At 66.9% G+C, this 57506-nt stretch carries 50 protein-coding genes and 1 pseudogene (1 of these 51 only partly in view); 34 read left to right on the top strand and 17 right to left on the bottom strand.

Going from position 1 to position 57506, the window contains the following annotated elements; genetic code table 11:
* Together BQ8008_RS11700 and BQ8008_RS11695 are read right to left on the bottom strand one after the other, a co-directional pair.
* A protein-coding gene (locus BQ8008_RS11700) for a winged helix DNA-binding domain-containing protein (RefSeq protein ID WP_108834140.1) crosses the window boundary here: on the bottom strand, positions 1-803 show its 5' portion. 313 nt of this gene lie to the left of the window's left edge; 803 of the gene's 1116 nt are visible here — the first part of the coding sequence; its start codon is at positions 801-803; the stop codon falls past the left edge of the window.
* A gap of 702 nt (positions 804-1505) precedes the next feature.
* Positions 1506-1799, bottom strand: a complete 294-nt coding sequence (locus BQ8008_RS11695; protein ID WP_442778227.1) for an IS110 family transposase — start codon at positions 1797-1799, stop codon at positions 1506-1508.
* Here BQ8008_RS11695 and BQ8008_RS14145 point away from each other — a divergent pair.
* The gene (locus BQ8008_RS14145) at positions 1792-2010 is read left to right on the top strand and encodes a hypothetical protein (RefSeq protein ID WP_442778226.1); all 219 of its coding nucleotides are present in this window, start codon (positions 1792-1794) and stop codon (positions 2008-2010) included. The genes BQ8008_RS11695 and BQ8008_RS14145 overlap by 8 nt on opposite strands.
* A 95-nt stretch (positions 2011-2105) precedes the next feature.
* Here the strand turns inward: BQ8008_RS14145 and BQ8008_RS11690 are convergent.
* Positions 2106-2679, bottom strand: a pseudogene (locus BQ8008_RS11690) (ISL3 family transposase); the annotation flags it as partial.
* Positions 2680-2761: 82 nt separating this feature from the next.
* On the opposite strand from BQ8008_RS11690, the gene BQ8008_RS13380 reads away from it, so the two are divergent.
* A complete protein-coding gene (locus BQ8008_RS13380) occupies positions 2762-3046 on the top strand; it encodes a hypothetical protein (RefSeq protein WP_159086800.1) in 285 nt (94 codons plus the stop codon).
* Between the two features lie 2003 nt (positions 3047-5049).
* On the top strand, positions 5050-6630 hold the full coding sequence (locus BQ8008_RS11685; protein WP_108834022.1) for an IS1634 family transposase: 1581 nt from the start codon (positions 5050-5052) through the stop codon (positions 6628-6630).
* Between the two features lie 44 nt (positions 6631-6674).
* On the opposite strand, the gene BQ8008_RS11680 is transcribed toward BQ8008_RS11685, so the two are convergent.
* Both BQ8008_RS11680 and BQ8008_RS11675 read right to left on the bottom strand, forming a co-directional pair.
* Positions 6675-7052: a winged helix-turn-helix domain-containing protein gene (locus tag BQ8008_RS11680; protein WP_108834139.1), complete on the bottom strand. Its 378-nt coding sequence runs from the start codon at positions 7050-7052 to the stop codon at positions 6675-6677.
* Position 7053: 1 nt separating this feature from the next.
* Positions 7054-7707 carry a hypothetical protein gene (locus tag BQ8008_RS11675; protein ID WP_108834946.1) on the bottom strand — a complete coding sequence of 218 codons (654 nt, stop codon included), beginning with the start codon at positions 7705-7707 and terminating at the stop codon, positions 7054-7056.
* Positions 7708-7864: 157 nt separating this feature from the next.
* Between BQ8008_RS11675 and BQ8008_RS11670 the strand changes: the two genes are divergently transcribed.
* From BQ8008_RS11670 to BQ8008_RS11630, 9 genes are all read left to right on the top strand, one after another.
* On the top strand, positions 7865-10852 hold the full coding sequence (locus BQ8008_RS11670; RefSeq protein ID WP_108834138.1) for a lysylphosphatidylglycerol synthase domain-containing protein: 2988 nt from the start codon (positions 7865-7867) through the stop codon (positions 10850-10852).
* A 233-nt stretch (positions 10853-11085) separates the two neighbouring features.
* Positions 11086-12366: a histidine kinase gene (locus BQ8008_RS14010; protein ID WP_108834137.1), complete on the top strand. Its 1281-nt coding sequence runs from the start codon at positions 11086-11088 to the stop codon at positions 12364-12366.
* On the top strand, positions 12363-13085 hold the full coding sequence (locus BQ8008_RS11660) for a response regulator transcription factor (protein ID WP_108834136.1): 723 nt from the start codon (positions 12363-12365) through the stop codon (positions 13083-13085). The genes BQ8008_RS14010 and BQ8008_RS11660 overlap by 4 nt, the downstream gene beginning before the upstream one ends.
* 146 nt (positions 13086-13231) lie before the next feature.
* Positions 13232-13954: an SDR family NAD(P)-dependent oxidoreductase gene (locus BQ8008_RS11655; protein ID WP_108834135.1), complete on the top strand. Its 723-nt coding sequence runs from the start codon at positions 13232-13234 to the stop codon at positions 13952-13954.
* 155 nt (positions 13955-14109) lie between these two features.
* A complete protein-coding gene (locus BQ8008_RS11650; protein ID WP_108834134.1) occupies positions 14110-14610 on the top strand; it encodes an RNA polymerase sigma factor in 501 nt (166 codons plus the stop codon).
* Positions 14607-15251, top strand: a complete 645-nt coding sequence (locus BQ8008_RS11645) for a methylated-DNA--[protein]-cysteine S-methyltransferase (RefSeq protein WP_108834133.1) — start codon at positions 14607-14609, stop codon at positions 15249-15251. Before BQ8008_RS11650 ends, BQ8008_RS11645 begins: the two co-directional genes overlap by 4 nt.
* 263 nt (positions 15252-15514) lie before the next feature.
* Positions 15515-16423, top strand: a complete 909-nt coding sequence (locus BQ8008_RS11640; protein WP_108834132.1) for an ABC transporter ATP-binding protein — start codon at positions 15515-15517, stop codon at positions 16421-16423.
* Positions 16420-17187, top strand: coding sequence for a lantibiotic ABC transporter permease (locus BQ8008_RS11635; RefSeq protein WP_108834131.1), 768 nt, complete (start codon positions 16420-16422; stop codon positions 17185-17187). The genes BQ8008_RS11640 and BQ8008_RS11635 overlap by 4 nt, the downstream gene beginning before the upstream one ends.
* 1 nt (position 17188) lies before the next feature.
* A complete protein-coding gene (locus tag BQ8008_RS11630) occupies positions 17189-17938 on the top strand; it encodes an ABC transporter permease (RefSeq protein ID WP_108834130.1) in 750 nt (249 codons plus the stop codon).
* Positions 17939-17984: 46 nt separating this feature from the next.
* Here the strand turns inward: BQ8008_RS11630 and BQ8008_RS11625 are convergent, their stop codons facing one another.
* The 4 genes from BQ8008_RS11625 to BQ8008_RS11610 all read right to left on the bottom strand — a co-directional run bounded on the left by BQ8008_RS11625 (position 17985) and on the right by BQ8008_RS11610 (position 23541).
* The gene (locus BQ8008_RS11625) at positions 17985-20084 is read right to left on the bottom strand and encodes a cysteine peptidase family C39 domain-containing protein (protein ID WP_159086799.1); all 2100 of its coding nucleotides are present in this window, start codon (positions 20082-20084) and stop codon (positions 17985-17987) included.
* Positions 20074-22857 carry a type 2 lanthipeptide synthetase LanM family protein gene (locus BQ8008_RS11620; RefSeq protein ID WP_108834128.1) on the bottom strand — a complete coding sequence of 928 codons (2784 nt, stop codon included), beginning with the start codon at positions 22855-22857 and terminating at the stop codon, positions 20074-20076. Before BQ8008_RS11620 ends, BQ8008_RS11625 begins: the two co-directional genes overlap by 11 nt.
* Before the next feature lie 233 nt (positions 22858-23090).
* Positions 23091-23246 (bottom strand): lacticin 481 family lantibiotic, encoded by a 156-nt coding sequence (locus BQ8008_RS11615; RefSeq protein WP_108834127.1) that lies wholly within the window; start codon positions 23244-23246, stop codon positions 23091-23093.
* A gap of 139 nt (positions 23247-23385) precedes the next feature.
* A complete protein-coding gene (locus BQ8008_RS11610) occupies positions 23386-23541 on the bottom strand; it encodes a lacticin 481 family lantibiotic (protein ID WP_108834127.1) in 156 nt (51 codons plus the stop codon).
* Between the two features lie 488 nt (positions 23542-24029).
* Here BQ8008_RS11610 and BQ8008_RS11605 point away from each other — a divergent pair, with 488 nt between their 5' ends.
* The 7 genes from BQ8008_RS11605 (at position 24030) to BQ8008_RS11575 (ending at position 31759) form a co-directional block, all read left to right on the top strand.
* Positions 24030-25187, top strand: a complete 1158-nt coding sequence (locus tag BQ8008_RS11605; RefSeq protein WP_108834126.1) for an ABC transporter ATP-binding protein — start codon at positions 24030-24032, stop codon at positions 25185-25187.
* On the top strand, positions 25184-25942 hold the full coding sequence (locus BQ8008_RS11600; RefSeq protein ID WP_108834125.1) for an ABC transporter permease: 759 nt from the start codon (positions 25184-25186) through the stop codon (positions 25940-25942). The genes BQ8008_RS11605 and BQ8008_RS11600 overlap by 4 nt, the downstream gene beginning before the upstream one ends.
* 54 nt (positions 25943-25996) lie before the next feature.
* On the top strand, positions 25997-26836 hold the full coding sequence (locus BQ8008_RS11595; protein WP_108834124.1) for an ABC transporter permease: 840 nt from the start codon (positions 25997-25999) through the stop codon (positions 26834-26836).
* A 146-nt stretch (positions 26837-26982) separates the two neighbouring features.
* Complete coding sequence (mpaM, locus tag BQ8008_RS11590; RefSeq protein ID WP_234415378.1) at positions 26983-27939, top strand: daptide-type RiPP biosynthesis methyltransferase; 957 nt, start codon at positions 26983-26985, stop codon at positions 27937-27939.
* 509 nt (positions 27940-28448) lie between these two features.
* Positions 28449-29501 carry a sensor histidine kinase gene (locus tag BQ8008_RS11585; RefSeq protein WP_108834122.1) on the top strand — a complete coding sequence of 351 codons (1053 nt, stop codon included), beginning with the start codon at positions 28449-28451 and terminating at the stop codon, positions 29499-29501.
* On the top strand, positions 29498-30202 hold the full coding sequence (locus BQ8008_RS11580) for a response regulator transcription factor (protein WP_108834121.1): 705 nt from the start codon (positions 29498-29500) through the stop codon (positions 30200-30202). The genes BQ8008_RS11585 and BQ8008_RS11580 overlap by 4 nt, the downstream gene beginning before the upstream one ends.
* A 381-nt stretch (positions 30203-30583) precedes the next feature.
* Entirely contained in the window at positions 30584-31759 is a 1176-nt protein-coding gene (locus BQ8008_RS11575) for an SGNH/GDSL hydrolase family protein (RefSeq protein WP_234415377.1), read from the top strand.
* 188 nt (positions 31760-31947) lie between these two features.
* Here BQ8008_RS11575 and BQ8008_RS11570 read toward each other — a convergent pair whose 3' ends face one another.
* The 3 genes from BQ8008_RS11570 to BQ8008_RS11560 form a co-directional block, all read right to left on the bottom strand.
* Complete coding sequence (locus BQ8008_RS11570; RefSeq protein WP_108834120.1) at positions 31948-33813, bottom strand: alpha/beta hydrolase; 1866 nt, start codon at positions 33811-33813, stop codon at positions 31948-31950.
* A gap of 284 nt (positions 33814-34097) precedes the next feature.
* Positions 34098-34955, bottom strand: coding sequence for an inositol monophosphatase family protein (locus BQ8008_RS11565; RefSeq protein WP_108834119.1), 858 nt, complete (start codon positions 34953-34955; stop codon positions 34098-34100).
* The gene (locus tag BQ8008_RS11560; RefSeq protein ID WP_199907990.1) at positions 34952-36418 is read right to left on the bottom strand and encodes an amino acid permease; all 1467 of its coding nucleotides are present in this window, start codon (positions 36416-36418) and stop codon (positions 34952-34954) included. Before BQ8008_RS11560 ends, BQ8008_RS11565 begins: the two co-directional genes overlap by 4 nt.
* 80 nt (positions 36419-36498) lie before the next feature.
* On the opposite strand from BQ8008_RS11560, the gene BQ8008_RS11555 reads away from it, so the two are divergent.
* The 6 genes from BQ8008_RS11555 (at position 36499) to BQ8008_RS11525 (ending at position 42731) form a co-directional block, all read left to right on the top strand.
* Positions 36499-38205, top strand: coding sequence for a DUF2079 domain-containing protein (locus tag BQ8008_RS11555; RefSeq protein ID WP_108834118.1), 1707 nt, complete (start codon positions 36499-36501; stop codon positions 38203-38205).
* A gap of 62 nt (positions 38206-38267) precedes the next feature.
* Positions 38268-38726, top strand: coding sequence for a FluC/FEX family fluoride channel (locus BQ8008_RS11550; RefSeq protein ID WP_325048145.1), 459 nt, complete (start codon positions 38268-38270; stop codon positions 38724-38726).
* Complete coding sequence (locus tag BQ8008_RS11545; protein ID WP_108834116.1) at positions 38723-39196, top strand: fluoride efflux transporter FluC; 474 nt, start codon at positions 38723-38725, stop codon at positions 39194-39196. The genes BQ8008_RS11550 and BQ8008_RS11545 overlap by 4 nt, the downstream gene beginning before the upstream one ends.
* 265 nt (positions 39197-39461) lie before the next feature.
* Positions 39462-40313 (top strand): DsbA family protein, encoded by an 852-nt coding sequence (locus tag BQ8008_RS11540; RefSeq protein ID WP_108834115.1) that lies wholly within the window; start codon positions 39462-39464, stop codon positions 40311-40313.
* 153 nt (positions 40314-40466) lie between these two features.
* A complete protein-coding gene (locus tag BQ8008_RS11535) occupies positions 40467-41414 on the top strand; it encodes an ROK family glucokinase (protein ID WP_108834114.1) in 948 nt (315 codons plus the stop codon).
* Between the two features lie 360 nt (positions 41415-41774).
* Positions 41775-42731, top strand: coding sequence for a siderophore-interacting protein (locus BQ8008_RS11525; RefSeq protein WP_108834113.1), 957 nt, complete (start codon positions 41775-41777; stop codon positions 42729-42731).
* 183 nt (positions 42732-42914) lie between these two features.
* Here the strand turns inward: BQ8008_RS11525 and BQ8008_RS11520 are convergent, their stop codons facing one another.
* Positions 42915-44228: an AI-2E family transporter gene (locus tag BQ8008_RS11520; RefSeq protein ID WP_108834112.1), complete on the bottom strand. Its 1314-nt coding sequence runs from the start codon at positions 44226-44228 to the stop codon at positions 42915-42917.
* 121 nt (positions 44229-44349) lie between these two features.
* Entirely contained in the window at positions 44350-45174 is an 825-nt protein-coding gene (locus BQ8008_RS11515; protein WP_108834111.1) for an alpha/beta fold hydrolase, read from the bottom strand.
* Between the two features lie 40 nt (positions 45175-45214).
* Here BQ8008_RS11515 and BQ8008_RS11510 point away from each other — a divergent pair, with 40 nt between their 5' ends.
* From BQ8008_RS11510 to mtnN, 4 genes are all read left to right on the top strand, one after another.
* Entirely contained in the window at positions 45215-45697 is a 483-nt protein-coding gene (locus BQ8008_RS11510; protein WP_108834110.1) for an S-ribosylhomocysteine lyase, read from the top strand.
* A gap of 319 nt (positions 45698-46016) precedes the next feature.
* Positions 46017-46973 carry an AlbA family DNA-binding domain-containing protein gene (locus BQ8008_RS11505; RefSeq protein WP_442778225.1) on the top strand — a complete coding sequence of 319 codons (957 nt, stop codon included), beginning with the start codon at positions 46017-46019 and terminating at the stop codon, positions 46971-46973.
* Positions 46974-47584: 611 nt separating this feature from the next.
* Positions 47585-48556, top strand: coding sequence for a hypothetical protein (locus tag BQ8008_RS11495; protein WP_108834108.1), 972 nt, complete (start codon positions 47585-47587; stop codon positions 48554-48556).
* A 339-nt stretch (positions 48557-48895) separates the two neighbouring features.
* On the top strand, positions 48896-49639 hold the full coding sequence (gene mtnN / locus BQ8008_RS11490) for a 5'-methylthioadenosine/S-adenosylhomocysteine nucleosidase (protein ID WP_108834107.1): 744 nt from the start codon (positions 48896-48898) through the stop codon (positions 49637-49639).
* Positions 49640-49762: 123 nt separating this feature from the next.
* On the opposite strand, the gene BQ8008_RS11485 is transcribed toward mtnN, so the two are convergent.
* Positions 49763-50110 (bottom strand): winged helix-turn-helix transcriptional regulator, encoded by a 348-nt coding sequence (locus BQ8008_RS11485; protein WP_108834106.1) that lies wholly within the window; start codon positions 50108-50110, stop codon positions 49763-49765.
* A gap of 65 nt (positions 50111-50175) precedes the next feature.
* On the opposite strand from BQ8008_RS11485, the gene BQ8008_RS11480 reads away from it, so the two are divergent.
* Positions 50176-51042 carry an NmrA family NAD(P)-binding protein gene (locus BQ8008_RS11480; RefSeq protein ID WP_108834105.1) on the top strand — a complete coding sequence of 289 codons (867 nt, stop codon included), beginning with the start codon at positions 50176-50178 and terminating at the stop codon, positions 51040-51042.
* Between the two features lie 166 nt (positions 51043-51208).
* On the opposite strand, the gene BQ8008_RS11475 is transcribed toward BQ8008_RS11480, so the two are convergent.
* Positions 51209-51517: an MTH1187 family thiamine-binding protein gene (locus BQ8008_RS11475; protein ID WP_108834104.1), complete on the bottom strand. Its 309-nt coding sequence runs from the start codon at positions 51515-51517 to the stop codon at positions 51209-51211.
* Positions 51518-51605: 88 nt separating this feature from the next.
* Between BQ8008_RS11475 and BQ8008_RS11470 the strand changes: the two genes are divergently transcribed.
* The gene (locus BQ8008_RS11470) at positions 51606-52322 is read left to right on the top strand and encodes a MerR family transcriptional regulator (protein WP_108834103.1); all 717 of its coding nucleotides are present in this window, start codon (positions 51606-51608) and stop codon (positions 52320-52322) included.
* Entirely contained in the window at positions 52312-52740 is a 429-nt protein-coding gene (locus BQ8008_RS11465) for a carboxymuconolactone decarboxylase family protein (protein WP_108834102.1), read from the top strand. Before BQ8008_RS11470 ends, BQ8008_RS11465 begins: the two co-directional genes overlap by 11 nt.
* A gap of 171 nt (positions 52741-52911) precedes the next feature.
* Here the strand turns inward: BQ8008_RS11465 and BQ8008_RS11460 are convergent, their stop codons facing one another.
* The gene (locus BQ8008_RS11460; protein ID WP_199908042.1) at positions 52912-54489 is read right to left on the bottom strand and encodes an aspartate:alanine exchanger family transporter; all 1578 of its coding nucleotides are present in this window, start codon (positions 54487-54489) and stop codon (positions 52912-52914) included.
* 300 nt (positions 54490-54789) lie between these two features.
* Here BQ8008_RS11460 and BQ8008_RS11455 point away from each other — a divergent pair, with 300 nt between their 5' ends.
* On the top strand, positions 54790-57180 hold the full coding sequence (locus BQ8008_RS11455; RefSeq protein WP_108834100.1) for a carbon starvation CstA family protein: 2391 nt from the start codon (positions 54790-54792) through the stop codon (positions 57178-57180).
* Positions 57177-57500 (top strand): CstA-like transporter-associated (seleno)protein, encoded by a 324-nt coding sequence (locus BQ8008_RS11450; RefSeq protein ID WP_234415375.1) that lies wholly within the window; start codon positions 57177-57179, stop codon positions 57498-57500. Before BQ8008_RS11455 ends, BQ8008_RS11450 begins: the two co-directional genes overlap by 4 nt.
* The last annotated feature ends 6 nt before the right edge of the window (positions 57501-57506 follow it).

Below are 57506 nucleotides of genomic sequence, written 5' to 3'. Positions count from 1 at the left end.
AGCTCGTCCTCATGCTCGGCGAGCAGATATCGTGTCTCATCCTTCACCCGTACCTCGACGATTTGCTCGCCAAGACTAGCGAACCAGCCCTTGAGCGTTGACTTCTTGTTGCTGTTGCGCGAAAGCCACGCGTCAAAGGTTTCAGGGGTCGCTGGGCCATAGGCGGAGAGGTATCGCTTAATGACCGCTGGTGCTGCCTCCACAGGATCAGGTAGCCCATTCCAGTTCTTCAGAAAACTGGTGGGGTTAGTAAATGTCACCTTCGAAGAACGGCTCGGGCCATAGCACAACGCACCCTGCCATGCGAGAGGCTTAAGCAGAGCACCCCACCCGGAGCGCAGTTGTTCTTCCATCCCCTTGAACCGTTTGTCCTGAACCAGTTCGCTCACTAGCTCATCGCGAGACAGTACCTGACCATCGAGAAGGTCAGCGACAGACTCCGTCAGTTGCTCAACCTCCTCTGGCGTAGCGCCGAAGTGCCGTGACCAGGTGGGCTTGGTCCACGTACGAGCATTAGCTAGCAGCGATAGGTACTCCGCTACGTCCGCAGACCGCATCGCGTGCAGCGTTCCGCGCATCGCCCAAGTCTTGACAAGCGAGCGGTCGGAGTAAGCACGCTTGATCCCTTCAGGTCGCGGGTCACGTTGCCGTAAGGCGATAGCGGTCTCAGCAGCGGAAGCCACCTGCGCCTGCGTACCGCAGAGCCGTCCGACGATCTCAACAGGACCTGCGTCCGTCAACGGTTCCAGGTACTGCCTGTGCAGCCGCCATGCAAGCACCTGTTCGGCGGAAACCTCGATCAACGTCGTCCCCTCTCGTCGTTACCGTCAGATTCTAAGCCTCTTCGGAGCCTTGATTCGGTACACCGGGTAGCACTTCACGCAACCAGTCGCTGCGTGCCCGCTGAGCTTTCCACTCCCACGGTATCCCACCGACGCTTCCTCGAAGCGGACGCCAGAGAGCTCGATGGTACGAGGAATGGGCAGGTGCCCGTACACCACGACCTTCGCGTTGTACTCGATGTGCCACCGTGCGCTTTGGTCAGTGCCGCACCACAGACCGAACTCGGGGTGACGTAAGATCTGCGTGGTTTCGCGGTGTAGTGGCCAGTGATTGACAAGCACTGTGGGCACCCCATTGAGGCAGGCCAACCGGTTTCGTGTGTATGCGAGCCGCGCACGACACCAGTCCTCACGGGGGTAAGGATCCGGACGCAGGAAGGGAAGTACTCCTCAGTGCAGACGACGCCAACGGACGCCGCGACAGAGAGTGCCTCCTCTTTCGTGAAACTGCCCGCAGGGTGAAAGGTGTGGTCGTATAAGACGAACAGCGGCGCGATGACCACTGGCGCGGCTGCTGTCTGCCACGTCGGGTATGGATCCTCGGGCGTCACCACCCCAGCGCTCGGCACACATCCATCAGCTTCTGGTAATGGGGGGATATCCATATGTTCCTCGTCAAGCCGCGAGAGGATCGGGTGCTGGGGCAGGTACGCGGTAGGGCTCTTAGTTGCGGAGCATGGCGAACAGGACGTCGCGGCGGCGGGACAGGCAAATGAGTGCGGCGTTGTGTTTCTTGCCTTGGGCTCGTTTGAGGCGCTTGTTCCCGGAGCGGGCTGGGAACTCGCCTCGGATGCTGGTGCCGGAGCGTCGGGTGACCGCCGCCAAGCCGGCGTAGGCGGCGAGGTGTCCGGCTGTGGGGAACTGGGAGGCTTCACCGACGTAGAGGAGGATCCGTGCTGCGGTCCTGACCCCGACGCCTGGCATCGAGGTCAGGGACCTCGACAAGAGGGTGAGCATCAACAACTTTCTCGACTTGACCAGCGAGCTCGGCCCGCTGGTCCAGGACCTGCCGCAACGACGCTGCCAACCCGGGAAGGACTTGTTCGGCGGCGGCCGTTCCGGCAACGACGACGGTCTGCTGCGCCAATGCGGCGGTGATCGCGTCGGCGAAGTCGGTCGCGCCGCGCGAGGATGCCTTGGTGATGACTCTCAGCAGCTTGATATTTGACGCCGTAGCCATTCCTCGAGGGCCACCGAGTTGTTCAATCACGCAGGCCTTGTTTGGTGGTCAGTCGGGGTCCGATGACGCGTTTCTTCTCCACTGTCGCCGCGCCTGGTGTGTCTCCACACGTGCTCGTCCACGCCGATCGCGATGACGCCGTCGAGCCGGTCGGGGTGGTCGATCAACACCCGCTTTCCCTAGGCCAGGACCGCTTCATTCGCCGTATGCCATGCGCCCCCAAGACCCTCGGCGACACGGGCCACGGTCAGGTGCTGGTGCACGATGCCTTCCAGTGCCCACCGCAGCCCACGTCGCGACAGCTTGGCCCGCGGCTCGGCGGCACGGCCGGCATCTTGACGCCATACGTGCCCACAGCCGGTGCACCGGTAACGGCGCAGAGTCACCTCCAGCACGGTCGGCCAGCCACCCGAACGGCTCGTGCACCGGCCTCCGGATCACACTGTCACGCGGCACGCCTTCACAGCCGCACCGGCGACACCACTACTGGTCGGGACCAACGACACGGCAAGCCAGCACCGCACGGTCGGGTTCGAGCCGCTGCCCCGTGACCTCAAGACCACGCTCATCAAGCCGACAAACCGTGCTCAGGTCAGGGCAAGCGAAAGTAACGTCAGGCACGTCAAGGTCTCCCGGATGGACAGCGTCAGCTTCCATCCTCGGGAGACCTCGACCCCTACACCGGGAACGACGCAGCAACCCCGACTACACCCTCGACTGCGAAGAGCCCGATTTGGCCATGGGAACTCCCGCCGCAGAAGTGGAGGTGTCGACCGTCGCGGGTATCGGCGCAGCTGCCGTGCTTCCAGAGGAAGTCGCTGCCGCGACAGTGATCACAGCAGGCACTGTTGCGGCTGTAGGTGCTGGATGGGCCTACAACCACATGGTTCCACTGAAGTATCGTGAACAGATCAACCACCCTTGGAAAGAAGTGAAAGATGGAGCATCGAAGGCAGTGGACGGCACGACCAACTGGGCGCAGGATACCGCGGGCTCCGCGAAGAACGGGGTGGCTGATGCATAGCATTTCGCTTCCGGGTACGTGGGGCGACACACGAACTGGATGTAGCGACCATGCCCGTGTTCGGTCGACTTGAACCGGCTGACGGTGAGAGACCATCACCTCAACTCAAGGAGGAGCGTGTTTGAATGACTCTATTTCAGAAGCTCTTCCCCATGGATGGAGACAAATCCGCAGTGCAAAATTATGGACATGCAGACCAGGTAAGGGGCCTGGAGGCTTTTATAATACTGATGACCGGGGCTGGTCTGGTGCTCCTGTCATTTGCCTATCACTCATCCATCGCATTCACCGCATGGCTGATGCTCGTAGGTTGCTCCTGCATTGCTTATGGACTCCACAGATGCATTATATACGCACAAATACGCCACGCAGAACGACGTTGGCGCTGTGATGGAACTCGTGTCAAATTCGTTCCGTCTTGGCTGTGCGAGACTGGCGAGATTCTTGTGAACTCAATGATGACTTTGTCATCACTGTTGTCTCTATGTCTCGCAGTATTCTCCGACCTGGACGAGTCGGGTGATGCCAGAGCGTTCTGGCTCTCACTCCTGTTGACAGCCTTCTGTGCATCAGCATGGACCGCTACTCCCTTGTATCGCCCCGGAGCTCCCGCCTTCGAGGTATCTCCTCACGGTCTTTTTCTGCGGCCAGCAGGGATTCGTCACAAATTCGTCTCCTGGGACTCTTCACCTACGTTTCTGAAATACAGAACGATAAGAGGAGTTCCCCGCGTCCTACTGGCAACGAGTAGCGAGACGATCTACTTCTCAATAGGCGGCTTACCTCTCGGGTGCGAGCAACTACATAAACTCTTAGTGTTCTACAACGATCACCCTGAACGTCGTGAGGAGCTCACTCAGCAGCGCGGCCTGGAACGGGTCCGGGAATTGATGTATGCCTCATTAAATGAGGTGGAAGCAGGTCTCGAAAGGGAACGCATACAGTCCGCGAATCGGCCGACTCAATCACACGAGCGGCAACTATCCGACCACAAGCCCAATCGCCACCGATAGCCTCCCCCAGCCCAGATGGACGTGGGCTCCGCGCAGAGCCTGCCACAGCAGCGTGTTGTCTCATGACGTCTGAGAGTTTCAAATATCGTGACATCTGAAGACGCAGGTGCGGCGGAGGGATCGGGTCTGATTGTCGGCGCTCACCCACCCAGCAGGAGGATGCCTCGGTCGCTTGGGTGGTGCCTTGCGTGTGCTGCACGAGGGTCGGGGGCCACTGGGCAAGGGTCGGAGATACTCCATGAGGTGTGGGGGTTCGTGCAGTAGGCACAACCCTTGGCCAGCACACCCCCACCCTCGTGCAGTAGGCCACCCCGAGAAAAGGGCTCGGGCCAACCTCAGCGTTGAGGCAGTGCCACCGGGACCCTGCGCAGAAGTCAGGAGGGGCCAGATAGGGGCAGATAGAGACAGGGCATCAAGATCTGCCGCAAAGGTCCCAGACGCGATCACGCGCGCGACTCGTTGTCCACACAGCCGACATTGGCACCCCAGCCATCGACATACTCGGCGGGGATCCCCGGAATTCTGCGGTTCCGTCTCGGCTGGCGACGGTGCTTAAGCACAGATGTCGCCCATGAACACCTGCACCGGCCAGAGCTCTTCCATTGGCCCACTATCGCATCCAAGACGACCAGACCGGCCCTAGGTTCCCGCCCAGGCAAGTGACTCAGAAGTGAGGAGGCAAGACGGCCCCGCAACAGCAGCGCCGAGCACGCCGACTCCATCACCGTACCCATGCCGGCAGTGTCAATCGAGACCGCCAATGGCACAGGTAAGTGCAGGCGTTCTCAGGTCAGCTAGTTTTAGGGAGATGCGGCATCGGCCGAGCGATCACTAGTACCCCCTGGTCGAGATCAGACAGCTCCACCTCAGGCGTCGAGCCTGACTCCTGACTTTTTTGTTGGTTGAAGGTGTTGGTGGTGGGTTTTCGTTGGGATTGTGCGGGTGGCTGAGTTGGTTCGGGCACTAATTCGGGGTGTGTAGGGTTGGTGGGTGACGCCTTCGATCAACACTTATGTGACGTCTTCTGGGGCGACGGCGGTCAAGGTCGTGTTCAAGAGCCGCGGTAGGCGCATGGTTAAGCACGTTGGCTCGGCTCATGATGAGGCCGAGCTCGCCGTCCTGATGGAAAAGGCTCGCCAGATCGCTCAGGCGGGCCAGACGAGCTTGGACCTGGAAGCCCTGGTCGGCGCGCCCAAGCCGATCGTGTCGGGCAGCGCCCTGATGGGCGCTACGACGAGCGCGCTGCTGATCCAGGTCCTGTCTCATGCCTGGGAGGTCCTTGGTCTGGGCGAGGCGGTCGACGGCGATGAGGGCTTTAAGCAGATGGTCTTCGCACGGCTGGTGGAGCCCACCAGCAAGGCGCAGGTTCCGCGGGTGCTGGGCGAGATCGGGGTTCAGCCGCTGACGGTCCGTACGCTCTACCGGTCGCTGGCCAGTTGCGTCGACAATGACTGGAGGAGCAGTATCCAGGCCGCCCTCTACAAGCGTGTCAACGCCTGCGGTGACCTCTCACTGGTCTTATACGACGTGACCACGTTGTACTTCGAGACGGAGACGGAGGATGACCTGCGCAAGGTCGGTTTCTCCAAAGAGCGCAGGGTAGATCCGCAGATCACGGTCGGCATGCTCGTCGATAGAGGCGGCTTCCCCCTCCAGGTGGGGTGCTGGGAAGGAAACCACGCCGAGACCAAGACCATCGTACCCACGGTCCAAGGCTTCCTGGACGCCCATGGTGTCGATCCGGCAGACCTGGTGGTGGTGGCGGATGCCGGCATGATGTCCTACACGAACCTGACCGCCTTGGATAAGGCTGGTTTGTCGTTCATCGTCGGGTCCAAGACCACCAAGGCGCCCTGGGACCTGGCCGAGCACACGCATTTCCACGGTGAGGCCTATACCGATGGCCAGATCATCGAGACCACCACTCCCAGGAAGGGAATCAAGTCTCTCAAGGGCAGGTCGAAGGTCAGGAGCCGCCCGGCCTGGACGCCGCAGGACAACCCGGAGTCGTGGCGGGTCGTGTGGCACTACAGCGCCAAGCGCTTCGCCCACGACAACACGACCCTGACGGCGCAGGAGAATAAGGCCAAGGCTGTGATCGACGGCGAGAAGACTGCCCGCCGCCCCAGGTTCGTGAAGGGATCCGCAGACCACTTGTCACTTGATGAGGCATCCCTCAAGCGGGCCCGCGCAACAGCGGGCCTGAAGGGCTATGTCACCAATATGACAAGTAAGCGCATGAATGCTGCTGAGGTCGTCAGCTCCTACCGGAGCCTGTGGCACGTGGAGCAGTCATGGCGAATGAGCAAGCACGACCTGCGCGCCCGCCCGATCTTCCACCACCGCAAAGACTCCATCGAAGCGCACTTGACCATGGTGATCACCGCTCTCGCCGTCGCCCGCTACCTCCAAGACACCACCGGCACATCAATCAAGAAGATCATCCATACACTCAAACCAATCCAGACCGCCCAGATCCACCTAGCCGGCCAGACGATCACCGCTAGCCACCCACTCACGCCCCAAGCCCAGACCATCCTCAACGCGCTAGACATCGCCCCCGAGATCTGACACCCCAAACGGGCACTAAACTGTCAGGACTCAGGAGCTCCACCTCAGGCGTCGAGCAGGGCACGCAGGTTGCGCACGTATCGCTCGAAGGCGACCCGCCCCTCGGAGGTCAGCGCCAAGTAGGTGGCGGGACTGCGTCCGACATAGGTCTTGTTCTGCTGGACGTAGCCCGCCCCCTCCAACTTGGACAAGTGAGTGGACAGGTTGCCGGCCGTCATGTCCAGCAGCTCGCGCAGACGAGGGAAGTGCAGCTCGTCCCCAACGGGCACGGCCGCCAGGGTCGCCATGATCCGCAGGCGGGCCTGGGCATGGATGACCGGATCGATGTCGACGCCGGAGGCGGCCACTCCGGCCGGCCTCGCCGCCCACGTCCCAGAGCCCACCGCCCCTCCAGGCCGCCCCATCCGCGCCTCGCTGGACATGTCACGCACCTCGCTTCACTCTCGCCGCGGCACTGACGACGGCGGCCACCAGCATGCCACCCCCACCAGCCACGGACATGATCCACCAGGCCCACGGCATACCGGCAATCGTGACCACCAGGGTGACCAGGAGGATCCAGCCGCCCAGGACCCCCATGACCATCTCGTCCCACAGCGCGGCACTCATAAGGAAAATGACGCCGACGATGAGACAGGGCACGGCGTTGGACACCAGGCTCGCGACCTCGTTGGCCTCAGCCGTGTTGACGGTGGCCAGGAAGGCATTCACCCGGCTCAGGATGATGGCGCCCAGCGGCATCCCGAGAGCCCAGGCGAGGCCGTAGTAGGTGCCCTCTCGGCTGCTTCGGCCGCGGATGCCGCGCACCTTGGGGACAATGTAGGCGAAGGTAAAGAGCAGGGCCGCCGCGAGGCAGCTGCAGAAGAACAGGTACGGCGCCCGCGGCAGGCCGTAGTCCGGCTCGCGATAGAGGGCGAGCGCGGCATAGCCGACCAGCCAGGCCAGCCCCCAGGCGACCAGGAGCGGAGCCGGCTTGACCTCGTGGCGCTTGAGATAGCTCTCCCGCTGGGCGTCAACGACAGCGAGAGCCTCTTCAGGCCCCGCCGGAACCTCGTGGTGCTGAGTCGCAGCACTCATCATGAACCCCCTCACTCAGAGTGGTTTGCGTTTCAAACCACCTTCAGGATAGCGCCTTTGAGTTTGTAGCGCAAACTACTTTGGCATCGACACCTCTGCACGCGGGTCCTTCCCGCGTAGGAGGGCTTGCACAGGCTCGCCTCTTAGAATCGGCTTCATGACAGATGCGGCACCAGGCTCACCCCCGCCGGCCGGCGGACTCGGCAATGCCCCGACGCTCGTCGAGCCGCCCAACGCCGTCGCCCCATCAGCCACTTCTACGCCGTCGGCCGGGTCGGCCTCCACCTCACCGGTCGGCATCCCGGTCATCGGCGTTGCTCCGGCGCCCGGGCCCTCCCCCGTACCCGAGTCCACCGCCCCGCGCTCGACGACGCTCCTGGTGGACACCACCGCGCGCCGCCTGCGCCGCACCGAGGACCTGCTCGACCTGGCCCTGACCCTCCTGGGCATCGGCGCCGTCCTCATCCTGGCGATCTACGCCCGCCAGACCACGACCGGCGTCACCCAGGACGTCCAGAACGCCCTGGCGGTGGTGCTGCGCCGCATCCTCGTCTTCCCCCTGCAGGCCATTGAGGGCCTGACCACCTTCATCGTGCCGCTGGCCGTGCTGCTCGACCGCCTCCTGCGCCGCTCCTGGCGCTCCTGCGGCCAGGCCGTCCTGTCGGGGTTCGCCGGGTACGTGGTCGCCTTCGCCGCCATGACCGGCCTGGTCACGTGGGGGCCGACCGCCCTGGTCATGGGACTGACGGTCACCGCCTCGGGCACCGCCCAGCTGGGCATCTCCACGGTCTTCGCCTCCATGGCGGGCCTGCTCACGGGCGCCGGCGACCGCAACAGCTCGACCACGATGCGCTCGGGCTGGGCGGCGATGTGGGTGGTCCTCGGCCTGGCGGTCCTGCGCGGCGCCCTGACCCTGCCCGGCGCGGTACTGTCCCTGCTCCTGGGCCGCGCCGTCGGCCTGCTGGTCCGTTACGTCTTCGGGGTGGAGGACCGCCGGGCTCACGGGGTCACGCTCGTGCGCGCGCTGCGCCGGGCCGGGATCGACGCAGTGCGCGTGGTCCGCATGGACCGGGCCCCAGAGGCGCGCGCCTGGACCGTCACCACTGACGCGCCTCTGGGCTACACCGAGCAGGTCCGTGAGCAGGTGCGGGAGAACTCACTGGCGTCTGCCGCCTCGACGGACGGCGTCGACGAAGTGCCGACCGACCCGCAGACCGCGGTTGAGACGCCGCCCCCCGCTCACCCCTTCGGCGGGGTCGCCGACCCAGCCGGCGACCCAGCCGCCGAGCCTTCCACCGGGCCTGTGTCCACGCCGGACACCGAGCCAGTCACCGCAGCGACCAAGGATACAGCTCCCGGACCGGCCGCCTCCCCGCTCGACCCGACGTCGTCGGGATCGGCGGACGCCAACACGATCAGACCGGCCACCGACGTCGACCTGGCCGCCGTCCTGGCCGAGGCCTCCAGCGAGGCCCTGTCCCAGGAGCGGGCCTCGGTCCACCGGATGTACGCCGTGTGGGACTCGGCCGGCGAGCGCCGCAACGTCACCCTCCTCGACTCCGACCGGCAGGTGGCCGGGTTCCTGTCCAACATCTGGGACCAGATCCGCGTCAAGGGCCTGTCCCCCACCCGCGACCTGTCCCTGCGCCCCGCGGCCGAGCACGCCGCGCTCATGACGATGGAGGCGCGCCGCGCCCGCGTGCGCACCCCCGGCCTGCTGGGCATGGCCGAGGCCGCCGAGTCAGTGCTGCTGGTGACCGATCACGTCGTCGGTGCCCGTTCCATCCAGGACCTGGGGGCCGAGGTCGACAACGACATCCTGGACCAGCTGTGGAACCAGCTCCAGCGCGCCCACGCCGCGGGACTCGCGCACGGGAGCATTGACGCCTCGAGCGTCGTCCTCGACGAGACCGGGCGGCTGTGGCTCCTGGACTGGGCCTCGGGCGAGACGATCTCCTCCGAGCTCTCCCGCCGCGTGGACCTGGCCCAGACCCTGGCCCTGACCGCCCTGACCGTGGGCGCCGAGCGGGCCATCGACGCAGCCTCCCGCTCGCTGACCACCGCGCAACTGGCCTCGATCGCCCCCATGCTCCAGCGGGTGGCGCTGCCGCGCCAGACCCGCGAGGTCATGGGAAGGCGCGGAGCCAGCCGCCAGGTGCTCCAGGACCTGCGCGACGCCCTCGTGGCGCTCACACCCACGGCCGACGCCGAGCCGGCCCGCCTCAGCCGCTTCTCCACACGCACTGTCCTCCTGGTTGTGGTCGGGCTGGTCGCCGGGTGGACGCTGATGGCGCGGATGGACTTCCAGCAGGTCAGCGCCGCCGTCTCACAGGCCAACGTCTGGTGGATGCTGGCGGCCCTGGCCTTCTCCGTGGCGACCTACGTGGGCGCCGGGCTGACGCTGGTGGCCTTCAGCCCCGCACGGCTCTCACTGTGGCGCTCCACCGAGGTGCACCTGGCCAGCGCCGTCGTCTCGCTCGTGGCACCGGCCGGTGTGGGCGGGGCGGCCATCAACCTGCGCTTCCTCAACCGCAAGGGGGTGCCGACGGCGGTCGGCGTGGCCACGGTGGCCCTGGTCCAGGTGGTCCAGTTCATCGTCACGGTGGTGCTGCTCGTGGTGCTGGCGGCCATGACCGGGCAGTCCACGGGGCTGACCCTGCCGTCGGGCTGGATGCTGGTCGCGGCGGGCGTGATCGTGGTCCTGGCGGCGGTCGTGCTGGTCGTTCCCCGGGCGCGCGCTTGGACGTGGGCAAAGATCGAGCCCACCTACCGCCAGGTGTGGCCACGACTCGTGTGGGTCATGTCCAACCCGGTGCGCCTGGCCCTGGGGGTGGGCGGCGCGCTCATGCTGAGCCTGTCCTACATTCTGTCCTTCAGCGCGAGCCTGTGGGCCTTCGGCTACACGGTGCCCTTCGCGGTCCTGGCCATCACCTACCTGGCCTCCAACACGGTGGGCTCGATCGTGCCCTCCCCCGGCGGTATCGGGCCGGTCGAGCTCGCCCTGACCGCGGGGCTCGTCGCCGCCGGCGTCCCCTACGGGGTGGCGCTGTCCACGGCGATCGTCTACCGCCTGGTGACCTTCTGGATCCCGATCCCCGTGGGCTGGCTCAGCCTCCAGCGCCTCCAGAAGGTCGGGGACCTGTAGGTCCGACGACGAGGTGCGGCGCTCCGAGTCCCAACCGGCACCCTGCGATCATCTCGCCCGCACTGCACGAGGTCCGGGCGCTGCTGGCCGGGAGGTGGGTGCACTCCACGAGGGTCGGGGTCTCGTGGAGTACGGACAACCCCTGACCAGTGCACCCCGAGGCTCGTGCAGTGCACCCGGGCTCAGGCTAACGATATCGACGACGGCCGGCATCTGCCCCGTAGCCTGAAGGCATGGAGCACAGGCCCGAGCCATCGTCGAGCCCGGGGGAGGTTTCTGCGCCCTGGCCCCAGCGATGGCTGGAGCGTCACCGCCGCGCCGTCGACCTCACAGTGCTCGCCCTCATCCTGGCCTATAACCAGCTCGTCCTGCCGGTCACCACGGCCTCAACAGCGCAGCTGTGGCTGCTGGAGACAGTCAGTGCGGGACTCGGGCTGTGCTGGCTCCTGCGACACCACTCCCCCACGGCCGCCTTCACGGTGGCGATTCTCCTCGCCGGGGCCCAGCTCCCGATGGGCCCCGGATCCAGTGTCCTTCCCGCGGACCTCCTGCTGGCGCTGCTGGTCCACCACCTGGCCGCCGCCAGGCGATCGGCGATCTCCCTGCCCTGCGCGGCGCTCGTCGTCGCCTGGGTCATTGCGGCCTTCATCCCTGTGCTCCGAATGGGGTACAGCCGCCTGAGTCTGCCCGCGCTCTGCGTCGTCGCCGTCCTGTGGGCCTGGACCGCAGGCGTGCTGAAGCGCACGCGCCGCGCCCACCTGGCCGCCCTGGCGCGCAACACCGAGTACCGGCTGCGCGAGGCCGCGCTGCGCCACGAGCAGGCCGAGCGCCAGGAGCGCTCACGAATCGCCCGCGAGATCCACGACATCGTCTCCCACGGCCTGGGGGTCATGGTGGTCGTCGCCGACGGCGCGGCAGCGACGGCCGCTTCGGATCCGGACCGGGCGGCGGTGGCCATGCACCGCGTCCGTGACACGGGGCGTGAGGCCCTGGGCGACATGCGCCGGATGCTGGCCGTCCTGCGTGGCGAGGACGAGGTTCCGCATGCCCCTCAGCCCGGCGAGCGGGATCTGGCGGAGCTGGTGGCCGAGGCCCGGGGCACGGGTCTTCCGGTCCAACTCGAGATGCCGGACGCCCTGCACCTGCCGGCAGGGATCGGCCTGACCGTCTACCGGATCGTCCAGGAGGGACTGGCCAACGTGCGTCGGCACGCCGGCACCGTCAGCAGCGTCGAGGTCCGTGTGCGCCGGGAGCCCGCGGGCATCGTCGTCGAGGTCCTCGACGACGGCGGAGGCCTGCCCGCGGCGAGCGCCGTGCCAGCGGTTCCCGGTCACGGCCTCCGGGGCATGCGCGAGCGGGTCACCTCCCACGGAGGCAGCCTGGAGGCGGGACCTCGAGACGGCGGCTTCCGCCTCCGAGCGGTGCTGCCGTGGGAGGAGCGGTCGGAGGCGGAGTCCCCAGAATCCCTGGCGTCTCCAGAGTCGGCACCGGAACGCACTGAGGAGAACGCATGACTCTTCGACTCATCCTCGTCGACGACCAGGAGATGTACCGACTCGGTTTCCGCATGCTGCTGGAGACCCAGGAGAGCGTCGAAGTCGTCGGGGAGGCGGAGGACGGACGCGCCGCCGTCGACCTGATCGAGCGGGTCGAGGCGGACATCGTCCTCATGGATGTGCGCATGCCGCGGATGAACGGGATCGAAGCGACGCGCACCATCGTCCAGGGCGGTTCCGGCGGCCCCCGAGTCATCGTCCTGACCACCTTCGACCTCGATGAGTACGCCTACGAGGCGATCCGGGCGGGCGCCAGCGGCTTCCTCCTCAAGGACGCGTCCCTGGAGGAGCTCATGGCCGCCATCCACCACGTGCACGCCGGCGACGCGGTCATGGCGCCCTCCACCACCCGCAGGCTCATCGAGCACTTCGCCCTCCCGCCCCCAGTGGTCGACGACGGCGATCACCGTATTCGGGCCCTGGAGGACCTGACCGCCCGCGAGCGCGAGGTTCTGGCGCGCGTTGCACGCGGGCTGTCCAACGAGGCCATTGCCCACGACCTGTGCGTCGCCGAGGGGACGGTACGGGTTCACGTCAGCCGGATCCTGAGCAAGCTGGGGCTGCGGGACCGGGCGCAGGCGGTCGTCCTGGCCTACGAGTCGGGCCTGGTCACCCCGCGTAAAGACGCAGGCCGGGCGGATCGGGACGAGCCGCCCAACGGGTACGCGGAGCCGTAAGCACAAGGCATGGTCACCGTTGCTCCTCTGACATTGACGATGCGTTCGAGCATCTGCTCACACGCATCTCACGTTTCGAGTCTCTGACGCGACTACCCGGTGAATGCGCGCAACCCGCGCTCACTAGCACTCCAGGAGGAGGAATTATGACCACAGTCCTGATAACGGGAGGTAATCGCGGCCTGGGTCGCGCCGTCGCCGAGGAACTGGCCGGTCAAGGTATGACCGTCGTCGTCGGCGCTCGTCAAGCGGGCGATGGGGCTGAGGTCGCACGTCGAATCGGCGGCGGGGCGACCGCGGTTCAACTCGATGTGACTGACCCACCATCCATCCGTCGGTCAGCCGCCTGGATCGACGAGCATCACGGTGGATTAGACATTCTGATCAACAACGCCGGTGTGCTCCCGGAAGCAACCAGCCAGGCCGCTGAAGTTGTCGATCTGGGCCTGTTCCAGCAGACGTACGCTACGAACGTCTTCGGACCGGTCGCCGTGCTGGAGGCGTTCCTCCCTCAACTACGAAGGTCCCCACAGGGGCGGATCGTGAATGTGTCGTCGACAATGGGATCGCTCACCGATCAAACTGATCCACGCTCCCCCTACTACGACATGATCGTGCCCGCCTACCAGAGCTCGAAGGCAGCCCTCAACAGCATCACGATCATGCTCGCCAAGGCACTGGCCGACACCTCGATCAAGGTCAGTTCGGTCTGCCCCGGATTCGTACAGACCGACCTGACTCCCATCAACCGGGAGCAAGCGCCATTGACGGTGACGCAAGCCGCCAAGGTCGTCGTGTCTGCCGCCACCCTGCCCGACGACGCACGCTCAGGTACCTTCATCGACAGCGACGGCATCGTCCCCTGGTGAGTAGCGACGGTTGTCCAGGCCGCCTCCCGACCTGGACAGCCGTTCTTCACTCGCTCGTCGGCCATCCCATCAAGGTCGGCAGCGGAATCTTGTCGCCATGAGCGACCTGAGACTGCCGGGCTCGCATTTCCCCCGGCGCCTACGTATACCTTGGGATGAAGATGAAAGATCCGTTCGAACAAGCCGTGAAGGAACATGGAGAGACCGTGTTCCGAGTGTGTCGTGCCGTGCTCGGTCCAAGCCCAGACGCGGAAGATGCTTGGTCGGAAACCTTCCTGGCCGCGTTGCGCGCCTGGCCGGACCTGAGCAACGACACGAACATCGAAGCCTGGCTGGTCCGTGTCGCCCAGCGCAAGACGATCGATATCCTCCGAGCCAGGGCGCGTCACGCGACTCCCGCCGAGGATCTTCCCGAGCAGCGGTCACCGCTTGGGAATCCCGATGAAGACGAGCATGGAGTCTGGTCGGCTGTCGCAGCTCTCCCGGAGCGCCAACGCCTCGCCGTCGCCTACCACTACTTCGGAGGGCTCCCACATGCGGAGACAGCAGCGCTGATCGGCGGCAGCACCGAGGCGGTGCGTCGTGCGACGGCCGACGGCATCAGGAACTTGAGAAAGATCTACGCGGAAGAACAGACGAGAGAAGCACTTCGATGACCGATATGACCAAAGGAGAAGGTATTCGTCCTGCCGACACCGAGCAGACGGCGGACATGGCCCCCCCATTCCCGGTCGATCGTGTCGATCTGGACAGATTGCACGCCCGACTCACAGCCGCGGCTGATCGCGATGGTCTACTGGAAGTCGCTTACCGCACTATCGACACCTCCGTCGGCCCGCTGCTGCTCGCGGCGACTTACAACGGCCTAGTACGAGTGGCGTTCGAACGTGAAGGATTCGACACCGCGCTGGAGACGTTGGCAACCAGGATCAGCCCGCGAGTACTGGAAGCACCCCGCAGACTTGATGTAGTTGCCGCCGAGATGGACGAGTACTTCGCAGGTAGACGGCGTGTGTTCGACGTTCCGCTGGACTACACGTTGTCGTCGGGATTCCGCCAGGTCGTCCAGCGATACCTCCCGCACATCGGTTACGGACACACGCAGTCCTACAAGGAGGTCGCCGAGTGCGTCGGCAACCCGAAGGCTGTCCGCGCGGTCGGAACCGCTTGCGCGACGAATCCGCTGCCGGTGGTGGTGCCCTGTCACCGCGTGCTGCGCACTGATGGCAGTTTAGGCGGCTACATCGGGGGATTGGACGTGAAGTATGCGCTGCTGACACTGGAGAACGCCGTGTGAACGCCTCCAGAACAACATACGAGATGTCTGCGAATCGCAGCGACCTGGGCCCAGCTGCCTGCGAGAAAGCGCAGTTCTCGACCAGAAAGTAGGTTGTCGATACCGCCGCAGGCCTCGCCGGTGTCAACGGGAGCCCGCCGGTTGATGGGCGGATCAGGTTCAGAGCGGCACCACCACCCTCAACCCCCTCTATGCGCATTGCATAGTCGAGGCTGCTCCTCGCGGCGGAGGCGGGAGGCCGCCCCGGCGGGGAGGCTCGGGGCATGAACGACCTCGTACGCACCATCGATCTCTCCAAGCGCTACGGGCAGCGGACCGTCGTCGACCGCCTCAACCTGCGCGTACCGCGGGGCTCCGTCTACGGATTCCTCGGCCCCAACGGCTCGGGCAAGTCCACGACCATGAAGATGCTGCTGTCCCTGGTACAGCCGAGCGCCGGCCAGGTGCTCATCGGCGGGGAGCCGATGAACCGGAGCACTCGACGCCGGCACCTGGCCCATATCGGCTCGCTCATCGAGTCCCCACCCGGTTACGGGCACCTCACCGGCGCCGAGAACATGAGGATCGTCCAGCGCCTGCTCGATCTTCCCGACCGGTACGTCAAGCATGCGGTAGACACCGTTCGCCTGGGCGGGCAGATGGACAAGCGGGTCCGCGAGTACTCCCTGGGCATGAAGCAGCGCCTGGGCATCGCCATGGCGCTGGCGCGCAGGCCCTCGCTGCTCATCCTCGACGAGCCGACGAACGGCCTCGACCCCGCCGGAATCGAGGAGATCCGCCGGCTCCTGAGGTCGTTGGCGGCCGACGGCGTCACGGTCATCGTCTCCTCCCACCTGCTGGGCGAGATCGACCGCGTCGCCACCGTGCTGGGGATCGTCTCGCGCGGCGGGCTCCTCTTCCAGGGCACGCGCGCCGAGCTCATGAGCACCTCCGTGCCGGACACGCTTCTGGCCTGCTCGCGCCCTCTTGCTGCCGCCCACCTCCTATCCGCTCGGGGTACAGCGTCCGCGTACGAGCACGGGCTCCTGCGCGTCCCGGGCCTGAGCCAGCAGGCCACGGCCGACGTCGTCGCCCTCCTGGTCCGCGAGGGCATCGGGGTGCACGAGGTCCGCCAGGAGGAGCGGACCCTGGAGGACGTCTTCATGGCCCTCACCCGAGGAGGCGGGCTATGAGGACCTCCATGACAGTGCGCACCGTGCGCAACGAGTACGCCAAGATGCACCACCTGAGGATCGGGCTCATCGCCGCGCTCCTCCTGCTGGGGGTCTGCGCGCTCAGTGTTCTGTCGGCCTTGAACTCGGGGCTGGTCGACCACCGGTTCGACGCCGACGGCGACGGGTGGCGGCTTCTCATGGCGAGTCTCCATGGCGCCGTCGGACTGACCTCGCCGCTTCTCCTGGCCGTCATGGCGAGCCGTCAGGTGGAGGTGGAGCACTCGGGGCAGGGCTGGATGTCCTCGGCGACCGCGGGCACCACCCCGGGCCGGCTGTGCCGGGCGAAGCTCCTTGCCCTGGGGCTGCTCATCTCCCCCATCCCGGCGGCCTGGGGAGCGCTCGTGGTCATCGTCGGCCGCGCCGTCGGACTGACGGCACCGGTGCCGGTTCCCCGGCTGCTCGCACTGGTAGCGGGCCTGGCGGTCATCAACCTCGCCGTGCTGGGCGCGCAGCTGCTCGCCTCGGCGCGGGTGGAGAACCAGCTCGGGCCGCTGGCGGTGGGGCTGATCGGCATTCTCCTCAGCGTCTTCGCTCCGACCATGCCGATGTGGGCGCGGTACCTGAGCCCGTGGACCGCCTACGGGCTCATCGTCCCGGCGGACTTCGCCGGCACGGATCTGATCGACCTGGATATGCACCTGGTCGGCCTCACGGTTCTGACCTGCGTCGGGGGCGCGCTGTTTGCTCTGGTCACTAGCTGTTTCGATCATCAGGGGGTGTGAGATGTCCTCCATCATCATCGAGTTCCTCAAGCTGCGCCGCTCGGCGAGCTGGGGCGTGGTACTCGTGCTGCCGACGGTCTCGGTCCTCTGCGCGTGCGTGCTCGTGCGTCCCACGGACTGGCAGCTCCTATGGGTGCGGTCCATCGGCTTCTACGGGATGGTGCTGCTCCCCGTATCCCTCGGCGTCCTGGCGTCCCTCGTTTGGCGGGTTGAGCACCAGGGGTCCAACGGGCTGGCACTCATGAGCGCGCCCGTCCCCACGTGGAGGACGGTGGCGGCCAAGACCATCGCTTCCTGGCTGCTCGCGGCCGTCATGCAGTTCGTCCTGGTGCTGGCCGCGACCGCCGTCGGGTCACTCGTCCTCGGGCTGCCGGGCGTTCTGCCGTTGCGGTACCTGGTGGCGGGGCTGCTGATCGCGGTGGCCTGCGCGCCCGTGTGCGCTCTCCAGTCGGGTCTGTCGGCCTTCACCCGGTCCTTCGCCGTGCCAGTGGCGATCGGCCTGGTGCTGACAGGAGCGGGGACGACGGCGCTGCTGTTGCACATTCCGGCGGCCTGGCTCCTGCCTCACGCCCTGGTCACCCGCACGACGCAGATCGGCGCGACCAGCGAGGGTGCCACCCTTGTCTTCGCCGCCCAGGAGCTCACCTGGACGAGTGCTGCCGTCACGGTCGGTATCAGTGCGGCCCTGAGCGCCGTCGTCGTCCTGGCCACCTCCGTGGCGCTTGAGCGATCCGACACCCGAGGGGGCTGAGGACGCCTTCCGCGCCGACGAAAGGAGAGGGCGCTCGGCTGCACGTCTATGCGGCGAGCAGATTAGCGCTGGCAACGAACCTCTTGTACCGCCTGCTCGTGTGCTCCAGGGCGGTCGGCACGCCGATAACCGGCGCGCTGTGGTTGCCCTTGACATAAACGACTCGGTCAACCCGGCTCAGAATATCCATCTGGTGGCTGACAGCGATGATCGTGACGCCACGGTACGTGTCGGACTGGAAGACGTTCCGGTAGATGCTCTCGCGCGTGCTCGCGTCCACTCCACTGAGCGCCTCGTCCCAGAAGATGCAGTGGCGGCCTCGTATGAGGGACCTGGCCACGAGCATCCGCTGCGCCTGCCCAGAGGAGAAGTTCCGGCCGGACTCGAAGACAGCGGAGTCAAGCCCCCGAGGCAGGCGGGAGACGGTATCCGCGAGGTTCACCGCAGCGAGTGCCTCCCAGATGTCGGCCTCGGCGCAGTCCACGCCTTCAGCTACCAGGTTGTCGCGCACAGTGCCGGTGTAGAGCGACATGCCGGGCAGCACCACCCCCAACCCTGACCGGTCCCACCCGTCCCCGTACTGGACCGTTCCGTCGTGCGGCAGCAGGCCCATGAGCGCGTGCAGCAGGGTGGATTTTCCTGACCCTGACTCCCCGATGATGGCCACATGCTCTCCTTGACCGATGGTCAATGAGATAGGAGCGAAGACCGGTTCACCACCTGGGTAGGTGCAGGACAGGTCGCGTGCCGTGATGAACGCCGGCGAGTCAGCGAGTACGACGTCGCGGCGCTGCTCCTCGGGCTCCTCCCGAAGAGGAGCCTGCTTCTGCTCAAAGACCGCAGCCTTTGCCCAGGAGACGAAGAAAGTCTGAAGCTCCGATGTCGCTCCGGCCAGCATGCCCACCCCCGACTGGAACAGCACCACATCAGGCATGCCGACGTGCCCCGAACGGTAGAGGCTGACGCTGAAGGCCGCGACGACGACCAGGGAGACGCCGTAGTAGACGCGTTGGACTCCCGCGCTGAGGTTCTGGGCGCCCAGGGTCGTCTTGAACGCCTCGGCCAGACGATTGTTCTCCGCTGACCAGCGTGCCGCCACCTGGTCCTCCGTCCGGGTCACCTTGGTCTCATCCACAGAGTGAATATCCTGCTGAATGGCTGAGGTGAAGGCGATCTGGCGCTGGACATAGTTCTGACTGGCGTCACGCTCCCTCTGGACGGCAAGTCCAGCCAGGATGCTGAACAGCAGCGATACCCCGCACGTCAGGAGGGTCAGGGGCATGGATATCCACGCCAGGTAGACCACCAGGACCATGACGGAGAGGAAGTTGATGGCAGCTGGGATCGCTGAGGAGAGGATGACATCCCTGATCGTTCCCCGCAGACTGATGACCTCGATCAGGGAACCGACGGTCTGGCTCTTGAAGAACAGGTAGGGGCGCCTCAGCACCGAGCGGAAGAGTGATTCCGAGTAGCGCCGCTCAAACCTGCCCGTCAGACCACGCTGAGCAGCAGTCAGCATCAGGCCGGACGCCAGGTACAAAAGGACAAGCACCACTCCCAGGCCGATAGTGATCGGCCAGAGATACTCTGCACCGAGTACACTACGCACCCCGGTGGCAACTGCCATGGAGGCTGCCTGACCGATCGTCAGACCGAGGAACAGCAGCCACAGGTGCCGGGAGAAGAAGACCCGGACAGCGGAAGGCGGCCGAGAACGGGGCGCCGGAGCCGGAGGACGCTCCTGCTCGACGAGGATCCACACTCCGGTAAAGGAGCGGTAGAAGTCCTCCAGCGGTAGACGGAGTCTGCCAAGAGCAGGGTCTAACACGCGGACGTGGGTACGTGACATCGAGGCGACCACGACGAAGTGGTTCGAGTTCCAGTGCGCGATCGCCGGGCCATTGAAGGAGGTGAACACCTCACGTGTCCATTCTGCCCCGGGATCCCGGTAGGCGCGGGTGCGGGTGCCGATGGACTGATCGATCTGCCTCAGGTAGCTGGCTTTCAGTCCATCCGCAGGCAGTGCATCACCGTCGTAGAGCTCGTGAGGGAGGAGGTCGATCCCCAGGGACGAGACTGCCATGGAGTAGCAGGCAAGAAGGCAGTCCTGCTCTCCAGTCTGCATCCGGAACTTAACGCGCACGGGTACCACCCCAGTCAAGGCTTGGAAGGAGCAGCGGTGACATGGGACTGCCCGGCATGGCGTGCTCGGCGAGTGCGTGCAGAATGCCGGGCAGCCCGCTCATCGCGGAGTACGACTGGAAGTGGTCACTCAGGCCGCACAGCCAGTCCTTGGCGATCCCGAAGCTACTCATGCTCGTCCACTCATCCTCCCAGGACCTGCCTGGAAGCCGGTGGGCGACGTTCTCAAGGGCGAGAAGGTTTCCTGCCACGCCGTGGCAGAGGGCAAAGGTGTCAAGCCCAAGCCCGTACTTCTCGACCCCGTCTGCAGCAAGCAGCAGCTCGTCACTGACGGCTGCGCGCTCGTCGGGTGAGAGCAGGTCGTGCTCGTCGTCAAGGTCAAGCCACCGGCACCTGGCCAGCATGAGCCCGGTGAGTCCGTGGCACCAGTTGGCACTGGGAAGCCCGTCGTCTCGGCGCATGTCCACCCAGGTGTCCCCGCGCCGGAAGCGCTCGTCGTGCTTCCAGGCCGCCCTCCAGGAGTCGCGGTACTCGTCACGACCGGTGACCACGGCGGCATGAAGCAGCGCGGTGGCGACCCCACTGGCACCATGGGCAAAGCTGGCATTGTCGATGGCCCGGGGTCTGGGAACGGCCCAGCCGCTGTCACGTAGGCCGGCCAGGTAGTCGGCCAGTCGAGCGATGACCGGCTCGGCCTGCTGACGGTCCGGCAGGGTTGCCAGCGCCATGATCGTCCCGGCGGCCCCACCGATGACGTCCGCATCAAGGTCGTCCAGAGGGACCGAGGCGCACGTGTCCACGAAGTCATGGGTCAGCTGGTCCGCGTCAGCGTCTGTCAGGCCCTGGGCGCCAAGAGCTCGAAGAACAGGAAGGTACCCCAGGGTCCCGTTGTAGTAGGAGAAGAGCGCCTGCTTCGCGGCTAGACCTCGCCTGTAGGACTCGAGAGCCTCCCGGCCGATGCTGCGCAGCACAGGATCCATGCTGCGGTCGCCAGTGAGCTCACGGTAGCTCAGGAGCCCCACCGCGAGCCCCGGTGTTCCCGAGTAGAGCGACCCCGCGAGCGGGCGCAGCTCCAGCGCGTCGTGGTCGTCGACAGCCAGACTCAGCCAGTTGACAGAGCCGTCCGACTCGGAGCTGACCGCAGACTTGCATATTGTCCTGTAAAGGTCCTTCGCCCCCTCGTACGCAGAGTGCGCGGGTGTCTGGAGCCCGCGCTCGTACCTCATACGCCGGGGACTCTGGAGAGACAGCGTCGTTTCGCTGTCAAAGGCGAAGCGGATGAGCCTCTGCTGGAGGGCAAGGTCATCGTCGCCAAGCGCGTCAAGGACCGAGTACACGCCGTGGGTAGGAGGTGCTTCCAGACTGGCCACCAACGCCCCGCTCGGGTCATAGACGTCCGTGGAGTCTCCCGAGCACCAGAAGATCGGAATGCTGCCCTCGTTCATCTGGGCAATCTCAGAGGAGACGACCTGCTCGGAAAGGCCCTCGGACCGGCGGCGAAGGTACTCATAGATCTCCTCCTGCCGACCAATCCTGGTGACGGACCACAGGTAGCTCATGAACATGCTGTACTCAGCGGTCCTGCGGGCGAGAAGCCGGCACTGGACGTTGGGGGCGCGGTCGGCCACCAGCAGAGCAATATCCCGTCGGGCTTCTACCGCCGCCCTGTAAGACCTCGTGAAGCCCCGGACTATGGCATCGACGTGGTTCATCGGCTGCAGAGCGGTGGACTCACCGTCCTCGACGACGTGCGGCAGATGGGACGTGTCAGTGTGCTCCAGAACCTGCTTGGTGAACTTGACGTCGTCGCGGCCGAGGTTGACAAGCGCCCGCGACTCTCTTTGCCACCTGCCCTGGGACAGTCCACTGACGTCACCCCCGTACATCTCGTTACCGGTACCGACGGGAAGCATGCCTGAGCCGCTGACGGAGGACATGATGGAGCCGTTGACATCGCGCATCGCCTGCGTGATGGAGACAGGCTGCCGCAACGGGGTGCTGAACATGGTCTCGGCGTCGACGACGCAGGGGGTGCCGGCTCCGGGCAGGATGTTCTCATGGTGAAGGTCCGTCAGCCCGACCAGGTAGGCCACGAGGAGCAGGTGCCCCACTCTCTCGTAGTAGGCGTTCACCGCGTCTTTATTTGAGCACGGCTCGGATTTTATCTCCTGCACCCAGGAGTACCCGGAACAAGCACTGAGCCGTGGCGTTACTCGAAGCGCACTCATGCCGGCCGCCGCCGCGACCGTGTCGGAGACCGCCTGCACCAGGAGCTCACCGGAGGACTCCCGGGGCTTGTAGTACAGAGTCGCGTCCCCACTCAGGGAGAGCCTGCACGTGGCGGCTCCATCGTGAAGGTCTCCCATCGGTTTGATCTGGAGAAGATCGGAGGCCTCCGGCGGAATGATTGACTCGGCTACCAGTGACTCATAGTCGTCATTGAAGCGCTGACGCACCGTGGCACACAGGGACTCAAGAGAGTCGAGCCGTGAATGAAGGCGCTCAAGAACTTCCGGGAACCTGGAGGCGACATCAGGGATCACCTTCTGACGGGCTAAGGCCTCGAAGTCCCGGTAACGTTTCTGCGGGGAGTCCCCGTCAAGCTGATCCTGCAGTCGGTACTCGTTGATGAGATACACCAGAACCGGACCGACTATAGCCAGAATTTCTCCCTGAAGATACTGAGGAGGCAGGAACCGCCTAGCTAAAGAACCCACATCCTCACCCCACAGGGATACATAGGCACAAAACGGAATCTCAGGTGAATGACCCATAATCTTACTCCCAGAGGATTATTGACAGCCGCATTAATCGCTTATGTTTACCCAAATCAGGAAGCACGCGCTTCAGCCTGCGAATGAGACGTACGACGTTCTCCCCTCGGGTTCACGTCACTCTTTAGCGGTGCCGTTCATGTTGTCGATATTTGATGAGTATTGTGGGTAGGCCGGGCAGGCGGCCCGGCCTACCCACAATCAGTTCCGAGGCCCACTAAGGGCGGGCGCACTTACGAGCAGCACGTGAGCCTACGCTGCAGACTGTTCATGTGACACTCATGGGTAAGCGTGTAGAACACGCCAACGCCGGCCCCCAGGACCTGGTCAAGCTCCGCGTCACTCAGTTCGTCGAGGGCAGCTACTGCCTGCATGTTGATGTTGCTCATGATGTTCTCCTTTCGAGTTCGCACCACTCTTTAGCGGTGCCGTTCATGTTGTCGATATTTGATGAGCATTGTGGGTAGGCCGGGCAGGCGGCCCGGCCTACCCACAATCAGTTTCGAGATCTACGAGGGCAGGGCGCACTTACGAGCAGCACGTGAGCCTACGCTGCAGACTGTTCATGTGACACTCATGGGTAAGCGTGTAGAACACGCCAACGCCGGCCCCCAGGACCTGGTCAAGCTCCGCGTCACTCAGTTCGTCGAGGGCAGCTACTGCCTGCATGTTGATGTTGCTCATGATGTTCTCCTTTCGAGTTCGCACCGGCCTTTAACGGTGCTGTTCATGTTGTCGGCTCATCGATGAATCATCGACGAATCCTGTGGCGGCTCAACGGACGCCAGACTCTCCAAGACTGGCGACTCAGGAGTTGAACCTCGGTACCGACGCTAGGCGCGTCCCCGCGCACCATCAAGGGAGCGAATATGGTGACCCACATGGACGACCTCTTTTTCTGAACAGGCTGCCAGCATTTGCTGCGCGCGATATCGCCACTGATTCCTGATGTCGACACAACAGGTGGACGGCATCTCGCTACCATCGACCGAGACCTACCGTCTTTGAGCACCCCAACTCCAGAACGTCAATACGACGATCGACTAGCCCAGTCGTAGGACCAGAATCATTCACATGGATTTTCTTAACGGTGCTATCGTGGATACGCCTCTCAAATCATGCAGTCGATGTCGCCGCACTTGGCGGCGACGAAATCAGAAAGGAGCGCAGCAATGCTGAATACCAGGCAGCACCTGGTGGTGCGCAGTACGGGACTGACCAAGCAGTACGGAAATGCTGAGGTAGTCAGTGGTGTCGGCCTGGAGGTTCCTGCCAGGCAGGTCTACGGTTTCCTCGGCCCCAACGGAGCAGGTAAGTCCACCACGATGAAGATGCTGCTCGGGCTGACCCGCCCTACCAACGGGAGCGTGGAGGTCTTTGGGGAGCCCTTCTCACCCGGGCGCACGCTGTCTCGTGTGGGTTCCCTGATCGAGCAGCCCTCCTTCTACGGTCACCTGACCGGGCGAGAGAACCTTGACATCGTGCGCCGGGTCAAGCATCTGGGCGCAGCTAGCATCGACCAGGCTTTGGATACCGTGGGCCTGTCCCACGCAGCCAACAAACAGGCACGGAACTACTCCCTGGGAATGAAGCAGCGGCTGGGTCTGGCCATGGCCCTGCTAGGAGAGCCCGAGCTCCTCATCCTGGACGAGCCCACCAACGGGTTGGACCCCTCCGGTATTCACGAGATCCGCGAGCTGATCACCAGCCTGCCAGCCTCCCGGGGGATCACTGTGATGGTCTCCAGTCACCTGCTCAGCGAGATCGAGCAGATGGCCGACACCATCGGCATCATCAGCCATGGCCATCTGCTCTACCAAGGTCCTCTGTCTGCCCTGGCCGAGGCCGGCCACATCGTGGTGCGCACCCGCCCCGAACAGGCGGTCCCCACCGCCCAGACCCTGGCTACTCAGGGATGGCGGGTGAGCTCAGTCCAGGGCGGCGAGATCATCATGCCCGCATACGACGACGATCACGTCGCCCGGCTGGTCACCACCCTGGTCACCGCAGGCACCAGCATCTACCGAGTCGAGCTGAGGCGCCGCTCCCTGGAGCAGATCTTCCTGGACATCACCGAGCAGGCAGCCCCGCAGGGCCAGCCCAGTACCCAGCAGCAGCCACCGCGCGGAGCGCCGCACCAGCCCGCTCACGTCCGTCAGCCGCCAGTCCAGAGGCAGAGCGCTCCGTCCCAGGCACCATTACCCGGCTACTCGGATATCCAAGGACCCCACCGGGCCCCAGCCCAACCGGCGCCCACTTACACCCAGGCTGCTTACCAGGCACCAGCCCAGCAGGCCGCCTACCAGGGGATGAGGAGGGTAGGAGCATGAAAGCCCTAGGACTGGAGATCTCCAAGCTCAAGAGGTCGCGTCTATGGCTGACCCTTCTCCTGGCCACCGGCTTGGAGTTGGTCTGGGCCACAGCGCTCACAGTCATCAGCCTGGCCAAGGCACCCAGCGGTGTCGCGGCGACCACAGGTTACGCCATTGGAAGTGCCACGGACGTGCACAACCTGGTCGCTCCAATCATCTCCGCGGTGGTGGCCTCCCGCCTGGCCGCCACCGAGCACGACAGCACCATGTTGTCCCAGCTCCTCGCTGACGGCCAGTCGCGCACCTCCCTGTTCCTGGCCAAGCTCACCACAGCCCTGGCCATCTGCTCGGTCCCGGTCATCACTTTGGTGGCCACAACCACTCTGGTGGCCACTGCCAACGGCGTACCCACCGACCTAGGCATGACCGCGACCTGGCTGGGCGGATTGCTCGTGGCCAACATCGCGATGACCGCCATCCACCTGGTCCTGGCCTTGCTCGTCCATCGCCAGGCCCTGACACTGAGCGTCGGCGCCCTGGGCGGCCTACTCGGCACCCTCACCGATGTCATTATGCCCAATTCAGTAGCCGCCGTTCTGCCCTGGCAGTACCCTGCGCTTCTCTCTCCTGTGCGTTTGGTGTTCGGCAAGGGCACCACCACCGGCGTAGCCCCAGTGGACCACCTGGGTGCCTACATCGTCATCGTCATCGTCATTGGCCTAGCCGCCACCGCCCTGGCCCAGGCCGCCTTTAATCGACAGGTCACGCGTTAGAAACCCCCGACTCACCAGGAAACGACATCCAACCAGAACGAAGAGGAGACCACCATGACCGCAGCAATCAACACCGCTGCACCCGCCGGTATGCCCGAGTTCCCCCAGACGGGCCCAACCATCACCAGGACGAGTCGGCTGCGCGAGCGGGTCCTGCTGCCCCTGGCCATCGAGCGCACCAAATCCAGACGACCCTGGATCCTGGCCACCTTCGCTCTGGCCCTGGCCGTCCTCAACACCGCCAACGGCGTGTTCAGATACCTGGGCTACACAAAGATCTTCCGCGATCAGGGCGTCACCTGGCAGGTAGTGTGGGGCCAAGGCGCGCTGATGTGGAGTACCCTCTTCCTCCCCATGCTGATTACCTTCCGCGCCGCAGGACTGACCCGCATGGAGCACGAGCACGACAACTGGCGCCGCATGGCCACCTACGGCGCAACCATCACCACTTACACCGGAAAGCTCATCCTGACCACCCTGTTCGCCCTCTACTGCCAGATGGCCTTCCTCCTGCTCGTCATGGCTGCCAGCGCAGCCCTGGGATTCCACCTCACCCCGGCTGATATCGCCACCATGACCACCTGGGCCCTCCTGGGAACCTTCGGAGCCCTCACCATCGCCGCCGCCCAACTGCTCGTCGGCATCTACGTCCCCAGTTTCGCCACCACTGTCCTGACCGGCATAGGAGCCTCCTTCCTCAGCCTGGCCATCCTCCTTGTCGCTCCGCCACTGAGTCCTCTCTACCCATACTCCCAGGTCACCATTGGCATGCAGGCCCGCTCACTGGCCACACCCACGCCCGCGAGCATCGCCTGGTTCCTCATCTGGAACACCATCCTCATGACTGCCACCGTTCTCCTCAGCAGGCGAGCGCTAAGAAGGAAGCAGCACTGAGCACTGACTGGTGGACTGCCTGCTGGGTGCTCTTCGGACGCTGAGGTTCCTCACTCCATGAATAAGCCTCTTACCGTCATTGAACTCTGACATCGGGAGCATCCTGCTCCTCCGATAGGGAAGGACAAACTGATGTCCAAACGCCATTGTCGCCAATTTTGTTACTCACTCCAGGTGCGGGCCAGACTCCGGCCTGCCGCAACCGCCGCAGCCCATACCTGTTCCCTCGGCGCCCTGCGCAGCGCGATTACCGCTGGCTCGATCCGACCGAAGCCCCCTGCTGCTCAGGCCTGCATCTGGAGGTCAAGTCGGCCAACCACCCCACAGAACCTCAGGAGGTGATTCATATGGTTGAGGTACGAGCAGCGGGCCATGAATCCAGCCTTTCCTTCGGCACCGGTGCTCGACGTCGCCACGAGCTTACGCACCGGGACGACACTGAGATTGCCTCAATCCTTGATTTTCTCGAGATCCTGCCCGATCAGGCACTGGCCGGGTTGCGGGTCCTCGAACTTGCTTGCGGCTCGGGGCGTGTCACCGTGCCCATGGCGGCCGCTGGGCACCGAGTGCTCGCCACCGACCTCAGCATCGATGTGCTCAGTCTTCTCGCCGAACGACTGACTGAACGGCAGGCCATCCAATCGGGAATCGCAGGCCGGGTGGAGATCCAGCAGGCGGACATGGTCTCCTTCGACATCAAGGAGTCCTTCAAGGCCGTCTGTCTCCCCATGGCATCCATCACCCTCCTGAACCCTGAACAGCGACGAGCCACCATACGATGCGCGGCCGCCCATATGGCGATCGGTGGCGCCCTCATCGCCTCCATTGATCAAGTACTGCCTGCGGCAGCCGCAACCAGCACAATCCGGCTCCAGCCAGATACATGCCTCACCGAGGAGATCGACCATGTGGGTCGCAGGCGGCGCACCATCCTGCGCTGCCGCGACAAGGAGTACATCTCCGAGCACTATCTCGTCACGCCCGAGGACCTCGTCAACGACCTCAAGGACGCCAGCCTCTTTCTGGCTGCTCAACGCTCCACCCCCAATCCAGTTCTACCCCACCACATCAGCGTCATCCTCGGCGCTGTCAATCGACGGTGACACACACTCCAATGAGGGCATCCCTCTCGATGGATGAGACAACCGATCTCATCCGATCACCGGCCGGCCGCGTCCTCATTGGGTGTGCTGAAAACTTGCAGCAGGGTACGGAGGGTGCCGGCGGCCTGGATGATCACCGCCCATCCTTCGCGTTACTCGGCGTCAAGTCCGCAATGCGTCTCATGGACAGCCCAGACAGGAAAGCCCATGACGATATCGGTGTCCACAACCTGCGCCACCGCCACGACACCCGTGTAACCACAGCAGCCAGCCCCAACCCTAGGGAAGATAAACGGCGCGACGGACTATGTCAATCCCACCTTCATTTTCACGAAAACCGCTTGACACACCAACAATCCATCCGGTATTAAAGTTTTGTGAGCAACTTCTCAGGAGGCACCACCACCCGCCACCACTGGTGGACGGGCGTGCATCTATGGAGTGCATCCCGATCCCGGCAGCGATATGCCGCTATCGGATCCATAGTTGGTGTCATCAACCTGGTACTCATGCTCACCCTCGTCAACTCACCCAGCACAGAACGCCTCATCTTTCTTCTCTTAACAGTTATCACCCTGTCCCTCATTCCTGCATACCCCATATCGGGATCTGTCAGCTATTTGGCCCTCTGGATCGTGCTCCTTCAGGTGCCGCACGTTCCCGCCAGCGATGCGGTGATAACCAACGCCGTTTTCTTCTTCTATCTGGGACTGTTCCTCCCTCTGCGGATTGCGCTGACTCTTGCTCTCATCGTCCCGCTGGCGATCATCACCCCTACAGGCCCTATTTCAGTGGCGGCATCACAGCTGTTCCTCGCAGCCTGCACCCTTCTTCCCGGATCAATGATGCGTCGCACGGAGGCGACGTTACGTCAAAAGATCTCCGCCGCCACTGAGCAGCTGTCTTCTATCCGCGAGGAGATCGCGCGTGAGATGCATGACCTCGTCGCCTACTCGATGTCCCAGACCGCCTTGCGGGCCCAACGCGCAGCCGCGGACTCCTCCTACCCCGCCGCCGCACGGCAAGAGTTCGCCGCGATCGAGTCCACCGCGGCCGACTCGCTTCACGAGCTACGCCTCGTGCTTCGAGCCCTACGAAACAACGACGAGAACACCGATCGTGCAAGTATCACCGGGCTGGGAACCGTTGTGCTGGATCTTGAGGAGTCTGTGCGCGCCGTCGCCGACGACCTATCCGCATCCGGCTACTCCGTGATCTATCAGTGCAGGGGAGATGGGCACTACAACCGTCTTCAAGCCGCCATCCTCTCCCGGGTACTTCGGGAGATGAGCTCTAACGTTCTTAGGCATGCGGACCACGATCGGCCAGTCACCATCACCCTGAACCAGGACGTGGATAAGGCTCGCCTGGTGGTGACCAATGGGGTCTCCTCTTCGCAGCACAGACTCCCCTCCTCCGGGATGGGGATTCTTGGTATGAAAGAAAGACTTTCAACCATCGGCGGCTCACTGGACACACTGATGGACAACGGCACCTGGTTGACATCCGCCTCCATCCCTCTCTCACAGTCACCCACACTCGTTATCGAGGATGAGTCATGATCAGCATTGGTATCGCGGACGACGACGCCCTGGTTCGTCAGACGCTGACAGATCTCCTGTCCAAGAATGACGACATTGTTGTTGCCTGGACAGCCAAGGACGGCCAGGAGGCGCTCGACCTCTTCCACTCCTCGGAGGTCGACGGCAAGGTCCAGGCCGTTCTCGTGGACATCCAGATGCCCAAGATGGATGGCCTTGCGCTGGCTAAAGCACTTCTCGAGGAGAACCCGGATATTGCGATCCTTATCCTGACCACGTTCACGGCCGACTCCATCGTCGACGACGCCATGGCGTTGGGGGTACGCGGATTCGTTGCCAAGGAGGATGGCGCATCATCCTTGGCCGGCGCCATCCGACAGGCGGTCGCAGGCAATCTCGTCCTGTCTCCAACCTCATCGGCCATCATCAGCGACCAGGCCAGACTATGGGCAAACGGCTCTGCCCAGCCCTCAGAGTCCACCTCGAAGCAGACTCAGACACAGCAGAGCACTTCTCCACTCCCCCACGGAATCACCCTCTCAGAACGAGAACGGGAGGTGCTGACGCTTGTCGTCGACGCCAAGACCAACAAGCAGATCGCAACCCGGCTGGGGCTCAGTGAGGCCACCATCAAGACTCACGTCTCCGCGATCATCGCCAAGCTCGGAGTCCAGGACAGGGTGGGAGCAGTAGTGTACGCCCTGCAGCACAATCTGATTTGAGCGGAATCACCCGATCGACCTATCCGGATGGGTGATTCACGCCACTATCCAGCAGGAGATACTTAGAGCGTCACCAGCACCGATATCCGGAAAGGAACGATGATGTTTCACTTCGCTTTCGCTCTCTCACTCGCTCTTGCCCCTTTCAGCAAAGATCTTGACTGGCCACATTTTTGGTGATGGGGCACCAGTCTCTGACCTAGACAAACGCATATCCTCACAGCAGATACAAGTCCTCATAGGACTGAGCAAGAAGGTCCGACATTGCTGAGTCAACATCGCCTATCGCTCTCGAACCGACTGATCGATCTATCTGCACCACCGACCACCATTGTCGGCCGTACGCGACGCCTCACACCCCACCTCGGCCTACTGGTCACGGTGCTGGCCGCCTTCACCGCCATCGGCCCCTCAGTCTACTCGGCACCCATGGCCCCGTCACTGCCCACCGGCAACTATGTAGCCCTGGGCGACTCCTACGCCTCCGGGGTCGGGGCGCCTCCCTACGCCGAGGGCACCAACATCGAAGGCGGCAACCGGTGCAAGCGAGCCGCCGCTGCCTACGTCCACCAGGTCACCGACCGGACCGGCAAGACACTCGACTTCGGAGCCTGCTCCGGATCCTGGACCAAGCACTTCTACGAGGCCCGGACTCCCTGGAAGGAACCCGCCCAACTCGATCATCTGAGCGCCTCCACCGGTCTGGTCACCTTCTCCATCGGCGGCAACGACGCCGGCTTCGCCACCATCTTCTCCAAGTGCGTCACCGCCGCGCCCTTCTCCAACTGCTCCAGCAACAAGGAGATCACCGACCAAGTCGACTCCACCATCGACGCGCTGGCCGGCAAGGGGAAGCAGGACGGCGTCTACAGCTATGACACCGTCATGAGCGACATCGCCACCCGCGCTCCCAAAGCGACCGTCGTCGCCGTCGGATACCCGCGCATGTTCGCCCCGCAGGGGGCGGGCCAGATCCTCCCGGTCCCAGGACGCTGCGAGGGCGTCACCAAGGTGGACCAACGCTGGATCAACGCCAAGACCAACGAGCTCAACGCCGCCGCTGGGGCCGCCGCCCAGCGCCACGGCTACCAGTTCGCCGACCCCTCCGGTGCCTTCGCCGGACACGAGCTGTGCGGCCAGCAGACCTCCTGGTTCCAGAGCCTTATCGACGACGGACGATTCCACCCCAACGCCGACGGCCACAAGGCCATGGCCTCCTCCATCATGGACTCCCTGAACGCCCAGGGTCAGGAGGCCGCGCAGGACCAGCCCGCCGCCGCGCCGGCTCAGCTGGACAACATGCGCCCCACCGGCGCCTTCACCCTCACCCGCGACGGCGACCAGCTCTCCCTGGACGCCTCGGCCTCCACCGACGCCGACGGCGCAGTCGCCAACATCGACTGGTACGTCCAGCACGCCAACGGCACCGAGGAGATCCTCACCGGCGCCCAGGCCACCACCACCGTCCCTGCCGGCGAGCAGGTCTCCGTCACCGCCGTCGTCACCGACAACCAGGGCAAGGAGGACTTCACCACGCAGGTGTCCGCCGCCGGCTAGCAGCCGGAACCCAGGCCCAACAACAAATTCTTCACAGACGACACGGAGCCGTGTCGTCTGTGAAGAATTTGTTGTTGGAAAGGCGCGGCCGTCAGTGCACCGACGGCGAGCCCCACCCGACCCGGATCTGAGGGCGCTGCCTCCGCGCGGGCGGGCCGGGACGCCCGGACCGCCCGCCTACGCAGTGGCTACTCGTCGCCGTGGCAGGTCAGGCCCTCGTCGGGCATGGTGCCGGTGAGCAGGTAGGTGTTGACGGCGTCGTTGAGGCAGGGGGCGTCGCCGCCGTAGGCGGTGTGCCCGGTGCCCTCCCAGGTCAGCAGCCGGCCGGAGTCGAGCTGATCGGCGAGGGACTTCGCCCACGAGTACGGGGTGGCCGGGTCGCCGGTGGTTCCGACGACGAGGATCGGCGCGGCGCCGTGGGCGTGGATCGGCGCCGGCTTCCGGGTCCCGTTGTGCCCCCAGACGCTGCACGCCAGATCGATGCCGATCGAGGAGTCCCCGAAGATCGGGGCCACGCGCTTGGCCTCCTCGTACTGCGCGGCCCAGGTGGCCGTGTCGCCCTCCACCGGGTAGTCCAGACAGGTGACGGCCTGGAAGGCGCCACCGCCGTCGTCCTTCGATGCCGCGGCCTGGTCCTCCTGGACCGCGAACAGTGAACCGTCGCGGTGGTTGATGGCCTGGTCCAGGGCACTGGTCAGGGGTGCCCAGGCCTGCTCGGAGGAGTAGAGGTACTCGCTCAGGGCACTGACGATGTCGGAACCGGCCACTGTGCGGCCCGGGTCGCTGGTCGGCAGGGGGCTGCCGTCAGCGGAGGTGATGAGGTCGCGGATCTGCTGGACTCCGGCGTCGGTACCGCCGCTCAGTGGGCAGCCGGTGGAGGCCTGGCAGTAGTCGACGTAGGTGCGCAGCGCCTGCTCGAAGCCCGTGGCCTGCCCCAGTCCCTGGTCGGCGAGGGACAGGGCGGGGTCGATCGCGCCGTCGAGCACCATGCGCCCCGTCTTGGCGGGGAAGTACTCGGCGTAGACGGCTCCCAGGTAGGTGCCGTAGGAGAAGCCCAGGTAGGTCAGCTTCTCCTGGCCGGCCAGCGCTCGCAGGATATCGAGGTCGCGGGCGGCGGAGACGGTGTCGACGTGGTCGAGCAGGGCGGCGGGCGCGGTGCCGGCGGCGCACTGGTCACCCAGCTCCTGGAAGGACTGCCGGGTCGCCTCCGACCAGTCCTCGAAGGAGTCAGTGCTCGAGGCGACGTCGGCGGACGCCGCTGTGGACGGCTCAGTGTCCGCGGACGGCTCGCCCGAGGCCGACGGCGACGCCGAGGCGTCCCCGGAGGCGGAGGGGTCATCGGAGCCGGTCGAGTCACCGGTGTCGCTGCAGGTGATGGCCGTGGAGGATCCGACCCCGCGCGGGTCGAAACCGATGATGTCGTAGGCACTGAGCAGCTCGGGAGCGAAGGAGGTGCCCGCCTGCTCGGCGAAGGCGACCCCGGAGTCCCCGGGACCACCGGGGTTGATGAACAGGGTGCCCTGCGGGTGGCCGCCAGTGGCCGCACGTTTCTTCATGGCGATCGAGATGGTCTCACCCTGAGGATCGGCGTAATCGAGGGGGACGGTGACGACAGCGCAGTCGAAGGTGGCGTCGTCGGTTCCGTCGGAGGCGTCGCCCGTCCCGGTCGCGCTGCCGGAGCCCGGGGCGGCCGTTGCCTCCGCCGAGGTCGTGGCGGCAGCGGCCGTGGTGGCGGCACTCGCCTGGGCAGTCTCGGAGACCGCCTCCATGCCGCCGGTGGCGCCGCAGGGGTACCAGTCGACGGTCTGCTGGTAGAAGGACTCCAGGCCCGGGGGAATCGAGCCTTTGACGGCGGTCGAGCCGCCTGATGCGGGGACGAGTCCCGCCCCGCAGGCGCTCAGGCACCCTCCGATAAGGACCGCTAGAGCGCCGACCCCCACTCGACGGCGGCGTGCCGAGCCTCCTGTCGCCATGGGCTCCGCAGACGCCCTCGCCGAGACGGCACTTCCTGGATCGGCCGGCCGACGCCTCACTGTTCTTGTCATGCCCGGCATCCTACAAAGGCCACCTGCGGCCGCCGCGCCGCGCTCCTTCGCCTGCCATGGGCTGTGCGGCCAGCAGCCGGACCCTAGGCCCAACATCAACAAATTCTTCATAAACGACGCGGCTCCGGGTCGTTTATGAAGAATTTGTTGGTGGAAAGGCGCGGCTGTCAGTGCGCCGACGGCGAGACCCGAGCGGCCGCGCGTTCGTAGGGTAGGTCGCCCGTTCGTACCCTCTACCCCTCGAACGCGCGCCCCAAGGTACGACCGCGCGGAGCAGCCCGGCCCTGCAAGCCTCAGTCACCGGTGGTGCGCAGGTGCTCCAGCACCTCGGCGTGGGCCGTGGGGGTGCCCACGAGCAGGGACCCGGCGCGGCGCACGTCGAAGGGCGCCCCGTCCATCCGGGTGAGGACCACCCCGGTCTCGGTGCACATGAGCGCGGCGGCCGCGACGTCCCAGGGCTGGAGCAGCGGCTGGACATAGACGACCGCACCGCCCGCGGCCACCTCCGTCATCTCCAGGGCGGCCGCCCCGTAGCAGCGCATGCCGCGCGAGGCCTCGATGGCCCGACCGATGCCCGCGTGCCGCGTGAGCTGATAGTGGGCGATGACCATCCCCTCGCTCAGGGGCAGGTTCTCCACCGTCCCCAGGGCCTGCGGTGCATCGCCGTCAGCGCCCGCTGCGCCCTCCGTCAGCGGCTCGACCCAGGCGCCCCGGCCGCGGATGGCCGTGTAGAGCCGGCCGGCGACGGGGTCGGCGAGGACCGCCAGCACGGGCACGCCGTCGTCGACAAGGGCGAGCGAGACGACCCAGTCGCGGTGGGTGGACACATAGTTGAGGGTCCCGTCGATGGGGTCGAGCACCCAGGCCCGGCCGCGGTAGGTCTCGAAGTCCTCGACGCGGTGCGCCTCCTCGCCGTGGATGGGGATGCCGGTGGTCTCCAGGTGACGGGCGATGCGCTCCTCGACGCCGCGGTCGACCTGGGTGACCAGGTCGTTGCGGTGAGCCTTGGCCTCGATGCGCAGCTCCTCGCCCGGGTTCAGGGCGAAGGCGGCGGACCGGCGGACGGCACCCGTCGCCTGGGCGAGCAGGTCCTCCCAGGAGGCCGACGACGTCGAGTCCCCCGCCTCCCGCCCGTCACCGGAGGTGGTCACGGCTGAGGCTCCTGCCGGGCGGGGCGGCGGCTGTGAACGACCCACGCCACCCCCAGGGCCACCAGCCACAGGGGCGAGGCGAAGACCGCGACCCGGGTGTCATGGGCCTGGGTAAGGGTCCAGATGACGAAGGCGAAGAAGGCCAGGCACAGCCAGGCCGCCGCGCGCTGACCGGGCAGGCGGAAGGTGCTGGCCTCGTGGAGCTCGGGCCGTAGGGTCAGGAATCGCAGGTAGGAGATGACGATGACGCACCACACGAGGATGAACAGGACGCTGGCCACTGTCGTCACCGTCGTGAAGGCCTCGATGATGGACTTGGAGGTGTAGAGCAGCGGGATCGAGGTCAGCAGGCTGGCGCAGGTGACGATGAGGGAGATGCCCGGCACCGAGCGGGTCGTCAGCTTGCGGAAGATGTGGGGCGCGTTGTCCGCCCAGGACAGGCCGAACAGCATCCGGGAGGTGGAGTACACCCCGGAGTTGGCCGACGACGCCGCGGCCGTGAGCACCACGAAGTTGACGACGCTGGCGGCCACGCCGAGCCCCGCCAGGGCGAACATGGCCACGAAGGGACTGTCCTTGGGATTGATCTCCTGCCACGGAGTGACAGCCATGATGGCCGCGAGCGCCCCCAGGTAGAACAGGACGATGCGCACGGGGATGGCGTTGATGGCCCGAGGCAGGGTGACCTCCGGGTCCTTGGCCTCGGCGGCCGCGGTCCCCACGAGCTCAGTGCCCACGAAGGCGAAGATGGCGATCTGGAAGGCCCCGAAGAACCCGCTCAGACCGTTGGGGAACAGGCCTCCGCTCCAGATGTTGGAGATCTGGGCGTGGGCCCCGTTGGGAGCCGTGAAGCCCATCACTACCATGACGACGCCGACGACGACGAGCGCGATGATGGCCACGATCTTGATGATGGAGAACCAGAACTCGATCTCCCCGAAGGCCTTGACGGTGGCGAGGTTGAGACCGAACAGCAGGGCCACGGTCACCACCGGTGTGACCCACAGCGGCAGGTCCGGCCACCAGTACCCCACGTATCCGGTGATGACGATGACCTCGGCCACGGCCGTCACCAACCAGCACACGTAGTAGGTCCAGCCCACGAAGAAACCGGCCCACGGCCCGATGAGGTCGTGGGCGACGTCGGCGAAGGACTTGTAGGACAGGTTGGACAGGAGCACCTCGCCCAGGGCCCGCATCACCAGGAAGAGGACTGCGCCGATGACGGCGTAGACGACGAACACACCGGGGCCGGCCAGGGAGATCGTTTTTCCCGAGCCCATGAACAGGCCGGTTCCGATCGCCCCGCCGATGGCGATGAGCTGGATGTGACGGTTGGTGAGGTGGCGCTGGAGCTGCGGCTCGGCGTCGTGCTCCACCAGCTGGTCGAGGCCAGGCCGCTGATGCGGCGCTGAGGAGTCGGCCGCCGGACTGGCTTCGGCGGGCTGCGGCGTCTGGGACATCTCGTCTCCTGATCGTGGGTGACGCCACGAGCCTAGCGGTACCAGGTTCATCCCTGATTCACACGGGTAGGCTCAGCGCCGTGAACCTCGCCGTGAACCTCAGGGACCAGCTCCGCCACTCGCTTCCGGCCGCGATCGTCGTCGTCATCGGCGCCTGGGTAATGATCTACTACTCGACCGTCCAGTGGGAGACGATGAAGCAGGTCCCCAGCTGGGACCTGGCGATCTTCTCCGAGATGGCCAAGGCCTACGCCCACCTCCAGGCACCGATCGTGCCGGTCAAGGGAGACGGGTTCAATCTCCTGGGCGACCACTTCCACCCGATCCTCATCCTGCTGGGGCCGATCTGGCGGCTCTTCCCCACCCCCTTGAGCCTGCTCATCACCCAGGACCTGCTGCTAGCGGTCTCGGCCTGGCCGCTGACCCGTCTGGCCAGCCGACTGACGAACCAGTGGGTGGGCGGCGCGCTCGGGCTCGTCTACGTCCTGTCCTGGGGGATGCAGGGGGCCGTGGCCGCGCAGTTCCACGAGGTCGCCTTCGCGATGCCGATGCTGGCCTACGCCTCGGTCGCCTTCGTGGAGCGGCGCTGGGTGGCGGTGACGGCCTGGTCGGCGCCGCTGGTCCTGGTCAAGGAGGACATGGGGCTGACGGTTCTCATGATCGGGGTGGCCGTCATCCTCACCTCGATGGTGCCGGCCTGGTACCGGACCTGCACGGTCGGAGGACCCCGTGCCGACGGAGCCGACGACGAGGCCGGCGATGCCGCCGACGCCCGCAACCGGCGCCGGGGACTGCGGCTGGGTGTGGGCATGATCGTCGGCGGGGTCGCGGCCTTCCTCTTCTCCGTCCTGGTGTTCCTGCCGGCCTTCAACATCAACGGCGTGTGGGACTACGGGCTGAGCTCGGACAACAAGCCCACCAATCCCGACGCCCTGACCCAGAAGATCAAGGTCGTCATCATGCTGGTCCTCACCAGCGGCGTCGCCGGAGTGACCTCGCCCTGGCTGCTCGTGGTGCTGCCCACGCTGGCGTGGCGTTTCCTGGGGTCGGTGGACTTCTACTGGGTGTGGGACAACTGGCACTACAACGTCACCCTCATGCCCATCGCGATCGGGGCGCTGCTTGACGTCGTGGCCCGCCGCCGCGCGCACGGCACCTACCTGGCCGGCCGGCCCATCAGGGAGGTGGGGGTTGATGGCCGGGACGCCCTCGATTCCCCGGCTCGTGCTGCCGGCGGCGACGACACCTCCGCGGAGGCGGGCGGTGACGATCACGAAGGCGGTGAGGGCGACGCGAGCGGTGGCGACAGGCCGCGCAGGCGTCCGCACGTCTACCCCGCCTGGCTCTCGGTGCCGCTGCGGCACCGCTATGTGGCCGCGGCGAGCATCCTGACCGTCGTGGCGACCGGCGTCGTGACCACCCCCTATCTGCCGCTGTGGAAGGCCACCGACCAGAACTTCAACACGCCCAACGCCCAGACCAAGAAGGAGGATCCCGAGGCGCGGCGGGTGTCCACCGCCCGCGAGGTCATCGCCGCCATCCCGGAGGGGTCCACGGTGGTGACCGACCTGTCGATGCTGGCCTACCTGGTGCCCCGGGCCGAGGTCTCCTGGATGGGGACGAGCGGCCCGGACAAGGACTACGTCGTCATGAACCGCAACGGCGGCGGCAACCAGTGGAGCGTCTCCGACGCCGCCGCCTGGGGCGAGCAGCACTCCAAGCAGGGATCGACCTACACCGTCATCTACAACAAGAACGGCTTCCAGATCGCCAAGCGCAATGACTGAGGCGGAACCTGACGCAGCGCCCGAACCCGGGGCGGGCTCCCGGGCAGGTCCCGGTCGGGGCACTGAGGCGGCTCCCCGCCCCCGGACGACTCCCCTCGCTGGCCGGCTCGCTGGCCCTGGTCGCCGCGGGCGGCTGCGCGGGCACCCTGGTGCGCGCGGCCCTCGAGCACGCCCGGCCCGCCGCCCCCGGACACCTGCCGACGACGACGCTGGCCATCAACGTCGTCGGCGCCCTCGTCCTGGGACTGCTGCTCGGGTCGCTCGGCGAGCAACGCCCCCGCCTGCGCCTAGCCCTGGGCACAGGGGTGCTGGGCGGGCTGACGACACACTCGACCTTCATCCTGGAGAGCCATCGGCTCCTGGCCTCCGGCGGGGCCGCCGGTCGCCCGGCTCTTGGCGCCGCCTACCTCCTGGGGTCGATGGCTGCCGGGCTCGCGGCGGCCGCCGTCGGGCTGTGGCTGGCCGGCCGGCTGCGTCGCCGGGACCGTCAAGGCGGCTCCGCCCTCCAGGAGGCGTCATGAGCGGGACCGTGACCACCGGACTGGTGGGGTGGCTCACCGACTGGCTCCCTCTGGCGCTGGCCGGCGGAGCGGGGGCGGCCTGCCGCTGGAGCGTTGACACCCAGGTGAACCGGGTGAGCGCAGCCGTCTCAGGGGCGGCTTCGAAACGGCGTCGTTCCGGCACACGCCGGGGGCCGCGGATGCCTTGGGGCACCGTCGTCGTCAACATGACGGCCTGCTTCCTCATGGGTCTGCTCGTGGGCCGGGCGGGCAGCCCGCCGGATTCCGGTTCCTGGGCGGCCACGGCGCTGACCGTCCTGGGAACCGGGTTCCTGGGCGGGTACTCCACCTTCTCCACGGCCTGCGTCGAGGGGGCGCGGCTGCTGCTGGCGGGCCGGTGGGGGCCGGCGCTCGGGCACACCGCCCTCATGACGGCGGCGACCCTGGGCGCCGTCGGCCTGGGCCTCACCGCCGGTGCCGCCCTGCACTAGGACTGCTCCGGACCGGGGACCCCGACTCAATCTCGACGGATTCTTCATAGACGACACGTATACGTGTCGTCTATGAAGAATCCGTCGGGATGCGTGCGACGGGCCGTCTTCCTGCCCGGCACCGGCTGGGGGTGAGCCGAGCGTTAGCAGCCCGTGAGGTCGGGGCCGCTGCCGAGACACCGCTGAGACGGCTGTGACGAAGTGGGCTTCCACCGGCCTTATCAGGCGTGTCGCGGGGTGGCGCTCCTCTGAGAGACTCCCTGCCATGAGTGTTCAGCCGCCCTCGCCGACACCGGTTCAGTCGAAGAGCAACCGCGCCGTCGTGGTCATCCTCGTGGTCATCGCCATCGTGCTGGCCGTGATCGCCGCGCTGCTGCTGCAGAACGTCACCTCCAAGCACCACCGAGGCGCGGCCACCGCCTCCGCCTCCTCCGGCTCGACAGGCACCAACGGCTCGGCCACAGCGGTCCCCGAGCCGACGCCGGCGCCACCGGTCCCCGACGCGCAGACCCTGGAGCTCATCCACTCCGAGACCCACCGCGACCCCGCCGACGGCCAGGCCAAGGGCAAGGTCGACGCCCCGGTCGTCATGGTCGTCTACTCCGACTTCGCCTGCCCCTACTGCACCCAGTTCGCCCGGAACGTCGAGCCCGAACTCACCGACCTGGTGGACCGGGGCACCCTGCGCATCGAGTGGCGCGACCTGGCCCAGATCAGCCCCACCTCACCGCTGGCCGCCCAGGCCGGCCGGGCCGCCGCCAAGCAGGGCAGGTTCTGGGAGTTCCACGACGCCGTCTACGCGGCCGCCGACCCCCAGGGCCACCCGGAGTACACCGAGGACTCGCTGGTCGCCTTCGCCCAGAAGGCCGGGGTGGCGGACATCGAGCAGTTCCGCACCGACATCAACGCTACTGAGACCGTCAATGCGGTCACCGAGGCCAAGAACCACGCCCACTCGATCGGCATCACGGGCACCCCGTTCATGATCGTGGGCGAGACCTTCATCGGCGGCTACCAGGACGCCGACTACATGAAGGCCGTCATCAACAGCCAGGCCGCCAAGGCCAAGACTTCCAAAACCTCCAAGACCTCCGCGGCGCCGACGGCGACGCGCTGACAACCTCGCCGCCTCGTCCCCCGACTCGCCACCATGGCGGGCCGGGGGACGTTATTCTTCATCTCATCAGCTCACCCCAATCGTCGGTCTGCTGGACGGTCAGCAACCCGCATGGCAACGTAAACAACGGTCGTTCAACCAAGGAGCGCGAGCATGGCACTGAGTGTCGGAGTAGATGTCGGCGGGACGAAGATCGCGGCCGGCGTCGTCGACGACGACGGACAGGTTCTCCAGACGGTTCGGCGCGACTCCCCCGCCGCCAACCGCCAGGCGATCATCGACACGATCACCACGGTGGTGCGGCGTCTGCACGAGGACTTCCCGGATGCGGCCACCGTGGGTATCGGGGCGGCGGGCTTCGTCTCCTCCGACCGCAACACGATGATGCACGGCACCAACCTGGACTGGACGGGGATGCGGATCGGCGACGTCATCTCCGAGGGTGTGGGTCTGCCCGTCGTCGTCGAGAACGACGCCAACGCCTTCGGGTGGGCCGAGGCCCGCTTCGGAGCAGCCCGCGGCAAGCGCAACGCCCTCATCGTGGCCATCGGCACCGGTGTGGGCGGGGCGATCATTGTCGACGGGCACCTGCTGCGCGGGGCGGCAGGCTTCGGCGGGGAGATCGGGCACATCACCGTCGTGCCCGGCGGGCGGCCCTGCGGCTGCGGCCTGCGCGGCTGCCTGGAGCGCTACAGCGCCGGCACGGCCCTGGGCGTCAACGGCTGGGAGCTGGCGCAGTTCCGCCCGGCCTACGCGGCCCGGATCATCGAGCTCTCCGGCGGCGACCCGGAGCACATCTCCGGCAAGGCCGTCACCGCGGCCGCCCGCGAGGGGGACCCGGCCGCCCTGGAGTGCTACGAGCAGCTCACCCACTGGCTGGGGGTGGGACTGGCGGACATGTGCGCGCTGCTGGACCCCGAGGTCATTGTCATCGCCGGCGGCCTGGCCGAGGCCGGGGAGATCCTGCTGGCCCCCACGCGCAAGGCCTTCACGGCCAACCTCACCGCGGGCGCCAGCCGCCCCGCCATCCCGGTGGTCCTGGCCGAGGGCGGCCAGGAGGCCGGGCTCGTCGGTGCCGCGGACCTGGCCCGTCAGCCCTGAGCCGCGTCGAGCCGTCCGGGCAGACGACGACGCTCCAACCGCCCAGCCCTTTCTCGCGGCCTCATGCAAGACGACACGGCGTCAACGTGCTCTCTTCCACCAACCACCCTGTTGTTAGGTGCGCCTTACCTGGGTTACTGTCGTCGCGTTCGGCCTGTCCTCCGAGGTCATCACCGCCCCGGTCTTGGGCACGCCCCTCATCCTTCCCCAGGGCCGCCATCACGTGCGGCGCCGCGGTCCCGGAGGAGGAGCAGGAATAGACGCCCACACGCACAACCGCCGCCTCGCAGCCGCCTCAATCAGACTCTCTAGCGGCACGGCCCCCGAAGCGTACGCTCAGCCGCACGAAGGAGCCCCGAGATGAGCCCAGCCAGACCGTCCGCCTCACCGACCTCCCCCTTCCGCTTCTTCCACGTCACGGTGGCAGCGATCCACGATGTGACGCCGTCCATGCGGCGCTTCACCTTCATCGGGCACGATCTGATCCACTACGCCGACCCGGGCTGGGACCAGCGGATCAAGCTGGTGCTGCCGGCGCCGGCGTCGGGCTATGAGCAGCTGCCCGACGGCGAGGACTGGTACGGCCGGATGATGAAGCTGCCCGAGGAGCACCGATGCCCGATCCGCACCTACACGACGCGCTCCGTGCGCTACGACGCCGCGGATCCCGGCGGCACGGCCGGGCCCCGAACCGAGGTGGATGTCGACATGGTGGTGCACGACCCGCTCGGCCCGGCCGCGCGGTGGGTTCTCGACGCCGTCGTCGGTAGCGGGGCGGTCCTGCTGGGGCCGAACCGACAGTGGGACGGCGACGCCGGGGGCGTGGACTTCGTGCCGCCGCAGGTGACTGAGCGCTTCCTTCTGGGCGGGGACGAGACGGCGGCGCCGGCGATCGCCCGGATCCTGGAGGGCCTGCCGGCGAGCGCCCGGGGAGTCGCCGTCGTCGAGATGCCCGGTGACGCGGACGCCCCCTATCTGCCCACGCACCCCGGGATCGAGGTGCGGGTCACCGGGCGCGAGGGGCGCGCGCACGGTGAGGTACTGACCGAGGGCGTGCGCCGGGCCGCCGAGGAGCTGTGCCCGATGGGAGTGCCGCAGGAGGTCGAGGAGATCGACGTCGACCGCGAACTGCTGTGGGACGTGCCGCGCCACGCCAAGGGCGGGAACGCGCTCAAGCGCACGACCCTGTACGCGTGGCTCGCCGGGGAGGCGGCCGCGGTGCGGACGATGCGCCGCCACCTGGTCAGTGAGCGCGGCATCGACCGGCGCTCTGTGGCCTTCATGGGCTACTGGCGCCAGGGCCGCGCCGAGGGCTGAGCCCGAGGGCCCGGTCTTGGTCACCCGACCCGGGGGATCGCATCAGCGAGGACGTACTTTCCGCGTGAGGACTGCGTTCTGCTGCAGATGACTGAGGTCAGGACGCATCATCCTGGATGAAAGTACGTCCTCGATGCAACACGCAGTCGCCGATCCCCTGAGGCGACCGGCGCACCCAGGCGATCAGTCCGCCTGGGAGCGTTGATGGCTGCCGGACACCCCGGAGCCGTCGACGCCGTCGGCCCTCTCGACCGTCTCCCTAGAATCCCAGGCACCCCCCGCCTTCTCAGGCTGCTCAGCCTTGTCGACGGCCTGTTCGACGACGGGACGGCCGTGGTCGGGATCCGCCGCCCCGACGCCGTCGCCGTCCAGGTCGAGCTCGTCGAGCACGTCCTCATCCAGCTCATCGGGGTCACGCACGGGCGAGTCGCCGGCGGACAGGAAGATCCCCACCCAGCGCGAGCGGGGATCGGAGTCGATGAGGATGGCCTTGACGAACAGGGTCAGCGGCACCGCCAGGATGGTCCCCAGCGCCCCGATGACGGTGGACCAGAACAGCAGGCATAGGAACGTCGTCGTCGTGTTGAGCCCCACCGCGTCCCCGGTGAACTTGGGCTGGACAAGGGACTGGATGACGAAGTTGGCCACCACGTAGGACAGGACCACCCACAGCGCCGTCCAGGGCCCGGAGTCCACCAGGCCCAGGATCGCCGGGGGCACCACGCCCAGGACGAACCCGATGTTCGGGATGTAGTTGGTGATGAAGGAGACCACGCCCCAGGTGATCGCCATCGGCACATCCAGGTACCACAGGGTCAGCACATTGATGACGGCCACGACGAGGCCGAAGATCGTCGAGACCATCCAGTAGGAGCGCACCGCCTCGCAGAAGGAGACGAGGGCGGAGGCCATGCCCGGCTTGAGGACGCTCAGGGCCGCCGTGCGGACCTCGATCTTGGCGGTATCGAACATGAGGAAGACGACCACCATGGCCATGACCCCGAGCATCGCGCTGGCCGAGCTCACCTGCCCCAGAATCGCCTGCGCCACCATGACGAGCCGGGAGGTGTCCAGGACGTCGGTGACCTGCTTGAGCACCGTGGACTGGTCCACACCCATGCCGTTGAGCCGGGCCTCGGCCTGATGCCAGATCGCCTGGAACTTGGGGGCGTACTGCGGGAGGGTGTCGACGAGCTGCGCGACCGCGACAGCCAGGGCCGCGAACAGCAGGACGACGAAGGCGAAGATGAGCAGGATCGCCGTCGCCGCCGCGACCACCCGGGGCACGTGGTGGCGCGTCATCCAGGACACCAGCGGCCGAACCGTCACCACCAGGGTGAGGGCGAAGAAGGCCGGAGCGAAGAGGTCCTTGATGAGGTAGAGCCCCACCGACCCGATCGCCAGCGCCGCCAGGAGGAAGGCGATGGTCTCCCCCTGCGTGCGCTCCCCGGGGACGGGGACGGATGCCTTTCGGGCTTTCTCGGACACAGCTGCCATGTCCGCATCCTCCCACGGGCGCATGGTGGGCCGGCGGCGCAGCCCCTGCGCGCCGCGGGAGTTCTCCGTCTCTTCCGGCTCTCAGGCGCTCTTGCGGCGTTCCTCCGAGGTTCCTGCGGTCTCATCCCACCGGCATGAGCCCGGTCAGCCACTCGTCGACAGCGCGGTAGAAGGCCTCCGGGTCACTGCGGCGCACCTGGTGGCCGGCTTCGGGGACGAGCACCGGGGTGACGTGGGGGTTGCGAGCGGCGCCCTCCAGACCCTCGCGGCCCACACGTGCACTGCCGGGCCGGTCGCCGGTCAGCAGCAGCGCGGGGACCTCGAGCGCAGCCATCGCCTCGTCCCAGGGGACCTCAGGGGTGACGACGCCGGAGAGCAGCAGGGCCGGATCGGTGCGCTGGGAGGCCCATACGCCCGGGAGGGCCTCGACGTCGGGCATGGTCTCCAGAGCGCGACCGACGGCGGACGGCAGGTCGTCGGCCTCGGCGGCACGGGCCCGCTCCCGGGCGGCACCGCGAGCCAAGAGCTCGCGCGGGCCGCGGGTGCCGAAGCGGGCCGGGTCCTCCAGGACGACGCCGGTGACCAGGTCGGGGCGGCGCCCGGCGGCGACCATGGCGGTGGCGGCACCCATCGAGTGGCCGATGACGACCGGGGCGGGCGGTGTCAGCAGCCCCAGCGCGGCCCGGCCGCGTGAGGCGGTGGCAAGGTCCTCCAGGACGGCGATGAGGTCCTCCACGAGGACCTCCCCGGCCCGCTCGAGCTGGGCCGGCTCCCAGCGTGGGGACAGGCCGTGCCCGCGGGCGTCGACCGCGACGACCCGGTAGCCGCGCGCCACCCAGTGGTCGATCGCCTCGGCCAGGGAGACCGCGGAGCCGGTGATGCCGTGGAGAAGGACCAGGGTGGGGGCGTCGTCGGGCCCCGCGACGATGCGTGCCAGTGGAGTCATGCCCCCATCCTGCCTGGTTCCGGCCCCGTAGGCTGACCCCATGAGCGACACGAGTGAGCAGAACGCGCCGAGGATGAACGTCGAGTCCTTCAACCTGGACCACACCAAGGTCGCCGCGCCCTACGTGCGCGTGGCCGACCGCAAGGAGCTGCCCGGCGGGGACGTGCTCGTCAAGTACGACGTCCGTTTCTGCCAGCCCAACCGCGCGCACCTGGAGATGGAGGCCGTGCACTCCATCGAGCACCTGAGCGCCGAGCTCATGCGCAACCACACCGACCGGCTCATCGACTTCTCCCCCATGGGCTGCCAGACCGGCTTCTACACCCTCATGCTGGGGATGGAGACCGAGGAGTTCCTGCCGCTGCTGGAGGCGACCTTCCGCGACATCCTCGACGCCGAGGAGGTGCCGGCGGCCAACGAGGTCCAGTGCGGCTGGGGGGCGAACCACTCGCTGGCCGCCGCCCAGGAGGCGGTGCGAGGCTTCCTCGCCGCCCGCGAGGAGTGGACGCGGGTCATGGCCTGAGGCGCCCGAGCAGCCGGATCGGGCTGATCAGGCCGCCGGGGACGATCGGCGCCGTCGGGTGCGCTCGACGCGCACGGGGACAGGAATCCTGTTCCCCTGCGCGTGGCATGTCCCCGCCCGGCTTGGGGCTGCCCCCGGCGCGGCCCTAACGGCCCGGCAACCCCGGGCCCGGCACAGTGAGGGGTCGATGCCGCGCTCAGTCGTCGAGCCCGGCTCGGCGGGCCGGCACCGTACCCTGAGGCCGTCCCGCACGCGCCCACCGGGGCGCTGATCCGCCGACTTCCCGATTCCCGAAGAGCAACGAGAACCATTGACCACCATGGAGAGCACCGTCATCGCCAATCCCGCGAACCCCATCCTCATCTGGTGGGTGATCGCCCAGCCGCTGCTGCTCCTGCTGTCCTACCTCGTGGGGCGGGTGACGCGGTTCCTGCTGCGAGGAAGGGTGACGGTGTCGGACTCGGCGGCCACCCTCATCGCACTCATCGGGCTGTGGCTGGGGCTGCTGCTGTCGGGATGGTTCTTCGATGAGGGCGACCTGTTCTCGGTCAAGATGCTGGCAACCTCCTGCGGAGTGGCGGCCGCCGTGCTGCTCGGGGCCTCCGCGATGCTGGCCCGGCTCCAGCACCACCGCACGCTGCTGCCGATCGCCGAGGTGGCCCAGATGGGCGAGTCCGACCGGCTGGAGTTCAAGTCCTCGGCCCGCTGGAACCTGCGCACGGACAAGCGCGACGACGCCATGGAGGAGGTCGTGGCCAAGACGGTGGCGGCCTTCATGAACTCCGCGGGCGGCACGCTCCTGCTCGGGGTCGACGACGACGGCACCCTCATCGGCCTGGGGCCGGACTACTCCACCCTCAAGCAGCCCGACGCCGACCGCTTCGAGCTGTGGCTGCGGGGCATGTGGCGCACGCGCATGGGGACGAACGCCGCCGCGCTGCCGCAGGTGGACTTCGCGCCCACGCCGGACGGGACCGCGGAGGTGTGCCGGGTGACCGCGCCCCCGTCCCCGCTGCCGGTCTACCTCAAGCCGGCCAAGGGGCGCGACGGGGCGGCGCTGTGGGTGCGGGTCGGCAACTCGACGCGGCGCCTGGAGGTCGACGACGCCGTGGACTACGTCATGCTGCGCTGGCCGCGGATCAACCACATGGCCTGGCCGATCCGGCTGGGGAACTTCCTCCTGCGCCGGGACCAGTCGCACCGGGCGCTGCCCATCAACCCGGCCGCCGCCGTCACCGCGGCCACGGCGTCCCGAGGCGAGGAGGGCGCCGGCTAGCCGTCCTCACGCACCTTCCACCGGCACCCTTCTCACCGCCGGGGACGTTCCACGCGGTTGGGTGCGGGCCAGCGGGAAACCGTTCTCGCCCGCATGGGGCGCCGCCCCACCGTTCCCACGGCGAGCCTGGGCGACATCGTCAGCCTGCTCTTCATGGACTCGATCGCCGAGAACATCGACGGCACCAGGCTGCGCGACCTCATCGAGGCGGTCATCATCGGACTGAGCACACCGACGAACGCTGACGACGCCCGAGTCGCTCCGCACCAGAGCCTGCCTCCCGTCGAAGCGACGGATCCCGCCCCCTCACACGGTGCACATCGACACCATCCCCGGCGACAGAAGGCCACAGCTACCAGCCGACTCCCACTGCACACTCTCTACAGCGCCCCAACAGAGCCACCATGCGGCGAATCTGTCCGTACGGGACGACTTTGAATCACAGCAGCCGCACCGCGGTTTACAAAGGCCCAGGTCATCGCCCTGTTACCTACAGATACCGGATTCGATCAACCGCTAAAGTCGTCCCATCTGGACAAAACGGACCCACCTCAATCCACACCCCCCACTCCAACGAGACATACTTTGATGATGTTTGACATCATTTACGTATGGATAAGTCATCCAGAATCGAGGAGCTGCTGGCGCGACTCGCCGCTCACCAGGGAGCAGCGCGCCTGAGCACGCTGTGCAGCACGCGGACCGAACGTCGTCTTGCCACCCGAGCCGCCGCCGATGGGCTCATCACCCTTCACCCGAACCACGTGGCCGCGCTGAAGAGCGCCGACCCTCGTTTCATCCTCTGCCGACGCATCAGGGGTGTTATCACCTGCGCCCATGCGATGCAGCACTACGGCCTGCCACTGCAATCAGCGCCCACAACGTTGCATATCGCCATCCCCTGCAACCAGGGTCACATACCGGACGCAATCGGGCGCGTCGTCACCCATCGGTTGAGCGGCCTCATTCTCCCCGCCGCAGATGCGGCACCGGTGGCACCCGTGGAGCAGGCACTCATCTGTTACCTGCGTTGCGCGGATGAGCTTGATGCACTCATCGCACTCGATGCAGCCTTTCGACTTAGTCTGACTACCCGCCCTCAGCTCGAGAGCCTCCTACAGGGTCCGCGAAACCGCCGCACCCGTACGCTTGTGTCGCGCTCGCATCCCGACGCTCGCTCTCTCCTGGAGACGATCGCCCGTTACGAGCTGGAAGAGGCCGGATACCGGCCAGCGACGGCAGTGTCTGTCCCTGGTGTCGGAGAGGTGGACATGGTGCTGACGGCTCACCCACAAGACCTCGTCTCCGGCCTCACGCCCGACACCAAGGCGCTTCGAGCAGGCAGCCACCCAGCGCTTCTCATTGAGACGGACGGCTACGCCTTCCACTCTTCCCGTCTCGACTGGGAGCACGACCACCTGCGCGACCAGGCCGCGGTCAGCGCAAGCCACGTCCCATTGCATCTGACCAGCCGACAGGTCCTCCAGCACAGCACGGTCGAGATTGTCGCCCCCGTCGCCATGCGCATGGGGATCACCCCGATCATCCACTCCAGGTGGGGCGATGGCGCCCTCACCCCATAGGTTCCAAGCAGAACGAGCACGGCAGACAAACCAGGAAAGTCGCCACATGGATCATTGGCGGACGCAGTCTGCCGCATCCGCCCGCTCCAGGAGTCAGACGTTCCGACTCCTGACCCATGGACGTATGACCGCAGCATGTCCTCAGGGGCATGATCCCGACAGAGCTGCCATGCGGCGAATCTGTCCGTACGGGACGACTTTGAATCACAGCAGCCGCGCCGCGGTTTACAAAAGCCCAGGTCATCGCCCTGTTACTTACAGATACCGGATTCGATCAACCGTCAAAGCCGTCCCGTCTGGACACTTTCAGGGCTCGGGCGCCCTCTGTAGGCTCAGCGCGTGAGTCGCACCAGTGCCGCGCCCGTCATCGTCTCCTGCGCCATGGCCGAGGAGGCCCAGCCCTTCCTGGACGCCCTGCCCGAGCGCGAGTGGGCCCGGCCTCCGGCCCTGCTCGGCGCTGCACGCGCCTGGTCACTCCAGTTGCCCGACAGCGAGCGCGAACTCATCCTGGTGCGCAGCGGCATCGGGCTCGTGGCGGCCGCGAGCGCGCTGGCGGCCACCCTGGCTCAGGTTCGCCCCGGCGCCGTCATCTCGGCGGGAACCACCGGAGGGCTCGGCCGACAGGTCGAGGTCGGGGACGTGTGCGCCTCGGCGAGCCTGGCCTACACCGATGCCGACGCCACCGCCTTCGGTTACGTCCGCGGCCAGACCCCGGGCCAGCCGGAGACCTTCGCCGGGGACCCGGCCCTGCTGGAGCGCCTGGAGCAGGTGGGCCCGGAGGCCCTGCGCGACGCCACGGCGTCGTCGGACTCGGCACACCTGCACGTCGGCCAGATGCTGGCCGGGAGCTCCTTCGTGACGGCCGCGAACGTGGCCGACACCCGCGAGGTCTTCCCGGCGGCGCTGAGCACGGACATGGAGTCGACGGCGCTGGCACAGGTGGCGGCGAGCGCGGATCTCCCCTTCGTCTCGGTGCGCGGTGTGTCCGACCTGTGCGGCCCCGAGGCGGGCCAGGACTTCCACATCGCCGCCGAGGAGGCCGCCGCCCGCAGCGCCGCGGTCGTCCTGGCTCTGCTCAGCTGAGGAGCTGACGCCCCCGCACCTCATCGACTTTTTCTTCATAGATCGACCTGTTCTTCACAAACGACCCGGAGCCGCGTCGTTTATGAAGTTTTGGTCGGTTTGCCAGCCTGGCGCAGGCGCGCCTCACCGGCGCGAGTCGCGCTGCGGCGTGAAGGCCGACGTCGGGCAGCTGACGCCCCACTCGTTCATCGCGTCAAGCACCGGCCGCAGGCTCCTGCCCAGTTCGGTGAGCTCGTAGACGACGCGGGGCGGCACCTCGGGGAAGGCGCTCCGGGTCACGATCCCGCGCGACTCGAACATCCGCAGCCGGCTGGTCAGCGTGTGCGCACTGATCCCCGGCAGGGCGGCGCGCAGCTCCCCGAAGCGCTGCGGGCCGTGCATGAGCTCGCGCACGATGAGCGTCGCCCACGGCCCGTCGAACAGCAGCAGGAACCTCGCCACCCCGCACTCGGGAAGATCGACCTCACTCATGACGTCGAAACCTACCCCAATAGTGCAGTTGACGTAACTGATGCACCGTATGCACTAATGGCGCCATGGTTGACATCATTCATGGCGCCACAGGCGCTCAAGGCTCTCCCGTCCTGTCCGCTCTGACCTCCGCCGGGCGCACCGCCATCGCAGCGGTCCGCCACCCTGAAACCGTTCCCGCCGGCATCGCCGCTCGACAGGTCGACCTGGCCTCGGCTGACTCCCTCGCCTCCGCCTACGAGGGCGCCGACGGCGTCTTCGTCCACCTGCCCATGGGCGCACCAGAGGCGGCTGCCGCCCAGGCCCGGGCCGTCGTCGAGGCCGTCACTCGGGCCCGCCCCGGTCGCGTTGTCATCTCCACCAGCGGGCAGATCGTCGACCAGCCGGGATCACCGCTGCAGGCGCCCGCGGACAGCCCCGTCATGACGCTCATCGACGGCGTGACCGGCAGCGGCGTCCCCACGGCCGTGGTCGCCCCGCGCCTCTACCTGGAGAACCTTCTCCTGCCGGTCGTCCTGATTCCCGTGCGTGAGGAGGGCGTCCTGCGCTACCCGCTTCCGGCGTCGTTCCCGGTCTCCTGGAGCTCGCACCTGGACGTGGCCGAGGTCGTCGCCCGCCTGCTCACGGATGCCTCCCCCACCACGGGCACGGTCGCCGTCGGTCACCTGCCCGGACTGACGGGACCGGACCTGGCCGCGTCCTTCTCCAGCCGCCTGGGCCGCGAGGTCCGCTTCGAGGGCGTCACGCCGGAGGCCTTCGGCGAGCTCATCACGCCGCTCTTCGGGCCGGCCGCGGCGCCGGTCGTCGAGCTCTACCAGGTCCTCAACACGCAGGACTGCAGCACCATCGCCGAGGACGGCAGCGCCCAGGAGCTCCTGGGACTCCGGCCGCGCTCGATCGAGCAGTGGCTGAAGGACCTGGCGGTCTCGTAGCCGGACTCACCGACATTTTCTTCATAGATAAACCTATTCTTCATAGATGACCCGGAGCCGCGTCGTTTATGAAGAATTTGTCGGTTTGCCGGCCGGCACGGGCTTCTGGGCGCGACATCGCGGCGACAGCAGGGAGCGGGCAAGCTGCGGGCGTCTGCCGGGCGGCTCAGTCGGCCTGGCGCAGCCGAGCCTCGACGCGCTCGACCTTCGCGGTCATCTGGCCGGTCCAGCCGGGGCGGATGTCGGCCTTGAGGACGAGCGCCACGCGCGGACTCACCTCGGCGACCGCCTCGCAGGCCCGCTTGACCACGTCCATGCACTCGTCCCACTCGCCCTCGATCGTGGTGAACATCGAGGTCATCTCATAGGGCAGGCCCGAGTCGCGCACCACGCGCACGGCTCGGGCCACCGCCTCGGAGACCGAGCCGTCGGGCGCGTCAGTGGTGGTCGGGGACACGGAGAAGGCCACAAGCATGCGGCCAGGCTAGCCCCACAACGCCGCCAGGGTCGCCGCTCCGGCTGCTCTTGTCTTCGAGCGCGCTCGACGTCCTACGGTCTGCATCATGACCAGCGCGACCGCTCCGGGCAGCGAGCCCGACGACGTCCGACTCCACGAGGCGCTTCAACTCGCCTCCGTTCCACCCAGTGACGACGTCGGGCCGGAGACCTGGCCAGGAGAGGCCGGCTGGGACATTGCTACCACCGCCGCTCACCTGGGGGTCAGCGCACACACGCTGCGCTACTACGAGCGGATCGGGCTCGTGCGGGTGGGGCGTGACGCCTTCGGGCACCGTCGTTACGATGCCGTAGCCTTGCGGCGCCTGGTCTTTCTCACCCGGATGCGGACCTCGGGCATGCCGATCCGCGACCTGCGTCGCTACGTCGACATGGTCGAGGACGGCCGGGACACGGTGCCCGATCGCCTGGCCATACTCACCGAGCACCGCGACGACCTGCGTGTCCGGATCGACGGGCTCCAGCTCGCACTGGCCGCCACCGAGTACAAGATCGCCGTCTACACCCGACAGCTGGAGGAGCGGGCCACCACGGACGGCGTCGGCAACGTCAATGACATCGACGGCGGGGCGGCTGGGGACAACCACTCCTCGCCCGATTCCGACGTCGCAGCTGGTACGCACGGCACCACCCTCAGCGCCCGCCGCCCTCGGGACTCCAACGGGCGCCACATCACGAACCGCGTCAAGACGCCCGACAGGCACCACCAGCTCCCAACGCACTCGTACCGACAAACCGACAAGGAGAACCCTCATGACCACTGAAGCCGCTCGCCCCCAGTACAACGTCGACAGCCCCGAGAACCTGGCCCGGCGCGAGCGCGGCCTGGAGGTCGCCCGCTCGGTCGATGGTGAGGCGGCCCAGGCCGTCATCGACTCGCTGGCGGACATCAGCCCGGCGCTCGGCCACCACATCGCGGCCTTCGGCTTCGGGGACGTCTACTCCCGCCCCGGCCTGGACCCGCGCAGCCGCCAGCTCGTCACGATCGGCGTGCTCACGGCCCTGGGCGGCTGCGAGCCGCAGTTGCGGATCCACATCGGGGCCGCCCTCAACGTGGGTCTGACCCGCGAGGAGATCATTGAGGCGATCCTGCACGCCTCGGTTTACGCCGGCTTCCCGCGAGCACTCAATGCGACCTTCGTGGCCCGCGAGGTTTTCACCGAGCGCGACGCCGCCGACTGATCGTTCGCGTCGGCTCACCCCGCCCTCCCCGGGTGGGGACATCTCACGCGTACGGGGACAGGATTTCTGTCCCCGACGGCGTCGAATGTCCCCACGCGGCTCAGGCTGCGCCCGGCCGCGCGGAATGTCCCCGGCCGCAGGGGAAGGCAGGAACGGCCGACCGTATCCGTGCTACAGCGCCACGAGGACCTGGACCATGACGATCTTGACGACGATGGCCAGGGCGAACAGGGTCGCGTAGCCGGCCTCGATGCGCTCGTCGTCGCGCTTGGACAGAGCGAAGGCGAGGATCGCGGGCTGCCCGACGAGCCCCGCCAGGCCCCCGGCGGCGCGCTGCGCCGACACCCCGGCCCAGCGCGCCCCAGCGAGCAGGACGATCGCATTGACCACCACGATGAGGGCGGCGAGCACCCCCACCTTGAGGCCCGTCGTCGAGAAGGCCGACGCCGCGAAGTCCGGCCCGGAGGCCAGTCCGATCGCGGCCAGGAAGAACAGCAGCCCCAGCTGGCGGATGGTGGCGTTGGCGGCGTGCGGCAGCCCCCACACGAAAGGGCCGGTGCGCCCCACCCAGCCCAGGACCATGCCGACGACGAGCGGCCCGGCCGCCACCCCGAGCCGCAGGGTGATCCCGCCGGGCAGCGGGATCGCGACCAGCCCCACCAGGACGCCGAGCGCCATGCCGATGCCCACGGAGAAGGCGTCGATCTGGGCGATGGAGCGCTCGGAGTCGCCGAACCAGTCGGCGGCCTTCTCCAGCTCATCGCTGGGCACGACCGCCAGCACCCGGTCGCCGAGCTCCAGGACGAGGTCCTCGCGGGCCAGCAGGTCCAGGTCGCCGCGCTTGACGCGGGTGATGACGCCCTGGAAGCGCCCGGGCATGTCCACCTCGGCGATGGTGCGCCCGGCCACGCGCGTGGAGGACACGGTCAGGCGCCGGAAGTCGACGACGCTGCGGTCCTTGGCCAGGCACTTGTTGAGCCCGGTGCCCAGGTCGTGCATGGCGGACTCGACGGCGGCCGGGGCCCCGACGATGACGACCTTGTCCCCGGGCAGCAGCTCCTCGCCGGGGGCGACGACGCGGGTGTCGCCGTCGCGCTCGAGGTAGGAGATGCGGATGCGGCCCTCCTTGAAGGCCTCCATCTCGCCGAGGGCCACGCGCTGGAGCAGGTAGACGCTCGTGGCGGTGATGCCGTCGGCGCTGGCGGGGCGCGGGTCGCGCCGCCCGGGCCAGGACCGGCCCACGACCCCGGCCACGATGAGGATGGCGACGGCCACGCCCACGGGGTAGGCCAGGGCGTAGCCGACGGCGGGCTCCTGGGTTCCCGCCGCCTCGATCGCGGCGTCGAGCACGGGTGAGGTGAGGGCGCCCGCGTAGGCGCCGGAGTCCATGGCCGGGCTCACGCCGGTCAGGTGGGAGTAGAGACCGCCCACCCCGCCGGCGAGCACGAGGGCGACGACGCACAGGGCCATGAGCGGCAGCTGCCTGCGCAGATCGCGGAAGAAGGTGTTGCCGGCGGCCAGGCCCACGGTGTAGCAGAACAGGGCCAGGCCGAGGCTTCGCAGCAGGGTGAGGTTCGCGCCCAGGCGGGGATCGAGGGCCCCGACCGCCAGCCCCACGAAGAGCGCCCCGGCCGCCCCGAAGCGGATCGGCCCGAGCGGGACCTGCCCGACGGCGGTCCCCAGACCGATGACGAGGAAGACGGTGAGGATCGGCGCCTGCGCAAGGACGTCGAGGACGGGATGAAGCATGGACACCACGCCAGGGTAGCCGCATGGTTCCGTGCGCTGATCCCGGCGCCAGGCCTCAGTTGGACACGGAGACGCGTCGCCGGGGCGTGCCCTGGCCGACGTCGCGCGCGAAGCAGGCGGGTAACCGATGAGAGTTAACTCCAACTGATGGGACAAATAAGCTGGCACTCGGCATGGCGATCTACTTTTCGTCGTCAGGCGCATCGGTTGCTTCCCTTATTCCACCAGGAGGAATACCCTGGATAGGTCACCGGAGACGATGACGTCACACCTTTTCTCGACGACGAGAACGGAATCCCGATGCCCCAGAAAGAAGCCTCCTTACCCACCTACTCACCGGAGGAGGAGAAACGGATCATCCGCAACGCCGACGGCGTCCCGGTCGGCATACGTCCTGACAATCGATGGACACCCGCGAGGATCGCCACGTGGGTGGTCATCACTGCCCTGGGCGTCCTGGGCTGGTGGATGCTGGCGATCGTGCGCGGTGAGCACGTCAACACCATCTGGTTCGTGGTCACCGCCGTGTGCACCTACGCGATCGGGTACCGCTTCTACGCCCTCTACGTCCAGCGGCGCATCATGCGCCCCGACGACACCAACGCCACCCCGGCCGAGCGCATCAACAACGGCCGCGACTTCGACCCCACCCACCGCGTCGTCCTCTACGGCCACCACTTCGCGGCCATCGCGGGCGCCGGCCCGCTGGTGGGCCCTGTCCTGGCCGCCCAGATGGGTTACCTGCCCGGCACCCTGTGGATCATCATCGGCGTGCTCGTGGCCGGTGCGATCCAGGACATGCTCGTCCTGTTCTTCTCCATGCGCCGCGGCGGCCGCTCACTGGGCCAGATGGCCACCGACGAGATCGGCAAGATCGGCGGCATCGTGGCGACCATCGTCGTCTTCGTCATGCTCATGATCGTTCTGGCGGTCCTGGCCATGGTCTGCGTCAACGCCCTGGCCGCCTCCCCCTGGGGCGTCTTCTCGGTGGGCATGACGATCCCGATCGCCATCGGGATGGGCCTGTGGCTGCGCTTCGTCCAGCCCGGCAAGATCACCCAGGTTTCCTTCGCCGGCTTCGGCCTGCTCATCGCCGTCATCATCGGCGGGCGCTGGGTGGCCGAGTCCTCCCTGGGCCACTACCTGCACCTGTCCCCCACCGCCCTGGTGTGGGCGATGATCATCTACGGCTTCCTGGCCGCGGTCCTGCCGGTGTGGGTCCTGCTCACCCCGCGCGACTACCTGTCGACCTTCATGAAGATCGGCACCATCACGATCCTGGCCCTGGGCATCATCATCGTGCGCCCACTGGTGGAGATGGCCGCCGTCACCGAGTTCGCCTTCAACACCGACGGCCCGGTCTTCGCGGGCACCCTCTTCCCCTTCCTGTTCATCACCATTGCCTGCGGGGCCCTGTCCGGCATGCACGCCATGGTCTCCTCGGGCACCAGCCCCAAGATGGTGGAGAAGGAGACCCAGGTCCGCATGATCGGCTACGGCGGCATGCTCATGGAGTCCTTCGTGGCGATCATGGCGCTGGCGGCCGCGGTCTCCCTGAGCCCGGGCGTCTACTTCTCCATGAACACCTCGACGGCGACCATGAACAAGATCGCCGGCCCCGAGACGGTCGCCGCAGCCCCCTGCAAGACCACCGACGACCCCGAGCACCACTGCGAGAAGCTCGCCGAGGCCGCCGTGGCCAAGCTCGGCGTCACCGACGCCCAGGGCCGCAAGCTCAACCCCGAGTGGGAATCCTGGGATGACAACGGCAACCCCAAGACCTACACGGGCGCCGAGGCCCTGGAGCGCCTGGCCAGCGACGTCGGTGAGCCCAACGTCGTCTCGCGCACCGGAGGCGCCCCCACCCTGTCGGTGGGCATCGCCCACATCCTCCACCAGATCGGCGGCGGGCGCGCCATGATGGGCTTCTGGTACCACTTCGCCATCATGTTCGAGGCCCTGTTCATCCTCTCGGCCGTCGACGCCGTCACCCGCGTGGCCCGCTTCCAGCTCTCCGACGCGCTGGGCAACGCCTTCCCCAAGTTCAAGGACCCGTCCTGGCACGTGGGCGCCTGGGGGACCACGGCCGTCGTCGTCGCCTCCTGGGGATCCCTGCTCCTCATGGGCGTGACCGACCCTCGTGGAGGCATCCAGACGCTCTACCCGCTGTTCGGTATCGCCAACCAACTCATCGCAGCCGTGGCCCTGCTGGTGGTCACCGTCATGGTGGTGCGCAAGGGCTATACGAAGTGGGTGTGGATCCCCGCGATCCCGCTGGCCTTCGACACAGCCGTCACCTTCACGGCCTCGTGGCAGAAGATCTTCTCCACCGACCCGCTCGTGGGCTACTTCCAGCAGCACCGCAACGCCAAGGCGCTCCTGCCCACGCTCACCGACCCGGCCAAGATCGAGGAGACCCGGGCGATCGTGCGCAACACGATGATCCAGGGGACGCTGTCGATCATCTTCCTGGTCATGGTCGCCTTCGTCATGGTGTGCGCGCTCATCCGCATCATCAACACGATCCGCAACCGGGACACGACGACGTCGGAGGACCCGTACCAGGAGTCCAACTTCTACGCGCCCGAGACGATGGTCGCCTCCTCGCTCATGAAGAAGGTCTCCCAGGAGTACGAGCAGGTCGGTGACCCGGCCCTCATCCCCCAGCGGGCCCACGCGGAGAAGTCATGACGCCGACCGGTCCGACGACGCAGCCGACAGATCAGGTGGCAGGGCGGTCCGCGGAGCACGCAGCAGGGCAACCGGGCACCCGTCGTCAGGTGCGTGAGGCCCTGGCCCGGGCCCGCGCCCTGTGGCGGGACATGACCGGGGAGTCGGCTTACGACCGCTACCTGGAGTGCTACGCCCGCGAGCACGCCGGCTGCCCGAGCCGCCCCGACGGCGCCCACGGGTCAGGGCATGAGCCGGGGCACGGCCCCATGAGCGAGCGAGAGTTCTGGCGCGCCCGGGCCAGGCAGGCCGAGACGGAGATCTCAACCCGCTGCTGCTGAGTCCCG

This window comes from Actinomyces sp. Marseille-P3109, from assembly GCF_900323545.1.
Classification (GTDB): domain Bacteria; phylum Actinomycetota; class Actinomycetes; order Actinomycetales; family Actinomycetaceae; genus Actinomyces.
Note: the sequence above shows the minus strand (reverse complement) of the source record. Positions and strands in the feature narration are given on the sequence as shown.

Excerpts from the sequence above, each read along its gene's own strand:
- BQ8008_RS11675 (WP_108834946.1), bottom strand. The coding sequence starts at position 7,707 with ATGAGTGCTGCGACTCAGCACCACGAGGTTCCGGCGGGGCCTGAAGAG.
- BQ8008_RS11595 (WP_108834124.1), top strand. The coding sequence starts at position 25,997 with ATGACCGCAGCAATCAACACCGCTGCACCCGCCGGTATGCCCGAGTTC.
- BQ8008_RS11610 (WP_108834127.1), bottom strand. The coding sequence starts at position 23,541 with ATGAGCAACATCAACATGCAGGCAGTAGCTGCCCTCGACGAACTGAGT.
- BQ8008_RS11475 (WP_108834104.1), bottom strand. The coding sequence starts at position 51,517 with ATGCTTGTGGCCTTCTCCGTGTCCCCGACCACCACTGACGCGCCCGAC.
- BQ8008_RS11660 (WP_108834136.1), top strand. The coding sequence starts at position 12,363 with ATGACTCTTCGACTCATCCTCGTCGACGACCAGGAGATGTACCGACTC.
- BQ8008_RS11450 (WP_234415375.1), top strand. The coding sequence starts at position 57,177 with ATGACGCCGACCGGTCCGACGACGCAGCCGACAGATCAGGTGGCAGGG.
- BQ8008_RS11480 (WP_108834105.1), top strand. The coding sequence starts at position 50,176 with ATGGTTGACATCATTCATGGCGCCACAGGCGCTCAAGGCTCTCCCGTC.
- BQ8008_RS11535 (WP_108834114.1), top strand. The coding sequence starts at position 40,467 with ATGGCACTGAGTGTCGGAGTAGATGTCGGCGGGACGAAGATCGCGGCC.
- BQ8008_RS11545 (WP_108834116.1), top strand. The coding sequence starts at position 38,723 with ATGAGCGGGACCGTGACCACCGGACTGGTGGGGTGGCTCACCGACTGG.
- BQ8008_RS11455 (WP_108834100.1), top strand. The coding sequence starts at position 54,790 with ATGCCCCAGAAAGAAGCCTCCTTACCCACCTACTCACCGGAGGAGGAG.
- BQ8008_RS11650 (WP_108834134.1), top strand. The coding sequence starts at position 14,110 with ATGAAGATGAAAGATCCGTTCGAACAAGCCGTGAAGGAACATGGAGAG.
- BQ8008_RS13380 (WP_159086800.1), top strand. The coding sequence starts at position 2,762 with ATGGGAACTCCCGCCGCAGAAGTGGAGGTGTCGACCGTCGCGGGTATC.
- BQ8008_RS11570 (WP_108834120.1), bottom strand. The coding sequence starts at position 33,813 with ATGCCGGGCATGACAAGAACAGTGAGGCGTCGGCCGGCCGATCCAGGA.
- BQ8008_RS11630 (WP_108834130.1), top strand. The coding sequence starts at position 17,189 with ATGTCCTCCATCATCATCGAGTTCCTCAAGCTGCGCCGCTCGGCGAGC.
- BQ8008_RS11695 (WP_442778227.1), bottom strand. The coding sequence starts at position 1,799 with ATGCTCACCCTCTTGTCGAGGTCCCTGACCTCGATGCCAGGCGTCGGG.
- BQ8008_RS11560 (WP_199907990.1), bottom strand. The coding sequence starts at position 36,418 with ATGTCCCAGACGCCGCAGCCCGCCGAAGCCAGTCCGGCGGCCGACTCC.
- BQ8008_RS11540 (WP_108834115.1), top strand. The coding sequence starts at position 39,462 with ATGAGTGTTCAGCCGCCCTCGCCGACACCGGTTCAGTCGAAGAGCAAC.
- BQ8008_RS11635 (WP_108834131.1), top strand. The coding sequence starts at position 16,420 with ATGAGGACCTCCATGACAGTGCGCACCGTGCGCAACGAGTACGCCAAG.
- BQ8008_RS11485 (WP_108834106.1), bottom strand. The coding sequence starts at position 50,110 with ATGAGTGAGGTCGATCTTCCCGAGTGCGGGGTGGCGAGGTTCCTGCTG.
- BQ8008_RS11620 (WP_108834128.1), bottom strand. The coding sequence starts at position 22,857 with ATGGGTCATTCACCTGAGATTCCGTTTTGTGCCTATGTATCCCTGTGG.
- BQ8008_RS14010 (WP_108834137.1), top strand. The coding sequence starts at position 11,086 with ATGGAGCACAGGCCCGAGCCATCGTCGAGCCCGGGGGAGGTTTCTGCG.
- BQ8008_RS11510 (WP_108834110.1), top strand. The coding sequence starts at position 45,215 with ATGAGCGACACGAGTGAGCAGAACGCGCCGAGGATGAACGTCGAGTCC.
- BQ8008_RS11465 (WP_108834102.1), top strand. The coding sequence starts at position 52,312 with ATGACCACTGAAGCCGCTCGCCCCCAGTACAACGTCGACAGCCCCGAG.
- BQ8008_RS11515 (WP_108834111.1), bottom strand. The coding sequence starts at position 45,174 with ATGACTCCACTGGCACGCATCGTCGCGGGGCCCGACGACGCCCCCACC.
- BQ8008_RS11505 (WP_442778225.1), top strand. The coding sequence starts at position 46,017 with ATGGAGAGCACCGTCATCGCCAATCCCGCGAACCCCATCCTCATCTGG.
- BQ8008_RS11470 (WP_108834103.1), top strand. The coding sequence starts at position 51,606 with ATGACCAGCGCGACCGCTCCGGGCAGCGAGCCCGACGACGTCCGACTC.
- BQ8008_RS11680 (WP_108834139.1), bottom strand. The coding sequence starts at position 7,052 with ATGTCCAGCGAGGCGCGGATGGGGCGGCCTGGAGGGGCGGTGGGCTCT.
- BQ8008_RS11600 (WP_108834125.1), top strand. The coding sequence starts at position 25,184 with ATGAAAGCCCTAGGACTGGAGATCTCCAAGCTCAAGAGGTCGCGTCTA.
- BQ8008_RS11495 (WP_108834108.1), top strand. The coding sequence starts at position 47,585 with ATGGATAAGTCATCCAGAATCGAGGAGCTGCTGGCGCGACTCGCCGCT.
- BQ8008_RS11605 (WP_108834126.1), top strand. The coding sequence starts at position 24,030 with ATGCTGAATACCAGGCAGCACCTGGTGGTGCGCAGTACGGGACTGACC.
- BQ8008_RS11645 (WP_108834133.1), top strand. The coding sequence starts at position 14,607 with ATGACCGATATGACCAAAGGAGAAGGTATTCGTCCTGCCGACACCGAG.
- BQ8008_RS11585 (WP_108834122.1), top strand. The coding sequence starts at position 28,449 with ATGCTCACCCTCGTCAACTCACCCAGCACAGAACGCCTCATCTTTCTT.
- BQ8008_RS11640 (WP_108834132.1), top strand. The coding sequence starts at position 15,515 with ATGAACGACCTCGTACGCACCATCGATCTCTCCAAGCGCTACGGGCAG.
- BQ8008_RS11580 (WP_108834121.1), top strand. The coding sequence starts at position 29,498 with ATGATCAGCATTGGTATCGCGGACGACGACGCCCTGGTTCGTCAGACG.
- BQ8008_RS11520 (WP_108834112.1), bottom strand. The coding sequence starts at position 44,228 with ATGGCAGCTGTGTCCGAGAAAGCCCGAAAGGCATCCGTCCCCGTCCCC.
- BQ8008_RS11615 (WP_108834127.1), bottom strand. The coding sequence starts at position 23,246 with ATGAGCAACATCAACATGCAGGCAGTAGCTGCCCTCGACGAACTGAGT.
- BQ8008_RS11670 (WP_108834138.1), top strand. The coding sequence starts at position 7,865 with ATGACAGATGCGGCACCAGGCTCACCCCCGCCGGCCGGCGGACTCGGC.
- BQ8008_RS11525 (WP_108834113.1), top strand. The coding sequence starts at position 41,775 with ATGAGCCCAGCCAGACCGTCCGCCTCACCGACCTCCCCCTTCCGCTTC.
- BQ8008_RS11655 (WP_108834135.1), top strand. The coding sequence starts at position 13,232 with ATGACCACAGTCCTGATAACGGGAGGTAATCGCGGCCTGGGTCGCGCC.
- BQ8008_RS11460 (WP_199908042.1), bottom strand. The coding sequence starts at position 54,489 with ATGCTTCATCCCGTCCTCGACGTCCTTGCGCAGGCGCCGATCCTCACC.